This window comes from Deltaproteobacteria bacterium RBG_16_64_85, from assembly GCA_001798885.1.
Classification (GTDB): domain Bacteria; phylum Desulfobacterota; class Deferrimicrobia; order Deferrimicrobiales; family Deferrimicrobiaceae; genus FEB-35.
Genome location: MGQW01000065.1, coordinates 4660 through 61251, shown reverse-complemented (window position 1 = coordinate 61251; position 56592 = coordinate 4660). Strand labels below are relative to the sequence as shown.

58 protein-coding genes (1 of these 58 only partly in view) are annotated in these 56592 nt (G+C 65.5%); 7 read left to right on the top strand and 51 right to left on the bottom strand.

Annotation, left to right across the window (positions count from 1 at the left end; all coding sequences use genetic code 11):
* The 38 genes from A2Z13_01750 to A2Z13_01565 all read right to left on the bottom strand — a co-directional run.
* Window positions 1-119: the beginning of an RNA polymerase sigma-54 factor gene (locus A2Z13_01750; GenBank protein OGP77498.1), read on the bottom strand. Its footprint begins 1363 nt before the window's first position; the window shows 119 of its 1482 coding nt (coding positions 1-119); its start codon is at window positions 117-119; the stop codon falls past the left edge of the window.
* Window positions 120-134: 15 nt separating this feature from the next.
* Window positions 135-857: an LPS export ABC transporter ATP-binding protein gene (locus A2Z13_01745; GenBank protein ID OGP77497.1), complete on the bottom strand. Its 723-nt coding sequence runs from the start codon at window positions 855-857 to the stop codon at window positions 135-137.
* Window positions 854-1378: a lipopolysaccharide transport periplasmic protein LptA gene (locus A2Z13_01740; protein OGP77496.1), complete on the bottom strand. Its 525-nt coding sequence runs from the start codon at window positions 1376-1378 to the stop codon at window positions 854-856. Before A2Z13_01740 ends, A2Z13_01745 begins: the two co-directional genes overlap by 4 nt.
* A 4-nt stretch (window positions 1379-1382) precedes the next feature.
* Window positions 1383-1961 carry a hypothetical protein gene (locus A2Z13_01735; protein ID OGP77495.1) on the bottom strand — a complete coding sequence of 193 codons (579 nt, stop codon included), beginning with the start codon at window positions 1959-1961 and terminating at the stop codon, window positions 1383-1385.
* Window positions 1962-2161: 200 nt separating this feature from the next.
* Window positions 2162-2713, bottom strand: coding sequence for a phenylphosphate carboxylase subunit delta (locus tag A2Z13_01730; protein OGP77494.1), 552 nt, complete (start codon window positions 2711-2713; stop codon window positions 2162-2164).
* Window positions 2710-3681, bottom strand: coding sequence for a D-arabinose 5-phosphate isomerase (locus tag A2Z13_01725; protein ID OGP77493.1), 972 nt, complete (start codon window positions 3679-3681; stop codon window positions 2710-2712). Before A2Z13_01725 ends, A2Z13_01730 begins: the two co-directional genes overlap by 4 nt.
* Window positions 3678-4526, bottom strand: coding sequence for a 3-deoxy-8-phosphooctulonate synthase (locus tag A2Z13_01720; protein ID OGP77562.1), 849 nt, complete (start codon window positions 4524-4526; stop codon window positions 3678-3680). Before A2Z13_01720 ends, A2Z13_01725 begins: the two co-directional genes overlap by 4 nt.
* Window positions 4526-6157, bottom strand: coding sequence for a CTP synthase (locus A2Z13_01715; protein ID OGP77492.1), 1632 nt, complete (start codon window positions 6155-6157; stop codon window positions 4526-4528). The genes A2Z13_01720 and A2Z13_01715 overlap by 1 nt, the downstream gene beginning before the upstream one ends.
* Window positions 6136-6864 carry a hypothetical protein gene (locus tag A2Z13_01710; protein ID OGP77561.1) on the bottom strand — a complete coding sequence of 243 codons (729 nt, stop codon included), beginning with the start codon at window positions 6862-6864 and terminating at the stop codon, window positions 6136-6138. Before A2Z13_01710 ends, A2Z13_01715 begins: the two co-directional genes overlap by 22 nt.
* 17 nt (window positions 6865-6881) lie before the next feature.
* Window positions 6882-7922 (bottom strand): N-acetyl-gamma-glutamyl-phosphate reductase, encoded by a 1041-nt coding sequence (locus A2Z13_01705; protein OGP77491.1) that lies wholly within the window; start codon window positions 7920-7922, stop codon window positions 6882-6884.
* A gap of 198 nt (window positions 7923-8120) precedes the next feature.
* Entirely contained in the window at window positions 8121-8516 is a 396-nt protein-coding gene (locus A2Z13_01700) for a 30S ribosomal protein S9 (protein ID OGP77490.1), read from the bottom strand.
* A gap of 17 nt (window positions 8517-8533) precedes the next feature.
* The gene (locus A2Z13_01695) at window positions 8534-8971 is read right to left on the bottom strand and encodes a 50S ribosomal protein L13 (GenBank protein OGP77489.1); all 438 of its coding nucleotides are present in this window, start codon (window positions 8969-8971) and stop codon (window positions 8534-8536) included.
* Window positions 8972-9223: 252 nt separating this feature from the next.
* Window positions 9224-9967, bottom strand: a complete 744-nt coding sequence (locus A2Z13_01690) for a tRNA pseudouridine(38-40) synthase TruA (protein OGP77488.1) — start codon at window positions 9965-9967, stop codon at window positions 9224-9226.
* Between the two features lie 14 nt (window positions 9968-9981).
* On the bottom strand, window positions 9982-11013 hold the full coding sequence (locus A2Z13_01685; protein ID OGP77487.1) for an aspartate-semialdehyde dehydrogenase: 1032 nt from the start codon (window positions 11011-11013) through the stop codon (window positions 9982-9984).
* Between the two features lie 47 nt (window positions 11014-11060).
* Window positions 11061-12149, bottom strand: coding sequence for a 3-isopropylmalate dehydrogenase (locus A2Z13_01680; GenBank protein OGP77486.1), 1089 nt, complete (start codon window positions 12147-12149; stop codon window positions 11061-11063).
* A gap of 5 nt (window positions 12150-12154) precedes the next feature.
* On the bottom strand, window positions 12155-12652 hold the full coding sequence (leuD, locus tag A2Z13_01675; protein ID OGP77560.1) for a 3-isopropylmalate dehydratase small subunit: 498 nt from the start codon (window positions 12650-12652) through the stop codon (window positions 12155-12157).
* A 504-nt stretch (window positions 12653-13156) separates the two neighbouring features.
* Window positions 13157-14413 carry a 3-isopropylmalate dehydratase large subunit gene (locus A2Z13_01670; GenBank protein ID OGP77485.1) on the bottom strand — a complete coding sequence of 419 codons (1257 nt, stop codon included), beginning with the start codon at window positions 14411-14413 and terminating at the stop codon, window positions 13157-13159.
* Entirely contained in the window at window positions 14385-15182 is a 798-nt protein-coding gene (locus A2Z13_01665; protein OGP77484.1) for a CDP-diacylglycerol--serine O-phosphatidyltransferase, read from the bottom strand. The genes A2Z13_01670 and A2Z13_01665 overlap by 29 nt, the downstream gene beginning before the upstream one ends.
* Window positions 15179-15808 carry a phosphatidylserine decarboxylase gene (locus tag A2Z13_01660; GenBank protein ID OGP77559.1) on the bottom strand — a complete coding sequence of 210 codons (630 nt, stop codon included), beginning with the start codon at window positions 15806-15808 and terminating at the stop codon, window positions 15179-15181. Before A2Z13_01660 ends, A2Z13_01665 begins: the two co-directional genes overlap by 4 nt.
* Window positions 15809-15851: 43 nt before the next feature.
* The gene (locus A2Z13_01655) at window positions 15852-16868 is read right to left on the bottom strand and encodes a ketol-acid reductoisomerase (GenBank protein ID OGP77483.1); all 1017 of its coding nucleotides are present in this window, start codon (window positions 16866-16868) and stop codon (window positions 15852-15854) included.
* A 68-nt stretch (window positions 16869-16936) separates the two neighbouring features.
* Entirely contained in the window at window positions 16937-17413 is a 477-nt protein-coding gene (locus A2Z13_01650; GenBank protein ID OGP77482.1) for an acetolactate synthase small subunit, read from the bottom strand.
* A 32-nt stretch (window positions 17414-17445) separates the two neighbouring features.
* Window positions 17446-19140, bottom strand: coding sequence for an acetolactate synthase, large subunit, biosynthetic type (locus A2Z13_01645; GenBank protein OGP77481.1), 1695 nt, complete (start codon window positions 19138-19140; stop codon window positions 17446-17448).
* 145 nt (window positions 19141-19285) lie between these two features.
* Complete coding sequence (locus A2Z13_01640; protein OGP77480.1) at window positions 19286-20938, bottom strand: dihydroxy-acid dehydratase; 1653 nt, start codon at window positions 20936-20938, stop codon at window positions 19286-19288.
* 105 nt (window positions 20939-21043) lie between these two features.
* Entirely contained in the window at window positions 21044-21259 is a 216-nt protein-coding gene (locus A2Z13_01635; GenBank protein ID OGP77479.1) for a hypothetical protein, read from the bottom strand.
* 85 nt (window positions 21260-21344) lie between these two features.
* Window positions 21345-22046, bottom strand: a complete 702-nt coding sequence (locus A2Z13_01630) for a tRNA (adenosine(37)-N6)-threonylcarbamoyltransferase complex dimerization subunit type 1 TsaB (GenBank protein ID OGP77558.1) — start codon at window positions 22044-22046, stop codon at window positions 21345-21347.
* Window positions 22047-22269: 223 nt separating this feature from the next.
* Window positions 22270-23334: an RIP metalloprotease RseP gene (locus A2Z13_01625; GenBank protein ID OGP77557.1), complete on the bottom strand. Its 1065-nt coding sequence runs from the start codon at window positions 23332-23334 to the stop codon at window positions 22270-22272.
* 29 nt (window positions 23335-23363) lie between these two features.
* Window positions 23364-24539, bottom strand: coding sequence for a 1-deoxy-D-xylulose-5-phosphate reductoisomerase (locus A2Z13_01620; GenBank protein ID OGP77478.1), 1176 nt, complete (start codon window positions 24537-24539; stop codon window positions 23364-23366).
* A 504-nt stretch (window positions 24540-25043) separates the two neighbouring features.
* Complete coding sequence (locus A2Z13_01615) at window positions 25044-25850, bottom strand: hypothetical protein (protein ID OGP77477.1); 807 nt, start codon at window positions 25848-25850, stop codon at window positions 25044-25046.
* 3 nt (window positions 25851-25853) lie between these two features.
* Window positions 25854-26609, bottom strand: a complete 756-nt coding sequence (locus A2Z13_01610) for a di-trans,poly-cis-decaprenylcistransferase (protein ID OGP77476.1) — start codon at window positions 26607-26609, stop codon at window positions 25854-25856.
* Window positions 26610-26641: 32 nt separating this feature from the next.
* Window positions 26642-26806 (bottom strand): 4Fe-4S ferredoxin, encoded by a 165-nt coding sequence (locus A2Z13_01605; protein ID OGP77475.1) that lies wholly within the window; start codon window positions 26804-26806, stop codon window positions 26642-26644.
* Between the two features lie 21 nt (window positions 26807-26827).
* Window positions 26828-27385, bottom strand: coding sequence for a ribosome recycling factor (locus A2Z13_01600; protein ID OGP77556.1), 558 nt, complete (start codon window positions 27383-27385; stop codon window positions 26828-26830).
* Window positions 27382-28107: a UMP kinase gene (locus A2Z13_01595; GenBank protein OGP77555.1), complete on the bottom strand. Its 726-nt coding sequence runs from the start codon at window positions 28105-28107 to the stop codon at window positions 27382-27384. The genes A2Z13_01600 and A2Z13_01595 overlap by 4 nt, the downstream gene beginning before the upstream one ends.
* 38 nt (window positions 28108-28145) lie before the next feature.
* Complete coding sequence (locus A2Z13_01590; GenBank protein OGP77474.1) at window positions 28146-29072, bottom strand: translation elongation factor Ts; 927 nt, start codon at window positions 29070-29072, stop codon at window positions 28146-28148.
* Window positions 29073-29078: 6 nt separating this feature from the next.
* Entirely contained in the window at window positions 29079-29903 is an 825-nt protein-coding gene (locus A2Z13_01585; GenBank protein ID OGP77473.1) for a 30S ribosomal protein S2, read from the bottom strand.
* 278 nt (window positions 29904-30181) lie between these two features.
* The gene (locus tag A2Z13_01580) at window positions 30182-31375 is read right to left on the bottom strand and encodes a bifunctional ornithine acetyltransferase/N-acetylglutamate synthase (GenBank protein ID OGP77472.1); all 1194 of its coding nucleotides are present in this window, start codon (window positions 31373-31375) and stop codon (window positions 30182-30184) included.
* A 3-nt stretch (window positions 31376-31378) separates the two neighbouring features.
* The gene (secA, locus tag A2Z13_01575; GenBank protein OGP77471.1) at window positions 31379-33919 is read right to left on the bottom strand and encodes a preprotein translocase subunit SecA; all 2541 of its coding nucleotides are present in this window, start codon (window positions 33917-33919) and stop codon (window positions 31379-31381) included.
* 102 nt (window positions 33920-34021) lie between these two features.
* A complete protein-coding gene (locus A2Z13_01570; protein OGP77470.1) occupies window positions 34022-34930 on the bottom strand; it encodes a hypothetical protein in 909 nt (302 codons plus the stop codon).
* Between the two features lie 100 nt (window positions 34931-35030).
* A complete protein-coding gene (locus A2Z13_01565) occupies window positions 35031-35216 on the bottom strand; it encodes a hypothetical protein (protein ID OGP77469.1) in 186 nt (61 codons plus the stop codon).
* 121 nt (window positions 35217-35337) lie between these two features.
* Between A2Z13_01565 and A2Z13_01560 the strand changes: the two genes are divergently transcribed.
* Entirely contained in the window at window positions 35338-37245 is a 1908-nt protein-coding gene (locus A2Z13_01560) for a hypothetical protein (protein ID OGP77468.1), read from the top strand.
* Window positions 37246-37249: 4 nt separating this feature from the next.
* On the opposite strand, the gene A2Z13_01555 is transcribed toward A2Z13_01560, so the two are convergent.
* The 8 genes from A2Z13_01555 to A2Z13_01520 form a co-directional block, all read right to left on the bottom strand.
* Complete coding sequence (locus A2Z13_01555; protein OGP77467.1) at window positions 37250-37597, bottom strand: hypothetical protein; 348 nt, start codon at window positions 37595-37597, stop codon at window positions 37250-37252.
* A gap of 129 nt (window positions 37598-37726) precedes the next feature.
* Window positions 37727-38698, bottom strand: coding sequence for a peptide ABC transporter substrate-binding protein (locus A2Z13_01550; protein ID OGP77466.1), 972 nt, complete (start codon window positions 38696-38698; stop codon window positions 37727-37729).
* Entirely contained in the window at window positions 38695-39738 is a 1044-nt protein-coding gene (gene dppD, locus A2Z13_01545) for a dipeptide ABC transporter ATP-binding protein DppD (protein ID OGP77465.1), read from the bottom strand. Before dppD ends, A2Z13_01550 begins: the two co-directional genes overlap by 4 nt.
* A gap of 454 nt (window positions 39739-40192) precedes the next feature.
* A complete protein-coding gene (locus A2Z13_01540) occupies window positions 40193-41050 on the bottom strand; it encodes a peptide ABC transporter permease (protein OGP77464.1) in 858 nt (285 codons plus the stop codon).
* A 4-nt stretch (window positions 41051-41054) separates the two neighbouring features.
* The gene (locus A2Z13_01535) at window positions 41055-42029 is read right to left on the bottom strand and encodes a diguanylate cyclase (protein OGP77463.1); all 975 of its coding nucleotides are present in this window, start codon (window positions 42027-42029) and stop codon (window positions 41055-41057) included.
* Between the two features lie 7 nt (window positions 42030-42036).
* Window positions 42037-43695, bottom strand: a complete 1659-nt coding sequence (locus tag A2Z13_01530; protein OGP77462.1) for a peptide-binding protein — start codon at window positions 43693-43695, stop codon at window positions 42037-42039.
* Window positions 43692-44372 carry a hypothetical protein gene (locus tag A2Z13_01525; protein OGP77461.1) on the bottom strand — a complete coding sequence of 227 codons (681 nt, stop codon included), beginning with the start codon at window positions 44370-44372 and terminating at the stop codon, window positions 43692-43694. The genes A2Z13_01530 and A2Z13_01525 overlap by 4 nt, the downstream gene beginning before the upstream one ends.
* On the bottom strand, window positions 44350-46050 hold the full coding sequence (locus A2Z13_01520) for a hypothetical protein (GenBank protein OGP77460.1): 1701 nt from the start codon (window positions 46048-46050) through the stop codon (window positions 44350-44352). Before A2Z13_01520 ends, A2Z13_01525 begins: the two co-directional genes overlap by 23 nt.
* A 78-nt stretch (window positions 46051-46128) precedes the next feature.
* On the opposite strand from A2Z13_01520, the gene A2Z13_01515 reads away from it, so the two are divergent.
* From A2Z13_01515 to A2Z13_01505, 3 genes are read left to right on the top strand one after another with little or no spacing between them, the layout of a single operon-like run.
* Complete coding sequence (locus A2Z13_01515) at window positions 46129-47508, top strand: peptidase C69 (GenBank protein ID OGP77459.1); 1380 nt, start codon at window positions 46129-46131, stop codon at window positions 47506-47508.
* 16 nt (window positions 47509-47524) lie between these two features.
* Window positions 47525-48136, top strand: a complete 612-nt coding sequence (locus A2Z13_01510; GenBank protein OGP77458.1) for an alkaline phosphatase — start codon at window positions 47525-47527, stop codon at window positions 48134-48136.
* A 27-nt stretch (window positions 48137-48163) separates the two neighbouring features.
* Window positions 48164-48889 (top strand): hypothetical protein, encoded by a 726-nt coding sequence (locus A2Z13_01505; protein OGP77457.1) that lies wholly within the window; start codon window positions 48164-48166, stop codon window positions 48887-48889.
* 9 nt (window positions 48890-48898) lie between these two features.
* Here A2Z13_01505 and A2Z13_01500 read toward each other — a convergent pair whose 3' ends face one another.
* Genes A2Z13_01500 through A2Z13_01480 form a run of 5 tightly spaced genes read right to left on the bottom strand, consistent with a single transcriptional unit; the run spans window position 48899 to window position 53779 of the window.
* Window positions 48899-49609 carry a hypothetical protein gene (locus A2Z13_01500; GenBank protein ID OGP77456.1) on the bottom strand — a complete coding sequence of 237 codons (711 nt, stop codon included), beginning with the start codon at window positions 49607-49609 and terminating at the stop codon, window positions 48899-48901.
* A gap of 27 nt (window positions 49610-49636) precedes the next feature.
* Window positions 49637-50320, bottom strand: a complete 684-nt coding sequence (locus tag A2Z13_01495) for a dethiobiotin synthase (GenBank protein ID OGP77455.1) — start codon at window positions 50318-50320, stop codon at window positions 49637-49639.
* Window positions 50317-51669, bottom strand: coding sequence for an adenosylmethionine--8-amino-7-oxononanoate transaminase (locus A2Z13_01490; protein OGP77454.1), 1353 nt, complete (start codon window positions 51667-51669; stop codon window positions 50317-50319). Before A2Z13_01490 ends, A2Z13_01495 begins: the two co-directional genes overlap by 4 nt.
* Window positions 51641-52828, bottom strand: a complete 1188-nt coding sequence (locus A2Z13_01485; protein OGP77453.1) for an 8-amino-7-oxononanoate synthase — start codon at window positions 52826-52828, stop codon at window positions 51641-51643. Before A2Z13_01485 ends, A2Z13_01490 begins: the two co-directional genes overlap by 29 nt.
* Window positions 52829-52831: 3 nt before the next feature.
* On the bottom strand, window positions 52832-53779 hold the full coding sequence (locus tag A2Z13_01480; protein OGP77554.1) for a biotin synthase BioB: 948 nt from the start codon (window positions 53777-53779) through the stop codon (window positions 52832-52834).
* Window positions 53780-54114: 335 nt separating this feature from the next.
* On the opposite strand from A2Z13_01480, the gene A2Z13_01475 reads away from it, so the two are divergent.
* Genes A2Z13_01475 through A2Z13_01465 form a run of 3 tightly spaced genes read left to right on the top strand, consistent with a single transcriptional unit; the run spans window position 54115 to window position 56529 of the window.
* Window positions 54115-54801 carry a hypothetical protein gene (locus A2Z13_01475; protein OGP77452.1) on the top strand — a complete coding sequence of 229 codons (687 nt, stop codon included), beginning with the start codon at window positions 54115-54117 and terminating at the stop codon, window positions 54799-54801.
* A 22-nt stretch (window positions 54802-54823) separates the two neighbouring features.
* Window positions 54824-55435 carry a hypothetical protein gene (locus tag A2Z13_01470; protein OGP77451.1) on the top strand — a complete coding sequence of 204 codons (612 nt, stop codon included), beginning with the start codon at window positions 54824-54826 and terminating at the stop codon, window positions 55433-55435.
* Window positions 55432-56529, top strand: coding sequence for a hypothetical protein (locus A2Z13_01465; protein OGP77450.1), 1098 nt, complete (start codon window positions 55432-55434; stop codon window positions 56527-56529). Before A2Z13_01470 ends, A2Z13_01465 begins: the two co-directional genes overlap by 4 nt.
* The last annotated feature ends 63 nt before the right edge of the window (window positions 56530-56592 follow it).

Genomic DNA, 56592 nt, shown 5'->3' with positions numbered 1-56592 from the left:
CGGATCGCCTGCTGGAGTTCCAGGCGCGAAAGTTGCAGGAGTTTGATCGCCTGTTGCAGCTGGGGCGTCATCACCAGCTGCTGGCTCAATTTCAGGGACTGCCGTAACTCCAGCGCCATTCCGCCCTCGGACGGTTAAAGCGTAAACCCGTCTCCCAAATAGATTTCCCGAACGCGCGCGGACGCTGCGATCTCCTCCGGGTTCCCCGCTAAAAGGATCTCCCCTTCCGAGATGATGTACGCACGGTTGCACACCTTGAGCGTGTCGCGTACGTTATGATCCGTTATTATAACCCCGATCCCCTTCTCTTTTAAGCCAAGGATAATCTGCTGCAGGTCGGAGACCGAGATCGGATCGATGCCGGCGAAGGGCTCGTCCAGGAGCAGGAAGGAGGGCGATATCACCAGCGCCCTTGCGATTTCCACGCGCCGGCGCTCCCCCCCGGAAAGCGAGAGACCCGCCGTCTCCGCAACGTGGGAAATGCGCATTTCCCGCAACAACTGGGTCAGCCGCTCTTCCCGCTCCCCCGCGGACAACGGCGTCTCCTCGAGGAACGCGAGGATGTTCTCACGGACGGTCAGCTTCCGGAATACCGACGGCTCCTGGGGGAGGTATCCGAGCCCCATCCGGGCCCGCCGGTGCATCGGAAACCGGGTGATTTCCTGCCCGTTGAGCGTGACCTCGCCCCCGTCCGGAGCGACAAGGCCGACCATCATGTAAAAAATGGTGGTCTTCCCAGCCCCGTTGGGCCCCAGGAGTCCCACGACCTCTCCCGGCCCGATGTCGAGCGAGACCCCTTTCACCACCTCCCGGTGGCGGTATCCCTTGGACAGGTTCCGGGCGACAAGCGACTTCACTGACCCGACCTCTCCTTCCTTCCCGTGCGACCTTTCGGCTGGATGACCGCCTTGACGCGGCCCCCCTCCCCTCCCGTGACCACGGAACGGTTCTCCCGAAGGTAGATGGTCATCGCCTCCCCCTTCACGGTGTTCCCCTCCTGGATGAGGTAGGCGCCGCCCGAGAGGACGATCCGCTGCTCGAGGTTATAGAACACGGCACGCGCCGCGCGGGCTTCCTTATCTTCCTGGTTCACACGGACACTCCCTTCCGCGATGATCTTCTCGATGATCCCCGTACCGCGAGCGTATTCCGCGAACAGGTGTTCGGAGGACAGGGTCACGTCCCCCTGCTTCGCGATCACATTCCCTTCAAAGGTCACCGAATTTTTCACGCTGTCGGCGGACAGCCGGTCGGCGGTGATTTCGATGGGGCGATCCCCGAATCCCTCGTCCTTGGGAACCTTGCGCTCCTCCGCCAGGACGGTGGTGACAGCGGCCGCAAGGAACAGGAGCACGAAAATTGCTGCCCGCTTCCGCATCGGCTCACCCCCTCCTTCGAAATGCCAGGGAAGGCTCTAGCCGGGTCTTCGGCATCTCGAGCGACACCTTCCCCTCCCTCCAGTGCCAGACCAGGTTGTCTCCCACCACCGAGAGCCCCGGGCCTGAAAGACTGGCTTTCCCTGTCGCGGTCAGAATCCGCTCAGGGAGGGAAAGGTTTGCGGTGGAGATCGCGGCGGACCACCCGGTGTCGTTTTCGGCGGAACCTCCTTCGGGAAGGAAGATCTGCCCATTCTGCATGTCCCAGGAGGCCTTCGGGGCGCGAACGACGACCTCCCCGACACCGCCCGGCAGCACGAGGATCACGCCGGTGGCGGAAAACCTGCCCGCCAGGAGCAGGTAGGTGGCCTGGTCCGAGAAAAGCCGGTACGGTGCTCCCTCGTTCCGGATCTCCCGCATTTCCACGTTCCGGAGGATGACTTCCGGCTCGGACGGCGCTCCGGCGTCGGACGGTTCCCAGGGCCCCTGCGGACCGGGGCCCTTCGAGGAAATCGCGGCCAGAAGCCCGATTCCTCCCAGAACCGCGAACAGCGCCCCGAAGGAGATCATCCAGCGGCGCGTCATCTGGTGTACCGTCTCGTAAATAGCTTGACGCACCGAGAGCGTCGAGGCAAAGCGCCGGCAAGGCGCGCGACTGAGGTGGCGGGGGACACTCTTTGTTCACTCGACGAGAAAACCAAGAGTGTCCCCCGAGTGAAGGAGCGCAACGAAGCCTTCGCTGCTGCAGCGGCGCTCGAATGCCAAGATATTTGCGAGACGGTGCACTAGGGCCCGGCCGCGAAGTACTTGGAGGCGACCTTCTCCCACGCCCCGCTGGACCGCAGGACAAACTCGATAATCTCACGGACGGCGCCCTGGCCTCCGGCCCGCGTGGAAACGTAATCGGCCGCTTCCCGCACGTAGCTTTCCGCATCCGCCACTGACGCGGCGAACCCCACCCTCCGCATCAGGGGCACGTCCACGATGTCGTCGCCCACATAGGCGGTCTCCCCGGGGGAGACGCCTTTTCCCGCGAGGATCTCCCGCCAGGCGGCCACCTTGTCCCTCACCCCCTGGCGGACAAGGGAAATGTCCAGCTCCTTCGCCCGGACCGCGACCACCTCCGACGTCCGCCCGGTGATGATGCCCACTTCGATGCCGGCACGCTGGAGCATCTTGATGCCGTGCCCGTCCCGGACGTGGAAGCGCTTGATCTCCCGCCCGCCGCCGTCGTAGACGATCCCCCCATCGGTAAGGACTCCGTCCACGTCGACCAGGAAGAGACGTACCCTGGCCGCCTTCTCCGCGGCATCGGGCCGAAGCAGGGGGACGCTCATCCGACCCCTGCCTTCAGAAGATCGTGGACGTGGACGATGCCCACCAACAGTTCCGCCTCCACCGCGTCGAAGACGAAGAGGCTCGTGATCGAATGTTCCTCCATTTTCCGCAGTGCGGAAGCGGCGAGATCCGAGGAGGAGATGCGCTTGGGGCGGATCGACATCACCTCTTCCGCGCGCGCGCCGAAGAGATCGACCCCCTTCTCCATGGCCCGGCGGACATCCCCGTCCGTGATCACCCCGACCAGGGTACCGGATCCGTTGAGGACCCCCGTGACACCCAGCCGCTTGGAGCTGATCGTGAACAGTGCATCCTTGAGCGGCGTTTCGCAGGAGACCAGGGGGATCTCCTCGCCGGTGTGCATCAGCTCCTCCACCATGAGGAGCTTTCGGCCCAAGATGCCGCCAGGGTGAAGCATCGCGAAGTCCTGCTCGGAAAACCCTTTCTCCTCGAACAGCACGACCGCGAGCGCGTCCCCCATCGCCAGTGCCGCCGTGGTGGAGGCCGTCGGGGCCAGGCCCATCGGGCACGCCTCCTCGTGGACCCCGACGTCGATCACGGCGTCGGCGTGACGGGCGAGGGTGGACTGCGGGTTTCCCGTCAGGGCGATGAGCTCGAGCCCCAACCGCTTGAAGACGGGGAGGAGCCGCACGACTTCCTGGGTCTCGCCCGAGTTCGAGAGCGCGATGACGACGTCCCCTTTGAGGACCATCCCGATGTCGCCGTGGAGCCCTTCCGCCGGGTGGAGAAAGAAGGCCGGCGTTCCGGTGGACGCCAGGGTCGCTGCGACCTTTCGGCCGATGAGCCCGGACTTCCCCATTCCGGTAACGATCACCTTGCCGGGTGCGCGCAGCAGCATCTCGACGGCCCGGGTGAAATGATGGTCGAGCTTCTCCCGCAGCGCGAGAAGCCCTTCCGCCTCGATGGAGAGCACCCGTGCGGCGCGCCCGGTCAGGTTGCGGGTCATGTCCCTTCTCCTTTCCCGGCCGCCCCGGACTCCGCCGCCTCGCGGATCGCGAGGAGGGTCCGCAGGAGCGGCTCCACGTCGTCAAGCGGCAGGCTGTTGGGACCGTCGGAAAGGGCCCGGCTCGGGTCCGGATGGACCTCGAGGAACACGCCGTCCACCCCCGCCGCCACGGCTGCGCGGGCGAGGGGTGCGACGAACCGGCGATCGCCGGAGGAAACCTTTCCCGCTCCGCCCGGGAGCTGGACGCTGTGCGTTGCGTCGAAGATCACCGGGCAGATCCCCTCCCGGATGGCGGGCAGCCCGCGGTAATCGACGACCAGGTTGTTGTAGCCGAACGTGGTTCCCCGCTCCGTGACCAGGACGGCGGAATTCCCGGTCGACGTCACCTTCTCCACGGCGTTTTCCATGTCCCATGGCGCCATGAACTGCCCCTTCTTGATGTTGACCGGCAGGCCCGTCTCGCCCGCCGCCACCAGCAGATCGGTCTGGCGGCACAGGAGGGCCGGGATCTGGAGAAGGTCGACCACCGCTGCCACCGCGGCAACCTGTTTCGGCTCGTGCACGTCTGTGGTCACCGGAACGCGGAACTTCCGCTTCACCTCCCCCAGGATGCGCAGTCCCTCCTCCTGCCCGGGCCCGCGGGAAGACCGGCCCGAGGAGCGGTTCGCCTTGTCGAAGGAACCCTTGAAGATGAGGGGAACGCACAGGCGGGTGGCCAGCCCCGAAAGAAACTCCGCCACGGCCATCGCGAGGCTCTCCGACTCCAGGACGCACGGTCCGGCGATGAAGGCCGGCGGGTTCCCCGCCCCGATCCGGAACCGCCCCGCGATCTCGACTTGACGGATCACGATACCCCCTGTCTCCGGGAAACGGTGTAGGCGGCGCCGATGAAATCGCGGAAGAGGGGGTGGGGCGCCATCGGCCGCGACTGGAACTCGGGGTGGAACTGGCAGCCCAGGAACCAGGGATGGTCCTGGATCTCCACGATCTCCACGAGGCGCCCGTCCGGCGACAGGCCGGTGATCCGCAGCCCCCTGGCGGAAAGGGCCTCCCGGAACTCGTTGTTGAATTCGTAGCGGTGCCGGTGCCGCTCCGAGACCTCCGCGGCGGCGTACGCCTTGCGGGCGAGCGATTTCTCGGCGAGGGAGCAGGGGTACGCCCCGAGCCGCATCGTCGCTCCCTTCTCCACCACCCCGCGCTGGTCCGGCATGAGGTCGATGACCGCGCACTCGCTCTCCGCGTCGAGTTCCCGGCTGGTGGCCGCCGGGAGGCCGCACACGTTCCGGGCAAATTCCACCACGGCCACTTGCATCCCGAGGCAGATGCCGAAGAAGGGGATGCGGTTTTCCCGGGCGTACCGCACGGAGGCGATCTTCCCTTCCACTCCGCGCGACCCGAACCCTCCGGGGACCAGGATCCCGTCGGCCCCCTTCAGAAGCGCCTCGGCCCCCTGCCGCTCGACCTCCTCGGAGTCCACGTACCGGTGCAGGACCCGGACCGAGTGGGCAATCCCGCCGTGCGTCAGAGCCTCGTTCAGGCTCTTGTACGACTCGCGCAGGTTCACGTACTTCCCGACGATGGCGATCGTGACTTCGCCCACCGGATTCTTCCACTTCTCCATGATCTTCGACCATGCGTCGAGCCTTGGCTCGCCCGCCCAGATGTTCAGGGACTCCATGATCTTGTCGTCCAGTCCTTCCTGGTGGAAGACCAGGGGCAGCTCGTAGATCTGCTCCACGTCCCGAGCGGTGATGACCGCGTCCTCGGTCACGTTGCAGAATAACGCGATCTTCGCCTTGATGTCCTTGGGCAGCGGCCGTTCGCATCGGCACAACAGGACGTCGGGCTGGATGCCGATGGAGCGCAGCTCCTTCACGCTGTGCTGGGTGGGTTTCGTCTTCAGCTCCCCCGCCGTGCCGATGTAGGGGACGAGCGTGACGTGGACGTAAAGGACGTTCTCCTTCCCGCGGTCCGTCCGGACCTGCCGGATCGCTTCCAGGAACGGAAGGCTCTCGATGTCGCCCACGGTGCCGCCGACCTCGACGATCGCGAGGTCGTAGCCCTGGGCCGCCGCGCTGATGACCCGCTTGATCTCGTCCGTGATGTGGGGGATGACCTGGACCGTGCCGCCCAGGTAGTCGCCGCGCCGCTCCTTCGTGATCACCGAGTGGTAGATCTTGCCCGTGGTGCAGTTGTTCTTCTTCCCCATCCGCGAGGAGACGTACCGTTCGTAGTGCCCCAGGTCGAGGTCGGTTTCGGCGCCGTCGTCGGTCACGAACACCTCGCCGTGCTGGAACGGGTTCATCGTTCCGGGGTCGACGTTGATGTAGGGGTCGAGCTTGAGCATCGTGATCTTCAGGCCCCGGGCTTCGAGGAGCGCTCCGATCGAGGCGGCCGCAAGCCCCTTCCCAAGGGAGGACACGACGCCCCCGGTCACGAAGATGAACTTCGGCTTTACCGTTCGTTCCGCCCGCATAGCCTCTCCTTGACGGCGTACAGATCCTCGGGGGTGTCGACCCCCACCGAGTCGAACTCCACGTCGACGACGCGGATCTTGTGACCGCTCTGCAGCACCCGCAGCTGCTCCAGCCGTTCCGCCGATTCCAGGGAAGCCGGGGGGAGGGCGGCGACGGTGAACAGGAAATCTTTCCTGTATCCGTAGATCCCCAGGTGCTTGCGGTACCTTCCGAACCCGGTGTCCCGGTAATGGGGGATGGAGGAACGGGAAAAGTAGAGCGCATCCCCGCGGTCGTCAACGACCACCTTCACCACGGAAGGGAGGAGGAACTCCTCCGGATCCTCCCGGGGGAGGGCTGCCGTCGTCATCGAAACCGCCGGGTCGTCGAGCAGGGGGGCAACCACCGCGTCTATAACGGAGGGGTGCATCATCGGCTCGTCGCCCTGCAGGTTGACGATGATCTCCTCGGCAAGGCCCCGCGCCGTCTCGGCCACCCGGTCCGTCCCCGAGGCGCAGTCAGGCGAGGTCATCCTCGCCTCGCCCCCGAATCCGCGGACCGCCGCTGCGATGCGCTCGTCGTCGGTGGCCACGACAATCCGTGAGGCAAACCGGGATTTCCTTGCCTTTTCCCAAACATACCATATCATCGGACGACCGTCTATTTGGGCCAGGGGCTTCCCCGGCAGCCGCGTCGACGCGTACCGGGCGGGGATCACCACCGCCACGCCTTTCGGGGAAGGGCTCACGGGAAGAGGGGGGCCGCCCGGAGTCCGTCCTCCTCCGGGAATCCCATCATCAGGTTGAAGCACTGGACGGCTGCCCCCGAGGCCCCCTTCACGAGATTGTCGATGACGGAGACGACCACCACCCGCCGCGTCTTCGCATCGGTTCGGAAGGCGATGTCGCAATCGTTGCTCCCGGCCACGTCTTTGGTGGAGGGAAGAACGCCCGGCGGGCACAGCCGCACGAAGGGCTCCTTACCGTAATGCTTGCGATACGCCTTCTCCACCGCCTCGTGGGAGATCTTCGGCCGGAGCGTGGCGTAGCAGGTCGCCAGGATCCCCCGGACCATCGGGATCAGGTGGGGGACGAAGGTGATCGAGACCTTTTCCCCGCCGGCGAGGGTGAGCTCCTGGTCCATCTCGGGGTTATGGCGGTGCTTCGGCAGCCCGTAGGGCCTTACTCCCCCTTCGACTTCAGGGTAGTGGAACCCGAGCGAGGGGCTTCTCCCGCCGCCGGAGACGCCGGTCTTGCAATCGGCCACGATCCCCTTCCGCTCGATCAGGCCCTCCTTGAGCAGCGGGTAGAGAGCGAGGATGACCGCCGTGGGGAAGCAGCCTGGGACCGCCGCCAGCCGCGTATTCCGCAGGGCCTCCCGGTACACCTCGGGCAGTCCGTAGACCGCCTTGCCGCTCACGCCGGGGCTCTTGTGCGTAACGCCGTAGACCGATTCGTACAGCGGGATGCTCCGGAAGCGGAAATCCGCCGAGAGGTCGACGACCGGGATCCCCCTCCCGAAAAGCGCCTCGGCCACGGGCGCCGAGACCGTGTGGGGCAATGCCAGGAAGGCGGCGTCGAAGCCGGCGGAAAGCATCTTCTCCGTCTTCCCGAAGGCGACGCCGGCGAGCTTCCCGCGGAAGGGGGAAAACGCCTGTTCGACCGGCTGTTCGGAGTATTGCTCGGAGGTCAGCGCCGAGATCTTCGCGCGAGGATGGGACAGCAGGAGCCGGATGAGTTCGAACCCGGTGTATCCCGTCGCGCCGAATATAGCGACCCGCTTCATGTTTCTCTCCTTGGAGTCATAAGAACCGGGACGGTCCTGACATCGCCTGTCGATCCATCATCCCCTGTCGTGTGACCTCGATCCATTTGTTGTTCCGCCATGCCCTCAGGCAGGACCGTCCCTAAAAAAGAAGGGGAAGGCGGCGGTAGCGGCCTTCCCCTTCGGGAATCGTTCGACGGGGCATCTCGCCCTCGATGCTTACCGCTTGGAGAACTGGAACCGTTTCCTCGCCCCCGGACGACCGTATTTCTTGCGTTCCTTGATCCGGGCGTCGCGGGTCAGGAACCCCGCCCGCTTCAGTACGGGACGGAGCTCGGGGTTCTCCGCCTGCAGCGCCTTGGCCAGGCCGTATTTCATGGACTCCGCCTGGGCCGACGGCCCGCCGCCGTTGACGTTCACCTCCACGTCCACCGACTGCCGCTTGCCGGCGAGCACCAGCGGCTGTACGGCGACCGCCCGCAGCGCGAGGACCGGGAAGTAGTTCTCGAACTCCCGCCCGTTGACGCTGATTCTCCCGCTGCCCGACTTCATGTAGACGCGGGCGATGGCTGTCTTCCGTTTCCCCGTCGCGTAGACCTTCGCTGCTTGTGCCATTTTGCCGGAATCCTCTCCTATTCGTTGACCGCCAGCGCCTTGGGCTGCTGGGCCTTGTGGGGATGGTCGGGGCCTGCGTAGACCTTGAGCTTGGTGAAGAGCCGGTCGCCCAGCCGCGACTTGGGCAGCATCCCCCGGACCGCCCATTCGACGAGACGTTCCGGGTGCTTCTGCAGAATCTTCTCCGGCGTGGTGGACTTCAATCCCCCCATGTACCCCGTGTGGCGGTAGTAGGTCTTCTCCGTCATCTTCTTCCCGGTCAGCTTCACCTTTTCGGCATTGACCACGATGACGAAATCGCCGATGTCGGCGTTGGGAGTGAACATCGGTTTGTGCTTCCCGCGCAGGACTTCGGCCACCTTCGTGGCGACGCGTCCCAGGACCTTGTCCCTGGCGTCCACCACGTACCAGGCCTGGTCGGCATCCTCTCTCGTGAAATATTCGGTCTTCTTCATCGGCGCAAACCATCTCCCTGGAAATCAAAGGGTATATTAGATCCCAGCGGGCGCTCACCGTCAAGGAGAATTTGCCCGTCCGCCTCACCCCGTCTGCTGTTCACGTGCATGCCATACCGGCTGTGCCGCCCCGGAGGGGGACTCCGCTCGTGGCTCGACGTGCGGTGGACCCGCACGTCTGGGCTTTACCTCACTTCGCCCCCCTCCTGCGGCGGCTCCGCCGTAACCAGGGAACGCAGCCGATCGCGGCGCTCAGTCGGAGTACGTGACGCTCCACAGAAACAACCCGTGCGCGGGGGCGGTGGGACCCGCCTCCGAACGATCTCGAAGGGAAAGCAAATCCCTCACCCGTTCCGGCGGATTATCCCCCTTCCCGACGTCCACCACCGTCCCGACGATGTTGCGGACCATGTGCCGCAGGAAGCCGCCGCCGGAAATGCCGATAAAATGGAGACCGGGATACAGCTCGCTCAATTCCGCCCGGAAGATTGTACGGATTGTCGTCACCGCCGTGCACCCCTGCCCCCGGAAGGAGGCGAAATCGTGCTCCCCCACCACGTGGGCCAGCCCTTCCCACATCGCGCCGAGGTCGAGGTGCTTCTCGATGTGCCAGGCATAGCGGGAGAAAAAAGGGGAGGCCACGGGATGCAGATGGAGAAAGTACCGGTACTCCTTCTCCTTCGAGTGGCGTCGGGCGTCGAACGACAGGGGAACCTCTTCGGCGGAGACGATGCGGATATCGGGGGGAAGCAGCGCGTTCCCCCCTCGCAGGATCGTTTCCAGCGGCCGGTTGCCCGAGTCGGCGAAATCGACCACCTGCTCCCGCGCGTGGACCCCGGAGTCGGTGCGCCCCGCCGCCCGCAGTTTGACCGCCTCCTGGAGGATCCGGCCCAACGCCTCCTCCGCCAATGCCTGGACCGTGGGCCCGTTCGGCTGGAGCTGGAACCCCCGGTACGCGGTCCCGTCATAGGTCAGTGTCAGCTTGACGCGCCGCATCCTCGGGGTCAGGCTTATACGGGAACCAGGTGGTTCTTGACGAGCAGCTCCCCGATCTGGATGGCGTTCAGCGCCGCCCCCTTGCGGAGCTGGTCGCCGCACACCCAGAAGTTGAGCGCGTTCTCCGCGCTGTCGTCTTCCCGGATGCGGCCGACGTAGCAGTCGTCCTTCCCCGCGCAGAACAGCGGCATCGGATAGACATTGCCCGCCGGGTCGTCCATCACCTGGCATCCGGGGAACTTCGCGATGAGCTCCCTCGCCTTCTCGCGGGTGATCTTCTTCTCGAACTGGGCGTTCACCGAGATCGAGTGGGCGGTGAGCACCGGCACGCGCACCGTGGTGCAGGTGACGCGCAGGCCGGGGATCTCCAGGATCTTGCGCCCCTCGTTCGTCATCTTCATCTCTTCCTTGGTGTAGCCGTTGTCCAGGAAAGCGTCGATGTGCGGGATGACGTTGAAGGCGATCTGGTGCTTGAACGCCGCCACTTCCATCTTCTCCCCCTTGGCGAACGCCTTCGTCTGGGAGACCAGCTCCGCCATCGCCTTGGCCCCGGCCCCGGAGGTCGCCTGGTAGGAGGAGGCCACCACCCTTGAAAGCTTCCCGTAGTCGTGCAGGGGCTTGAGCGGCATGATCGCGATGATCGTCGTGCAGTTCGGATTCGCGATGATTCCCCGGTTCCTGAACTGCGCGACTGCGTGCGGGTTGATCTCCGGGACCACGAGCGGGATTTCTTGCTCCATCCGGAAGGCGGAGGAGTTGTCGATCACCACCGCGCCGGATTCCCACGCCGCGGCCGCAAACTCCTTGCTCCGGGATGCGCCCGCCGAGAACAGGGCGATGTCGATCCCCTTGAAGGCGCTCTTCTGGAGCAGCTCCACGGGGACCTGCTCGCCGCGGAACGCGAGCCGCTTGCCGACCGAGCGCTCGGAGGCCAGCAGGCGGATGTTCTTCACGGGGAACTTCCGCTCCTCAAGGATCTGCAGCATCACTTCCCCCACGGCGCCGGTCGCCCCGGCGACCGCGACGTTGAAATTCCTGGTGCTCATCGCTTCACCTCTCCTATTGTGTTTTTCCGGAATGCGTTTCGTCGCGCTCATGTGCGCTTTCGGATCGCTTCGCGGACCTTCTCGCCCATCTCCTTCGTTCCCACGAGCCGCACGCCCGGACCCTCCCGGAAGATATCCCCCGTACGGTATCCGCCGGCAAGCACCTGCTCCACCGCCTCATCGATCCGGTCGGCTTCCGCGGTCAGATCAAATGCATATTTTAACATCATCGCGATCGAAAGTATCATCGCCAGGGGGTTTGCCACCCCTTTCCCGGCAATGTCCGGGGCGCTGCCGTGGATCGGTTCATAGAGCCCCACTTTCCCGCCGATGGAGGCCGACGGCAGCATCCCGATCGACCCGGTGATCATCGACGCCTCGTCCGTGAGGATGTCCCCGAAGAGATTCGTCGTGACGATGACGTCGAACTGCTTCGGGTACCGGATCAGCTGCATCGCACAATTATCCACCAGCATATGGGACAGCTCCACGTCCCGATACTCGCGGTCGTTCACCTCGGTCACGATCCTGCGCCACAGCTCGCTGGACTCCAGTACATTGGACTTGTCCACGGAGGTCACCTTCCGGCTCCGCTTCCGGGCCAGGTCGAAAGCCACCCGGGCGACCCGCTCGATCTCCGGGCGGGTGTAGACCTCGGTATTGATCCCCACCTCGACGCCGTTTTCCACCCGGATCCCCCGGGGCTCCCCGAAATAGATCCCGCCGGTCAGCTCCCGCACGACGAGGAGGTCGATCCCCTCCACGAGCTCCCTGCGGAGCGGCGAGGCATCCAGAAGGGGCGCGTGGACTTTCGCGGGGCGCAGGTTCGCGAAGAGGCCCAGATTCTTCCGCAGCCCCAGGAGCGCCCGCTCCGGCCGCACCTCGAACGGCAGCGGGTCCCACCTGGGCCCCCCGACCGCGCCCAGGAGCACGGCGTCCGCCGCCTTGGCGAGCGCCAGCGCCCGTTCCGTCATCGGGACCCGGTGGGCGTCGTAGGATGCGCCCCCGAGCAGCTCTTCCTCCGTCTCGAATCGCCGCCGGCCAGAGACCTCCTCGATCGTCGCCAGGACGGAGAGGGCTTCCCGCACCACCTCGGGGCCGATTCCGTCTCCGGGAAAGACGCAGATCTTCGGCATCGGCGCTACTTTCCTTTCCGGCGGGCGGCCATGTAGTTCATCAGCCCCCCCGCGGCGACCAGCTCCCGCATGAACGGCGGGACGGGGGCGATCCGGTATTCTCTCTTCTTCGTTTCGTTGCGCAGGGTTCCGCGCTCCATGTCGAGGGCCAGGAGGTCGCCTTTCTCGATCTCGTCGACCGCCTGTGGCGCCTCGAAGATGGGCAGCCCCATGTTGAAGGAATTGCGGTAGAAGATCCGGGCGAACGACCGGGCGATCACCGCCCGCGCCCCGGAGGCCTTGATGGCGATGGGGGCATGCTCCCGCGACGAGCCGCAGCCGAAGTTCTTCCCGGCCACGATGAAGTCGCCCGGAGACACCTTCGACGCGTATTCCCTGTCGATGTCTTCCATGCAATGCCTGGCGAGCTCCGCCGGGTCGCTCGTGTTGAGGTACCGCGCCGGGATGATCACGTCGGTGTCGACGTCGTCCCCGTACTTCCAGGCCTTGCCCTTGAACTCCATGCGCTCCGCTCCGTTCAGTGGTTTCCTCGCCGCAGCCATCGCCGCGATCGGGTCCGATTCCTGGTTCCGCTTGATTCCTCGGGGGGGCTTCCTCTCCGCTGCGTCATCCCGCGAGGAAAGGGAACTTGCAGCCGCGGCGGTATGCGCCATCAATGGAAAGCGCACGAAGCAGGAGGGTCCGGCGGAGCCGCCGCAGGAGGGGGGCGCAGTGAGCCGGTCTCCAGGGTGCCGTTGCCGAAGAGCCCGCGCACCGAGAGGGTCGATGCGCCGCGTCCGGCGAGGCGCCCGACCGAGGCGTACCCGCTGCGGTACGGCGAGAGAGGGCGACGAAGCCGGAGTGGATGCAGCGGCCCTCGAATGCCGGGATCTGAGGGAATGGCCCCCTGGAGGCCGGAGCGCAGCCGTGCGGGTCCATCGCACGGCGAGCCACGAACGGAGTCCCCCTCCGAGGCGGTGCAGCTGAATGGGGTCTAGCGTGGCGCCTTCCGGCATCTGCGCGCAGCATCACGGGAGCTCGTCGGGGCCGCCGATCCGGCCCAGCACCGCGGACGCCGCGGCGATGGCGGGGTTGGCGAGGTACACCTCGCTCTCGGGGTGCCCCATCCGGCCCACGAAGTTCCGGTTGGTGGTGGCGATCGCCCGTTCCCCCTTGGCGAGAACCCCCATGTGACCTCCCAGGCAGGGCCCGCATGTCGGTGTGGAGAAGGCCGCCCCCGCCGTCACGAACACCTCCATCAGCCCTTCTCGCATCGCCTGCAGGTAGATCTCCTGGGTCGCCGGGAACACCAGCATCCGCACGCCGTCGTGGACCTTCCGCTCCCGGAGCACGGTCGCCGCGCTGCGCAGGTCCTCGATCCGCCCGTTCGTGCAGGATCCGACGACCACCTGGTCGATGGGGACATTGCCCACTTGCGACAGGGGCTTCGCGTTCTCCGGAAGGTGCGGGAACGCCACCTGAGGCTCGAGAGCGGAGAGGTCTGCGTGCAGCTCCGCGGCATACCGTGCGTCCTTGTCGACGGTGACCACTTCGTATTTTCGTTTCGCCCGCCCGTCCGCGTAAGCGCGGGTCACCCCGTCGAACGGGAAGATGCCGTTCTTGGCCCCCGCCTCGATCGCCATGTTGGACATCGTGAAGCGCCACGCCATGGGCAAGGAGGAAAGCCCCTCGCCCGCGTACTCCATCGCCTGGTAAAGCGCACCGTCCACGCCGATCTTCCCGATGATGGAGAGGATGACGTCCTTCCCCTCTACCCACTTCCCCGGCCTGCCGGAAAGCACGATGCGCAGGGAGGTGGGGACTTTGAGCCAGACTTCCCCGGAGATCATCGCAGCGGCCAGGTCGGTGCTTCCCACGCCGGTCGAGAAGGCGCACAGCGCCCCGTAGGTGCAGGTGTGGCTGTCGGCGCCGATCACGAGGTCCCCCGGGACGACCAATCCCTCATCCGGCAGGAGGACGTGCTCGATCCCCATCCGGCCGACCTCGAAGTAGTTCACGATCCCGTACTCGCGAGCGAACTCCCGCATCCTCTTCATCTGCTCGGCGGACTGGATGTCCTTGTTGGGCGCGAAGTGGTCCGGGACCAGGGCGATCTTCTCCCGGTCGAACACCTCCTTGGCCCCCAGCCGCCGGAACGCATCGATGGCGATCGGGGCCGTCACGTCGTTGCCCAGGGCAAGGTCCACCCGGGCGAGGATCAGTTCCCCGGGTTCGACCCGGTCCTTCCCCGCATGCCTAGCGAGGATTTTCTCTGTAAGCGTCATGCCCGTCCGCGCGTTTCTCGCCTTCCGTCAGTTTCCCCCGCCGATGCCGGATCACGCTCACCAGCTCCCCGATCGGCCCCGACACGACGTACGTCAAGGAGAACAGGAAGATGATGATCTGGGGCTCCGCCGCCAGCAGGAGCGCAAGGAAGATGAAGACGACCAGCGTGTTGAACGGCCGCCGCCGGAACGCCTCCAGGTCCTTGAAGCTGTTGTACCGCACCGTGCTCACCATCAGGAAGGCCAGGACGTATATGGTCAGGAGCAACGTCAGGTGCCTGAAGCTCCCCGAGCCTCCGAGGTAGTAAAAAAGCAGGAGGATCGACGCGACGAATATCGCGGCGGCAGGAATCGGAAGTCCGTTGAACTTCCCCTTCTCGACGGTGTTCACCTGCACGTTGAAACGGGCGAGACGCAGCGCCCCGCAGATCAGGTACAGGAAGGCCGCCAGCCAGCCCCATCGGCCGAACTGCGAGAGCGCCCAGCCGTAGACCAGGAAGGCCGGCGCGACGCCGAACGAGACGAGATCGGCCAGCGAATCGTACTCCACCCCGAACTGGGTGGTGGTCTTCGTCATTCGCGCCACCCGGCCGTCCAGCGCGTCGAGCACTGCCCCCACGATGATCGCTATCGCCGCCTTCTCGAACTTGCCGTTGTAGGTGGCCGCGATCGAGTAGAACCCGGCGAATAGGGAGCCCGAGGTGATCAGGTTGGGGAGCACGTAGATCCCCCGGCTGATCCCGTCTTTCCTTCGTTCCCTTTTCTTCATTGGAGCACCCCCAAGACGCTCTCTCCGGACCGGACCCGGTCTCCCATCCGCACTCGAAGGACGGCGGACGCCGGCAGGATGACGTCCACCCGGGAGCCGAACCGGATCATTCCTACCCGTTGCCCCTGCCGCACATTGTCCTCTTCGGAAAGATAGCACACGATCCTGCGAGCGATCAGTCCTGCGACCTGGACATAAGAAACCGTATGCCCCCCTGAGGTTTCAAGGGAAACACCGTTCTGCTCGTTCAGCAGCGACGCCTTGTCCGCGTCCGCCGCGAAAAACGTCCCCGGGTTATAGCGCACAGCGACCACCTTTCCCGAAACCGGCGCCCGGTTGACGTGGACGTCGAAGACGGACATGAAGATGCTCACCTTCTTCCCGGGCTCCGCGTTGTATCTCCCCGGCGGGCATTCGCCGCAAAAAACCACCCTTCCGTCCGCGGGGGAGATCACCGCGTCGGGCTCGTCCGGCGTCACCCGGTCTGGGTCCCGGAAGAACCATGCAACAAAGGCGGTCAGGAGAAGCCCTAGGACCGCAAGCGGAATGCTCTTCGGCCAGACGAAATAGAAGGCCACGCTCGCCGCCGCGGTCGCGAGAACGAAGGGGATGCCTTCAAGGGCGATCCTGCGGCGTCCCCGCCGCTGCCCGTCCGGGCCGGGTGCGGTCTCAGTTCCTGGATTTGTCAACCAGCCGCCCTTTTGCGATCCACGGCATCATGGCACGGAGCCTGCGTCCCACCTCCTCGATCGGATGCTCCTCGCCGCGCTTCGTAAGTGCGTTGAACACGGGACGGTTGGCCTGGTTCTCGACGATCCATTCCCGCGCGAACGACCCGTCCCGGACCTCCTCGAGCATCCGCTTCATCTCCTTCCTGGTTTCCTCCGTGATAATCCGCGGGCCGCGAGTCAGGTCTCCGTACTGCGCCGTGTTGCTGATCGAGTATCGCATCGTGGAGATGCCCCCCTCGTAGATGAGGTCTACGATGAGCTTCAGTTCGTGGAGGCATTCGAAGTACGCCATCTCCGGGGCGTAGCCGGCCTCGACCAGCGTCTCGTATCCCGCCAGGACCAACGCCGTCACTCCGCCGCACAGGACGGCCTGCTCCCCGAACAGGTCCGTCTCGGTCTCCTCGCGGAAGGTCGTCTCGATCACTCCCGCCCGCGCCGCGCCGATGGCCGCCGCGTAGGCAAGAGCAACCTCCTTGCTCTTGCGGGAGGGGTCCTGGTGAACGGCGATGAGGGCCGGCACCCCTTCCCCTTTCAGGTACTGCGCTCGCACCAGGTGGCCGGGCCCCTTCGGAGCCACCATGAAAACGTTGCTGTCGGCCCTGGGAACGATCTGGCCGAAGTGGATGTTGAAGCCGTGGGCGAACATCAGGAACGCGCTTTTTTTCAGGCTCGGGGCGACCGATTCCCGGTAGATCCGCCCCTGCAGTTCGTCCGGCAGGAGCATGGCAACCACGTCGGCCCTGGAAACCGCGGTCGCCGCGTCGTGGACCTCGAACCCCGCGTCCTGCGCCTTCTTCGCCGCGGGCCCGCCGGGGAGCTCGCCGACGATCACGCTCATCCCGCTCTCCTTGAGGTTGTTCGCGTGGGCATGTCCCTGGCTGCCGTAGCCCAGGATCGCGATCGTCTTCCTCTTGAGCGCCTGCGGCTTCGCGTCCTTCTCCCGGTAAATCTTCATCATCGTTCCCCTCTCTGGCTTCCTGATTGGACTCTCTCTTCTTCCGGAGATCCTTGCCCCGCGGCGTGCTACATCCCCCGGGCAATGGCCACGCGCCCCGTGCGCACGATCTCCTTGATGCCGATCGGCCGGAGCATCTGGACGAAGGCGTTGACCTTCCCCTCGTCGCCGGTCATCTCGATCGTGTAGCAGCGGGGCGCCACGTCCACGATCTTCGCCCGGAAGATGTCGACCAGCCGCAGCACCTCGGCCTTGGTCTCGGACTCCACATTGATCTTGACGAGAACCAGCTCCCGGTCCACGGTGTCGACTCCGGTAAGATCGACGACCTTGATGACCGAGACCAGCTTGTTCAATTGCTTCAGGATCTGCTCGATGATCTGGTCGTTGCCGCTGGTCACGATCGTCATCCGGGAGACGGACGGGTCCAGCGTCTCGGCCACCGAGAGCGACTCGATGTTGAACCCCCGGCCGGAAAAAAGGCCGGAGACGCGGCTTAACACCCCGAATTCGTTCTCCACCAGGATGGAAATGGTGTGACGCATCGCCCTCTCTCCTTACTCGCGCAGCGTTCCCGTCAGACGAGCAGCATCTTCGTCAAGGGCGCCCCGGCGGGCACCATCGGGTAGACCATCTCGTTCGGGTCCGTCAGGACATCGATGAACACGGGCCCCTGGACGGCGAACCCTCTTTTCAGCACCTCCCGTACCTCCTCCGGGCGGGTTGCGCGAAACCCGGCCGCGCCGTACGCCTCCGCCAGCTTGACGAAGTCCGGGATCTGGGGAAGGCAGGTCTGGGAGTACTTCCCCTGGAAAAAGAGCTCCTGCCACTGGCGGACCATCCCCAGCGCCCCGTTGTTGAGGATGACCACTTTCACGGGAAGTCGGTACTGGACGGCCGTCGCCAGCTCCTGGATGTTCATCTGGATGCTGCCGTCGCCCGCCACGTCGATGACGAGCCTGCCCGGCATGGCCACCTGGGCGCCGATGGCGGCGGGGAAGCCGTACCCCATCGTCCCCAGCCCCCCGGAGGACAGAAAGGTGCGCGGGCGGTCGAACTTGTAGAACTGGGCCGCCCACATCTGGTTCTGCCCGACCTCCGTAGTGATGATCGCCTCCCCCTTGGTGAGCGAGTAGATCTGCTCGACCACGTGCTGCGGCTTGATCTTGCCCTTGGACGGCTTGTAGGAAAGGGGGTGGGTCGCGGCCCACTTCCCGACCTGCTCCCGCCACGGGGTGATCTTCTCCCGGTACCGCGCGGCCTCCTTCGTCCCTTTGACGAGCTTGATCATCTTCTTCAGCACGTCCTTGAGGTCTCCCACGATCGGGATGTCGACGGGGACGTTCTTCTGGATGGAGGTCGGGTCGATGTCGACGTGGATGATCTTGGCGTGGGGGGCGAATTCGTCCACTTTCCCCGTTACCCGGTCGTCGAACCGCGCTCCCACGGCGATGATCAGGTCGCTGTGGGAGATCGCCATGTTGGCCGAATAGGTCCCGTGCATCCCCAGCATCCCCATGTACAGGGGGTCCGTTCCCGGAAACGCCCCCATCCCCATCAGGGTCGTCGTGACCGGGATTCCCAGGATGTGCGCGAACTCGACGAGCTGCCGGGAGGAATCGGAAAGGATGACGCCGCCGCCCGCGTAGAGGACGGGGCGCTCCTTCTCCCGGATCAGGCGGACCGCGCTCTCCACCTGCCGGGGGTGCCCCTCGTAGGTCGGGTGGTATCCGCGCACGTTGACCTCCTTCGGTAGGGCGTACTCCGACGAGGCCATAAGGATATCCTTGGGGATGTCGACGAGCACGGGCCCCGGCCGCCCGGTGGAGGCGATGTAGAAGGCCTCCTTCATGATGCGGGCCAGGTCCTTCGCTTCCTTGACCAGGTAGTTGTGCTTCGTGCACGGCCGGGTGATTCCGACGATGTCGGCCTCCTGGAACGCGTCGTTCCCGATCATCAGCGTCGGCACTTGGCCGGAGAACACGACGATGGGGATCGAATCCATGTACGCGGTGGCGATGCCGGTCACCGTGTTCGTCGCCCCGGGGCCGGAGGTCACGAGGCACACGCCGGTCTTCCCCGACGCCCGTGCGTAGCCGTCGGCCATGTGGACGGCCCCCTGCTCGTGGCGGGTCAGGTAGTGGCGGACTTTCGTGTTCTTGAACAGCTCGTCGTAGATGTGCAGGACCGCCCCGCCGGGGTAGCCGAACACCACATCCACGCCCAGGTCCGCCAGCGCCTTGACGAATATTTCCGCTCCCGTCATCTTCACTGCATCCTCCTTGTGGCCTGCCAAGTCCTTTACCAGGATCGTTACAACCCAGGGACGGTCCTGGCGGCCCCTGGTTCTTTATCAACCTCTGTCGTGTGACATCGATCCCTTTGTGGGCCTGCCAAGCCCTCATCCAGGACCGTCCCTAGGTAATCACCGCGCCCGTCCCCGCCGAGCGGACGAGCCTTGCGTACCGGGCCAGGTACCCGGCTGCGATCTTGGGCCTCGGGGCTCTCCACGACTTCCTGCGACGGGCGAGCTCCGCCGCCGGGACGTCGAGGGTGAGCTTCCGCCTCGGAATGTCGAGGACGATCGCGTCCCCGTCCCGGACGAGAGCGATCGGCCCCCCTTCCATCGCCTCGGGAGAGATGTGGCCGATGCACGGCCCGTGCGTCCCCCCCGAAAAGCGTCCGTCGGTGATGAGCGCCACCTTCGTGCCCAGCCCCATCCCCATGATTGCCGCGGTGGGCGAGAGCATCTCGCGCATCCCCGGGCCTCCCTTCGGGCCTTCGTACCGGATGACCACGACCCTGCCGGGCCGGATCCTCCCGGACATGATCGCCGCCATGGCGGCTTCCTCCGAATCGAACACCTTGGCCTTTCCCCGGAACCTGAACACGGAAGGGTCGACGCCGGACTGCTTGATGACCGCCCCGCCGGGCGCCAGGTTGCCGGTGAGGATGGCGATTCCTCCTTCGTTCCGAACGGGTGCTTCGAGACGCCGGATGATCCCGTCATTCAGGACCCGCCCTCTCCGGGCGATCGCGGTGATGTCCTCGCCCGCCACCGTCCTGCTCTTCCTGAGCATGGGGAGCAAGCGGTTGAGCACGGCCGGGATCCCTCCGGAGAACTCTATGTCCTCCATCATGTGCGGGCCCGCCGGCGTCACCGTGGTGAGCTGCGGGGTCTTCCGGGAGAGCCGGTCGAACTCGGACAGGGGGAGCGGCACTCCCGCCTCGTGCGCGATCGCAAGAAGGTGCAGGACGGAGTTGGAGGAGCCTCCCAGGGCCATGTCCACGCGGATGGCATTCTCGAACGCGGCTCGGGTCAGGATCTGCCGGGGTACGATCCCCTTGCGGACCAGCTCGACGATCCGCCGGCCGGTCGCGTAGCCCAGGTGCCGCTTTTTGGACAGCCCCGCCAGAGCGGTCGCGCAGCCCGGCAGTGACATTCCCAGCGTTTCGGTCAGGCACGCCATGGTGTTGGCCGTGTAAAGTCCCTGGCAGGAGCCCTCGCCGGGACAGGCCTCGGCCTCGAGATGCCGCAGGGTGGGGGCGTCGATCTCCCCCCGCTGGTAGCGGCCCACCGCCTCGAAGGTGTCGCTGACCAGCGAAAGCCTGCGATCGCCCATCCGCCCCGAGAGCATGGGGCCGGCCGTCAGCACGATGCACGGGATGTTCAGCCGGGCGGCGGCCATGAGCATCCCGGGGGTGATCTTGTCACAGTTGGTGAGCAGCACCAGCCCGTCGAGCGCGTGGGCCTCGGCGACGGACTCGATCATGTCGGCGATCAGCTCGCGCAGCGGCAGGGAATAATGCATCCCCTTGTGCCCCATCGCGATCCCGTCGCACACGGCCGGGACCCCGAACAGGAACGGGTACCCCCCGGCGGCGTGGACACCGTTTTCGATAACGCGCTCCAGGCTCCGCATCCCCACGTGTCCGGGCACAAGGTCGGTGAACGAGGTCGCAACCCCGATGAACGGTTTCCCCATGGCGGCCTGCGGCACCCCCGCGGCGCAATAGAGCGCGCGGTGCGGCATCCGCTCCAAACCCTTTTTCGTCCGGTCACTTCGCATCCTTTTCCCGCTGCTCCCTCCCGAGATAAAAAAAACCCCTCGTGCGGGCCTTCCGCCCAAGGGGAGTCCGGTTCCTGATCGAACGGTCTTCCGGTGGGCCGCCGCCTATTGGCTGGTGAGTATCCTGGCGATCTGGTCCTTCTTGGCCAGCTTGAGCTTCTGCAGCCGCTTCCGCTCCATTTCCTCGTCGGGCGTCAAATACACCTTCCGGTCTAGCTCCTTCAACTTATCATCCAGCTTCCGGTGCTCCTGGACCAGGTTCTTGAAGTCCGGGTTCTTTTCGATGAGAGCCGCCATCTTTGCCTCCTGGGTTTGTCCCATCGGCGCCTCCAATTTGAGATGGTTTTTCAGTTTAACAGAGGACGGCCAATTGTCAATTAAAGGGGGAGGATCCGGCCTGTTGTCCCTACCTGCGCTTGAGCTCCGCCTCCGAGGGGCGTACGTAAGCCGGGACCGCCAGGCGAGCGTCGACGACGGACCCCGCCCGTACCAGGCCCGCAGCGAGAAGCCCCACTGCCCCCGCGCTCGGCAGCCCCCCCCCCGCGGGGGGAAAGATGGCCCTGTCGCCCAGGCGCTCCCGGAAGAGCGGAGCGAAAGGTGCGGCGCCGTCGCCGCAGAAAAACACCGTTCCGTCCGGCAGCTTCCCGGGAAGCTCGGCCGGGGCGATCGCCAGGTCGGGTGAAAGCCTCCTGCACCTGCCGTCCTCCCAACGGAACAGGGCGGCATACACCTCCTTTTTCTTCGCGTCCAGGACGGGGCACACCGTCATCCCTGCGGGCCGGAACCTCGACGCCAGCGCGTGGAGCGTCGGGACGGGGACCATCGGGATCCCCCATCCGAAGCAGTACCCCTTGGCGACCGCCATTCCCACCCGCAGGCCCGTGAAGGAGCCCGGCCCCGACGACACGGCCACGTGCCCGACATTGCCGGGTCCCGATCCCGTATTTCGCAGGAGCAGGTCGACGGCGGAAAGAACCGTTTCGGATGCCTGTCGCCCGCGGGGCAGCGCGGATTCCGCCAGGACAACGTCCCCCGAGACCAATGCAACGCTGCCGTGCGGCGTCGCCGTTTCGATGGCGAGAATGAATAACCGGGACGGTCCTGTCATCCTCTTCCGATCCATCCACCTCGGTTTTGTGACTGCGCCCGCTCTCGCCCGGACATCCTGTCCGGGCTGCGCGGGTCGTCTCGGCAGCTTCCGCGGCCGTCCCTAACCGCTCATCCTCCTGCTCGTCGGCGCTGCCCCGGAGCTCGAACCCCCTTCGTCTATCGAATACGGTTGGAGTCTCGCTCCCTTCGTGTTCCTGCCAGGTCCCTCTCCAGGAATGTCCCTAGCGGGAGACCAGGCGGGCGATGTCGTTGTAGAAGACCAGCGCGGTCAGCATCAGGATGATGGCCAGGCCCACCTGCTGCGCCAGGGCCCGCGCCTGGGGGGACAGCGGCTTGCGGCGGAGCGCCTCGATCGAGAAGAAAAGGAGGTGCCCACCGTCCAGGATCGGGATGGGCAGAAGGTTCAGGATCCCGAGGTTCACGCTGAGCAGCCCGAGGAAGTAGGCGAACGGGGAGACCCCCTGCCGCGCCTGGTCGCCCGCCAGCTGGGCGATGAGGATCGGCCCCCCGAGGGTATCCGACGGGAGCACGCGCGTCAGAAGCTTCACGACGGTCATCCCGGTCAACTCGACCAGCTTCCCGGTTTCCCTCCCCGCGCGGAGAAGCGCCGACACGGGGCCCAGCTTCTGCCGGACGATCTCCTGTCCGGCGACGATGCCGATCTTGGGCTCCTGGACCTTTTCCCCGAAGATGTTTTTCCCCTCCCGGATCTCTGGGGACACCTTGACGGTGAATTCCTTCCCGTCCCGGCGCACGGTCATGGAGAGCTCGCTCCCCGCCCCTTCCTGCCTGATCCGCGCGGCCAGCTCCTCCCACGTCGAGATGGTGGTCCCCCCGATGCGGACGACGACGTCCCCTGCTTTCAGACCCGCTCGCGCCGCCGGCGAGTCGGGCAGAACGTTCCCGATCCTGGGCGTCAACGCGGGGACTCCGCCGAGGAAGACGATCCAGAAGACCAGGACCGCGAAAAGGAGGTTCCCCAGCGGCCCCGCCGCCACGACCGCCATCTTCACCCAAACCGGCTTGTGGGAAAACGACCGGCTCCGCAGCGGTTCCGGAACGTCGTCGCCGTCGCTCTCCCCGACGAGCTTCACGTACCCGCCGAGCGGTATCGCCGAGACGAGGTATTCCGTCTCCCCCCGCCGGACCCCGAACAGCTTCGGCCCGAAGCCGAAGGAAAATTTCGTGACTCCCACCCCGAGCCTGCGGGCGACGATGAAGTGCCCGAACTCGTGGACGAAGATCAGGATGCCCAGCACCACGACAAAGGCAATGGGCGTCGTCAGGAAATGCGATGCGGAAGAGAGGAAATCCATCAGCGGCGCGGGCTCCTTTTCCTGGGAATCAGCAGGTCGGCCATCTCCCTCGCCCGTGCGTCGGCGCGAAGGACATCGGCAAGGGTCACGGGTCGATCTTCCCGCCGCCATCCGGCCATCAGGGAACCCACCACTTCCACGATCTCGGTGAACCGGATCCTTCCCGAAAGAAACGCGTCGACCGCGACCTCGTTCCCGGCGGAAAGGACCGCGGGGGCCGTGCCCCCCGCCTCCGCCGCGGCGTAGGCCATCGAAAGGGCCGGGAACCGTTTCCGGTCCGGCGGCTCGAACGTCCATCCGTCCATTCGATGCGGTTTGAATCTGGGCAGTTCCAGGGGAAGGCGCTCGGGGTAGGAGAGGGCGTATCCGATCGGGATCCTCATGTCGGGGACCCCGAACTGCGCGATCATGCTCCCGTCCCGGTACTCCACGATCGAGTGGACCACCGACTGGGGATGGATGAGCACGTCGATCTTCGAGGGAGGAAGGCCGAAGAGCCAGGTCGCCTCGATCACCTCCAGCCCCTTGTTCATCAGCGTCGCGGAGTCGACCGTGATCTTCGTCCCCATCCGCCAGGTCGGATGGCCGAGCACCTCGGAGACCGTCGCCCGCCGCATCCGCCGCAAGGTGTGGTTCCGGAACGGCCCTCCGGAGGCGGTGAGGAGGATCCGGAGGATGTCTTCCCGCCGGTGGCCGGAGGCGGCCTGGAACACGGCCGAGTGCTCGCTGTCGACGGGCAGGATTTCGGCCCCACCCGCCCTGGCGGCCTTGACGAGGAACCTGCCCGCCATCACGAGCAGCTCCTTGTTGGCCAGCGCGATCCGCTTCCCGAGAGTTGCCGCCGCGATCACGGGCCGGATCGAGGACACCCCCGACGCGGCGGCCAGCACGATTCCGGCCGCGTCCGCGCAGACCGCTTCGGTCATCCCTTGCTCGCCGAACACCACGCGGGTTCCCCGCGGAAGGCGTCCCAACTGTGCCGCGGAGCGCTCCTCCGCCAGGCAGACGAGGGACGGGCGGAACCGCCGCGCCTGCTCCCCGAGTCGACTCGCATTCTTCCCGGCGCACAGGGCCGTCACCCGGAACCTTCCCGGAAACCGGGCGATCACGTCGAGTGCGCTGCGGCCCACCGATCCGGTGGAACCCAGGACGGCAACTCCTTTCCGGGCGCTCATCCTAGTGTCCCGTCTCGTAAATAGGCTGACGCACCGAGAACGCCGAGGCAAAGCGTCCGGCAAGGCGCGCGACTGAGGCGTACTCGTAGCAGTACGGCGCAAGGAGCGCAACGCAGCCGGCGCGAGGGGCCTGTCCCCGGAAGGGTCGGCAGCCGAGGCAAAGCGGATGCGCCGTCAGACCGCGAAGGACGACCGAGCACAGCGAGGCGTGCTTGAAGCACGCCGCAGCTGGGCGCAGGGAGTCCGACAAAGGGCTGGCGGTGCAGACCGAGCCGCAGGCGCCGGTCGCCCAAAAAGCTGCCTTTTCTGCTGCGACAAGCGATCCCCGGGCTGCGTCGGGAGTGCTCGTCGCGCGCTTGTGCGGCGTACTTAAAGTACGCCTCCGCGCTTGCTTCTGCGCTTGCCCGCCTCGCCTCGGGTCTCCCTTGTCTCGCGACGAAACCCTTCCGGGGACAGGCCCCCAGCAGCGGCGTTCGAATGCCAGGTTATTTGCGAGACGGGCCACTAGGTTCCTCCGGCCTGCCGGGAGAGGATCGCCAACAGGTGGAGCACCGGTCCCGCGGCGATGATGCCGTCCGCACGGTCGAGCAGCCCGCCGTGGCCGGGCAGGAGATTCCCGCTGTCCTTCACCCCGGCGGCCCGTTTGAGCATCGATTCGAACAGGTCTCCCGCTTGCCCCGCCGATCCCAGGATTGCGGCAGCCCCCAATATGAACCAGGTCCGGATGCCGGGGAGAAAGACCGCCGCGTACGCCGCGGAGCAGAGCACGCTGGCCATAAGCCCTCCGATGGCTCCTTCCACCGTCTTGTTCGGGGACATCCGGGGCGACAGCGGTCGCTTCCCGATCGCGCGCCCGACGAAATACGCGAAGGTGTCCCCGGCGGCGACCGCTACGATCCCCAGGAGCACCCAGTGCTCGCCGACGGGCAGAAGAAGGGTCCGCGGCCAGGTCGAGAGGAACCCTCCGACGTACACCACCCCCAGGACGGAGAGGGCGGCGGACCGGACCCGTTCCTCCGGTGTCCCTTCGGCGGAAAGAAAGCGGAACGCCGCCAACGCGACGCAAAGCAGGATGGCGGAGACGGCCGCCGGAAACGGGAGCAGCGCGCCCGAGACGCAGGCCAGGCCGGTCGCGGCGATTCCCGGCCACCGATCCGCGGGAGAAGGGAGAAACATCCGGAAATATTCCACCGCGCACAGCAGGGCAACGGCGAGGGCCAGCAGGGAGAAGGGCCATCCCCTTCCGTACAGGACGGTCCCGATGAGGAGCGGCAGGAGGACGGCCGCGGTGGCGACTCTTTTCCAGAGCACGGTTTATCCGCCGCCGGACGGAGGCTCGACCTGATCCTCCGTCAGCCCGAACCTGCGGTGTCGCCGGGAGAACTCGTCGAGCGCCTGGAGGAATTCCGCCTTCCCGAAATCGGGCCAGAGCACGTCGGTGAACACGAACTCGGCGTAGGCAGCCTGCCAGAGCAGGAAGTTGCTGATCCGGAGCTCGCCGCTGGTGCGGATGACCAGGTCGGGGTCGGGCATCTGCGCCGTGTCCAGGCGCAGGGCGAACTCCTTTTCGGAGATCTTCCCCGGCGCGAGGTTTCCCGCCGCCGCGTCTGCCGCCAGCTTCCGCGCTGCCCGGACGATCTCGTCTCTCCCCGCGTACGACAGCGCAAGGGTCAGCGTCATTTCCTCGTTGGCTGCCGTTTCCGACAGGACCCGCTCCAGGACCTCCTGGACGATCTCCGGCAGCTGGGAAACCTCTCCGATGACGTTCAGCCGGATACGGTGGCGCGCAAGCTCCGGAAGTTCCTGGAGCAGGAACTCCCGGAGCAGGATCATGAGGGTGGAAACCTCGCCCTCGGGCCTTCCCCAGTTTTCCACGGAGAAAGCATACAGGGTCAGGTAGGGGATTCCCAGCTCCCGCGCGCACTCCACGACCGCGCGGACGGAGCGGATCCCCATCCGGTGGCCCTCGACGCGGGGAAGCTCGCGCAGCTTCGCCCATCGCCCATTCCCGTCCATGATGACGGCGACGTGGCGAGGAAGCGCGGCTGCGTTGGTTCCGCCGCTTTGCATGTGGCCGAAGGCTTTCGGTACCAGGGAGCGTCCTAGATCTGGACGATCGATCCGGTCGGGCAGGAATCGACGCAGGCGAGGCAGTCCGTGCAGGTGTCGTTCACCTTGTACTTCTCGCCCTCCTCGATGGACCCGGCGGGACAGGTGTCCAGGCAGGTCCCGCAGGCGGTGCACTCGTCGGTGATGCGTACGGCCATTTTACTTTCCTCCTTTCATTTTCATACTTCCATGATCTCCTGTTCCTTGGTTTTCAGGATGCCGTCGATCTTCTTGATGAAGGCGTCGGTCTCCTTTTGGATCCGCTCCTGGCCGCGCTTCATCCCGTCTTCGGAAATCTCCTTCTTCTTCTCCTTCTCCTTGATGCGCTCGATCGCTTCCCGGCGGATATTGCGGACCGCGATCCGGGCGTCCTCCGCCATTTTCTTCACCAGCTTCACCAGCTCCTTTCGCCGCTCCTCGGTGAGGGGCGGGATGGGGATCCGGACGACCTTGCCGTCGTTCGTGGGGTTCAGGCCCAGCCCTCCGGCCTGGATCGCCTTCTCGATCGGGCCGATCATCTTGGCGTCCCACGGGGTAACGGTTATCAGGCGGCTCTCGGGCACCGAGAGCGTCCCCACCTGCTGGAGAGGCGTCAGCGTCCCGTAGTAGTCCGCCTTGATGCCGTCCAGCAGGGAGAAGGAGGCGCGCCCGGTCCGGACCTTCCCCAGTTCCTTCCTGAATGACTCGATGCTCCGGGTCATCTTCCCGGTGACGTCTTTCAGCAGGGCCTCCATCAGCGGCCTCCGTGGACGACGGTGCCGATCTTTTCCCCGCGCACCACCCGGACGATGTTCCCCCGCCTCGTCAGGTTGAAAACGACGATCGGGAGTCCGTTGTCCATGCACAGGGAGATCGCCGTTGCATCCATCACCTTGAGGTGTTTCTGCAGGACATCGATGTAGGTCAGTTCCGTGAACTTCTTCGCTTTCTTGTCGGTCATCGGGTCCCGGTCGTAGACGCCGTCGACCTTCGTCGCCTTGAGGATCGCTTCGGCGTTGATCTCCATCGCGCGAAGCGCGGCGGCGGTGTCCGTCGTGAAGTACGGGTTGCCGGTCCCTCCCGCGAAGATCACCACCCGCCCCTTCTCGAGGTGGCGCAGGGCCCGCCGCCGGATGTACGGCTCGGCGATGGCCCGCATCTCGATGGCCGAGAGGACCCGCGTCACCACGCCGTCGCGCTCGAGCTTCTCCTGGAGGGCGAGGCTGTTGATGACGGTCGCCAGCATCCCCATGTAGTCGGCCGAAGCGCGGTCGATGCCGTACTCCCGACTGGTCCGGATACCGCGGAAGATGTTCCCTCCCCCGACCACCAGCGCCACCTGGACGCCGAGCTCCGTAACCTGCCGAACCTCATCGGACAGTGCGCCCAGGACCTCCTGGTCGATTCCGAAATCCTGCTTCCCCATCAGGGCCTCCCCCGACAGCTTCAGCAGGATCCTGCGGTAGACCGGTTTCGCCACGGTGGCGGGGTACACTCCTTTTTTTTTCGGCGACAGAATCAGGAGTGTCCTCCCCCGAGCTGCCTGGCCACCTCGGCGGCAAGATCATCGGAGCGCTTTTCCATCCCCTCCCCGACCTGGAAGCGGGCGAAACCTGCCACCCGCACCTCCACGCCGGCCTTCGCGGCCAACGCCGAAAGCAAACTCTTCACCTTCCGGTCGGGGTCCTTGATGAACGCCTGCTCGACCAGGCAGAAATCCCCGTAGAACTTCTCGAGTTTCCCCTCCGCGATCTTGTTCAGGATCTTCTCCGGCTTGCCCGCCGCCAGCGCCTGGTCGCGGTAGATGGCTTTCTCCCGGGCGATCACGTCGGCGGGGACGTTCTCCCGTGCAATGTAGGAGGGGTTGGCCGCCGCGACCTGCATCGCCAGGTCCTTCCCGAGCGCGACGAACTCCGGATGGTCCGCCCCGGCTCCGTGCAGCTCGACGAGCACGCCGATCTTGCCGCCGGCATGGATGTAGGGGACGATCACTCCCCGGGTCCCCCCCGGAAGCGCGAACCGGACGAACCGCCGGAACGAGATCTTCTCCCCGATCTTGGCCACGCGCCCGGTCTGCTGGTCGGCAAGCGTTCCGGCTCCCGCGGGCAGGGCCAGTGCGGCCTCCACGTCCCGCGGAGCCCGGGCGCGCACCAGCGCTGCAACCTCGCGGACGAACGCCTGGAAATCGTCGGTCCTGGCGACGAAATCCGTCTCGCAGTTGACCTCCACGAGAGCGCCCGCGCCGCCGTCCACGTTCGCGGCCACCGCCCCTTCCGACGCGATGCGGGAGGCCTTCTTCGACGCCGCGGCAAGCCCTTTCTTCCGGAGGTTGTCGATCGCCTGTTCCATGCTGCCGTCCGTCTCCGCGAGCGCCTTTTTGCAGTCCATCATCCCCGCGCCGGTCTTCTCGCGCAGCTCGCGTACCATCTCCGAGGTGATCTGCATCGATGCCTACTCCTTGGCCGCGGCGGGGACTCCGGCGGGCTCCTCTGCCGGCTCGTCCTCCGTGGAGATCAGCGCCATGGTAACCTCCGGCGTCATCGCCCCCTTGTCGCCCTCGGAGGCCGCCTTCTCGGCATATGCCGCCTTTCCCTCGATGATCGCGTCGGCCACCTTCGCGAGGAAGAGCTTGATCGCCCGGATGGCGTCGTCGTTCCCGGGAATCACGTAATCGATGAGGTCGGGGTCGCAGTTGGTGTCCACGATGGCGATGATGGGAATTCCCAGGCGGCGCGCTTCCAGGACCGCAATCTGCTCGCGGGACGGGTCGACGACGAAGACGGCCTCCGGCACGCGCCGGAGCTCCTGGATCCCGCCGAGAACCCTCTCCATCTTGACGCGCTCTTTCTCCAGCTTCAGCACTTCCTTCTTCGGGAGCTTTTCGGCGGTGCCGTCGGTGCCCATTTCCTTCAGGCGCTGAAGCCGGTCGAGGCTCTTTCGGATCGTCTGAAAGTTGGTGAGCATCCCGCCCAGCCAGCGCTGGTTCACGTAGGGAGCGCCGGCGCGCCGGGCCTCCTCCTCGACGGCCTCTTGCGCCTGTTTCTTGGTGCCCACGAAGAGGATCGTCCGCCCTTCCGCGGCCATGTCCCTCACCACGTCGTACGCCGAGCGGAACATCTTCACCGTCTGCTGCAGGTCGATGATGTAGATCCCGTTGCGGGCAGTGAAGATGTACTTCTTCATCTTCGGGTTCCACCGCTTGGTCTGGTGCCCGAAGTGGACGCCCGCCTCCAGCAGCTGTTTCATCGTGATGACCGAACCTTGTCCGTTTGCCATGCCTTCCCTTCCTCCTTGCGTTCGGGGTTGGTCCTCCGGGCGCTCCGCCCCTCCCCATCCACCTCGGCGTCAGACGCCGGGGCACCCCGGGGAGAGTCCCGCCCGTGGGGAATGATTATGATTGCCTAACCGGGTATACATATCACGGGGGGGACGCCCCATCAACTAGAAATGGCGGAGGGGGACCACACAGATGGGGACATTCCTGGTTTTATCGAGGTCCAGGTAAAGGAGTGTCCCCCGCCGGCAACCAGGAATGTCCCCCCTGGCTGCTGGCGTTAGGTGCGGTACCCCGCGTTGATCCGGATGTACTCGTGGTTGAGATCCGAAAAGTAGAGGTGGGAACTGCCCTTCCCCAGCCCCAGTTCCACCTCGATCCCGTACGCTTCCTTGCGGATCTTCGGCGCGGCGCGGCGCTCGGCGGCATGGTCGATCTCCATCCCCCGCCGGAGGACCTTCTCCCCCGCGAACGTCAGCTCGATCCTCGCCGGGTCGATGCGGATCCCCGCTCTCCCGACCGCAGCGATGACCCGCCCCCAGTTGGGGTCGGCGCCGAACACCGCCGTCTTCACCAGCGGCGACGTGGCCACCGCACGCGCCGCCCGAAGGGCGTCGCGATCGCTTGCGGCCCCCGTCACCGCCACCCGGACAACCCGCGTGGCTCCCTCGCCGTCGCGCACGATCATGAGGGCGAGGTCGAGCAGCAGGGATTGGAGCGCCTCCGAAAACGCCGCCAGTTCCCTCCCCGCCAGGGGAGGAAGACCGCAGGCGCCGTTGGCGAAGATCGCGGCGGTGTCGTTGGTGCTCGTGTCGCCGTCCACCACGATGCGGTTGAACGTCCGGTCCACCGCCTCGCGGAACGCCCTTCGCAGGTCGGCCGGCCGCACGGATGCGTCCGTGAACACATAGGCCAGCATCGTCCCCATGTTCGGAGCGATCATTCCGGCCCCCTTGGCGATCCCCCCGAGGGTGACCCTTCTTCCACGGACGCTGATCCTTCGGACCCCGCGCTTGGGATAGGCGTCCGTGGTGAGCATCGCGTCACCCGCCCCGGCGATCCCGAGGGCAGAGAGGGAGGCGCATAGCCGGGGAAGCGCTGCCGCTATCATCGAAGCCGGAAGCGGCACGCCGATCACTCCCGTGGAGGAGACCAGCAGGGAATTCCTCGGGAGCCCCAGTGCCGCGCAGACCGCGTCGGAAGTCCTCCGCACCGCGGAGAGCCCTTCCTCCCCCGTGCACGCGTTGGCGTTCCCGCTGTTGACGATCACGCCGCGCAGGGCGGAGCGGCTCCGCAGCCCCTTCCCCCAGGCTACTGGGGCGGCAAACACCCGGTTCCGCGTGAAAACGACGTCGGAGACGCAGGGGTGCTCGCTCACGACCAGGGCCAGGTCGGTCTTCCCCGTCTTCTTGATTCCGCACGCTGTCCCTGCCCCCCGGAATCCCGGAACCAGGACCGTTCTCGCAGGCCTCACCCGTCACGCCTCCATGCCGCAGCATTTCTTGTATTTCTTGCCCGACCCGCACGGGCAGGGGTCGTTGCGCCCGACCTTCTTCTTCGCGTGCCGCTGCGTCGTCTGGCCGGCGCGGGAGAGGTCGCCGTGGGAGAGGTTGACTCTCCTGGGAGCGATGGGCGGCAGGGCGGCGGCCTTCCCCTCTTCCTCCCGCTGCACCTTCACGTGGAAGAGCCTCTTGAGCGACTCCTCCTTGATCCGGAACACCAGGTCGGAGAACATGTCGAATCCCTCCCGCTGGTACTCCTTCAGCGGGTCCTTCTGGGCGTACCCCCGCAGGCCGATCCCCTCCTTGAGGTGGTCCATCGACAGCAGGTGGTCCTTCCACTGCGCGTCGATCGTGGAGAGCAGGAACATCCGCTCGAGGTAGCGCATCGCATCCGCGCCGTATTCCTTTTCCTTCCTCTCGTATGCGGAGATCGCTCCCTCCCGGATCCTCCCGGCAAGCCCCTCCTGTTGGAGCCCGGGCACCTCTTCCTTCGGGATGTCGGGCCGGTACCCGAACTGGGCGTACGTCGCGTCGCCCAGGGCGGAGAGCTCCCACTGCTCCGGGTACTCCTTCGCGTCGGAAAACCGTCCTACCAGCTCCTCCGCGACCTCCCCGGCCATCTCCATCACCATGTCCCGCAGGTCCTCGCCGGAGAGCACGTCCTCGCGCATGTCGTAGATGACGGTCCGCTGCTTGTTCATCACGTCGTCGTATTCGAGCAGGTGCTTCCGGATGTCGAAGTTGTGGGCCTCCACCTTCTTCTGGGCGTTCTCGACCGCCTTGTTGATGAGGTTGTGCTCGATCGGCTCCCCCTCTTCCATCCCCAGCTTCGACATGATCGGCGCGATCCGGTCCGACCCGAAGATCCGGAGCAGGTCGTCCTCGAGGGAGAGGTAGAAACGGGACGATCCGGGATCGCCCTGGCGCCCCGCGCGGCCGCGCAGCTGGTTGTCCACGCGGCGGGACTCGTGCCGCTCGGTCCCGATGATGTGGAGGCCGCCCTTCCCCACGACGCCTTCGCCCAGCTTGATGTCGACGCCGCGCCCCGCCATGTTGGTGGCGATCGTCACCTTCCCGGGCTGGCCGGCCTCCGCGATGATCTGGGCCTCCTTCTCGTGGTGCTTGGCGTTCAAAACGTTTTGGGGAATCCCGTGCCGCGAAAGGAGCGCGGAGAGACGCTCGGACTTCTCGATGGAGACGGTCCCCACCAGGACCGGCCGCTTCTCCTCGTACAGGTGCTTGACCTCCTCCAGCACGGCCTGGAACTTTTCCCCCTCGGACCGGTAGATCTGGTCCCCGTAGTCCTCCCGGATCATCGGCTGGTTGGTGGGGATCACCACCACGTCGAGATTGTAGATCTGCTTGAACTCCACGGCCTCCGTGTCGGCGGTGCCGGTCATCCCCGCCAGCTTCTCGAACATCCGGAAGTAGTTCTGGAAGGTGATGGTCGCCAGCGTCTGGTTCTCGTTCTCGATCTTGACCCCTTCCTTTGCTTCCACGGCCTGGTGCAGGCCGTCGGACCAGCGCCGACCCGGCATCAGCCGCCCGGTGAACTCGTCGACGATGACGACCTCGCCGTCCTTCACCATGTAGTCGACGTCCCGCTTGAACAGCACGTGGGCCTTGAGCGCCTGGTTGACGTGGTGGAGGATCTCGATGTTGCGGGGATCGTAGAGGTTGTCGACGCCGGCCAGGCGCTCGACCTTGGGAATCCCGAGGTCCTCGGTAAGCAGGACGCTCCGCGCCTTCTCGTCGACCTTGTAGTCCGCGTCCTTCTTCATGTACCCGATGATCGAGTTCACCCGGACGTACTTGTCGGTGGCCTCTTCCGCCGGACCGGAGATGATGAGCGGCGTGCGCGCCTCGTCGATGAGGATCGAGTCCACCTCGTCCACGATCGCGTAGTGGAGCTCCCGCTGGACCATGTCCTCCAGGCGGAACTTCATGTTGTCCCGGAGGTAGTCGAAGCCGTACTCGTTGTTCGTCCCGTAGGTGATGTCGCGGCGGTAGGAGGCCTGCCGCTCCGCGTCGTCCATCCCGTGGACGATCACCCCCACCGACAGCCCGAGGAACTTGTAGATGGCCCCCATCCACTCGGCGTCGCGCCGGGCCAGGTAGTCGTTGACGGTGACCAGGTGAACCCCGCGGCCGGTCAGGGCGTTGAGGACGATGGGGAGGGTGGCGACGAGCGTCTTCCCCTCGCCCGTCCGCATCTCGGCGATCTTCCCCTCGTGGAGGATGACACCTCCCACCAGCTGAACGTCGAAGTGGCGCATCGACAGGACGCGCCGGGAGACCTCCCGGACCGTGGCGAACACCTCGGGAAGGAGCGACTCGAGGGGCTCCCCGTTCCCAACCCGCTGCCGGAACTCCGCTGTCCGCGCCGCCAGCCGGTCGTCAGGCAGGGCCGAGATCTGCGGCTCCAGCGCGTTGACCCTGGCGACGATGGGTCCGATCCGCTCCAGCACGCGCTCGTTCTGCGTGCCGAACATTTTCTTCAGGAGGTTTGTGAACATAAGGTAGTTATCCCGCTTCCGTCATTCTACGATAAAAAAAAGCCCCTGCGGGGCGACTCCCCCGGGGGGCACGCCGAATTTGCCGCTGGGACCCGTTCCGCTCTACTTCAGAAAGCGGAACGGATTCACCGCGAGGCCGTTCACGTGGACTTCGTAATGGAGATGGGCGCCGGTGGTCCGGCCCGTCTCTCCCACCGTGCCGACGGGATCCCCTTTCTGCACGATGTCGCCCGCCGCCGCCAGCTGCTTTCCCAGGTGCGCGTAGAGCGTCCGGTAACCGTAGCCGTGCTCGACGACGACGACGTTGCCGAAAAGCGATTCGTATCCGCTCCGCACCACTTTTCCCGCAGCCGCCGCCCTCACCGGAACGCCTGGCCGGGCGATGATATCCAGCCCATGATGGAACACCGGAGTGTCCGTAAAGGGTGAGGTCCGGACCCCGAAGCCCGAGGACAGGATCCCCCGTACCGGCCAGAGGGCAGGGATGCTCTCCAGGACGATCCGCCGGCTGTCCAGCTCCTCGCGGAGGGCCTCCAGGTCCTTGACGTCCACCAGGACGTCCTTCCTCAGCTGTTCGAACCGCAGGTCGAGAAGGCGGTCGAGTCGGGCCGTCGCCGCGGTTTCCTGGGTCTCCATCCCCCCGATGCCGGTCGGCCGGCCCGTCTTCCCGGCGCCGCCGGGACGCAGCGACTGGTTGATGCGAACCAGCGACCTCACGCGCGCGTCAAGTGCCCGGAGCCGCTCCACCTCGGTTTCCAGGCTCTCGAACTTCGAGTGCAGGTTGTACAAGGTGAGATTCTGCTCGCTGACGCGCTGGCGGAGGACCCGCAAATCCCTGATTTTCGAAAGGTTTTCCCGGTAATCGTAGAGAAAATGGGTGGCGGCGAAAAACACGAGTGCCAGCGTCGCTACGGCCGTCAATAGGCCGGTTCGCCCGACGCGGAACTCGCGGGCGCGCTCCCCGTACCCGATCCGCAACGAGAACATGTGCCGTTCGCGCACCAACCCCATCGCCTCCCAAGCCGAAAAAACCACGGGGTTACCGTAGCACGAAAAACCGGATGGTGTCAACGTGCGGAAAATGTATCAAAATCAGATAGTTGCTGGCATTTCAGCCCGCCGCCCTCTTCTTGGTCTTCTTGTCCATCCCCCGGTTCCTGGCCACCACGGGATCCACGATCTCGCCGCAATTCAGGCACCTCCAGGCGTAGAAGAGGTCCAGCAAGTCCTGGAACCGTTCGTACACCATCACTCCGTTGCACCTGGGGCACCTCACCGGCCGGCTCGCTCTGGGCATTCTTTCCCCCTCCTTTCGTTTTTACGATGCTTGACGGGAAGAGGGGTTTCGCCCCAAATTATCGGCCGGAATCGATCTTTATCTGTTAAAATGCCATGGTCGGAGGAGAAGGGGTTCCTGAATGGGGAAAAAAAGGCTGGGGGAACTGCTCGTGGAAACGGGCCTTCTGTCGGAGGGGAGCCTGACGCGGGCCCTCATCGAGCAGCGGTCCAAGCGGGGCAAGCTTGGGGAGGTGATCGTCAACCTGGGGATGGCCACCGAGGAGGAGATCGCCCAGGCCCTCTCGATCCAGCTCGGGATTCCCTACGTCGAGCTGAAGCAGACCCCCGTGGAGCCCCAGGCCATCGATTTGATCGGCGAGAAGGTGGCCCGGAAGCATCTGATCCTCCCGATCTCGATCGAGCAGAAGGACCTCCACCTCGCCATGTCGGACCCCCTGAGCTTCGAGGCGTTCGAGGACGTCCGGTTCGCCTCGGGGTACACCATCCAGCCCGCCATCGCGACCCGCAGCGATCTCCTCTGGGGGATCGACCAGCACTATCACCTCGGCTCGTCGCTGAACACCATCGCAAAGGATATTAAGGACATTGCGGAGGAGTGCTCCGTCGAGGTCGTACAGGAGAGGAAGGAGGGCGAGGGGGGGGACGCCGAGGACCTCCGGAAGAAGAGCGAGGCGGCTCCCATCATCCGGATGGTGAACCTGATCGTCGCCGAGGCGGTCGAGAAGGGCGCCTCCGACATCCACGTCGAGCCGACCAAGAACAACCTCCAGATCCGGAACCGCATCGACGGGCTCCTTCGGAAATCGCTGGAGCTTCCGAAATGGGTGCAGGGCGCGGTCATCTCGCGGATCAAGATCATGGCAAAGATGGACATCGCGGAAAAGCGTCTCCCGCAGGATGGGCGGATCAGTGTCCGCGTGGGGTTGAAGAACCTTGACCTCAGGGTATCGACGATGCCGGCCGCTTTCGGGGAGAAGGTGGTCGTCCGGATCCTCGACTCCGCCAACTCCCAGATCCCCCTGGAGGGGATGGGGATGGCTCTCCAAGAACTGGCCCAGATGGATGTGCTGATCCGCCGGCCGCAGGGGATCCTGCTCGTCACCGGGCCAACCGGCTCGGGAAAGACGACCACCCTCTACAGCGTCCTCAACCGGATCAAGAGCGTGGATCGGAACATCACGACGATCGAGGACCCGATCGAGTACGAGATCGGGGGGATCAACCAGGTGGCGATCCAGGACAAGATCGGGATGACCTTCGCATCGACCCTGCGGGCGATGCTCCGGCAGGACCCGGACGTCATCATGCTCGGCGAGATGCGCGACCTGGAAACCGTCACGATCGCGATGCAGGCCGCCCTGACAGGCCACCTGGTCTTATCGACGATCCACACCAACAGCGCCGTGGCCACGATCACGCGGCTGCGGAACCTGGGGTCCCCCTCCTTCCTCGTCGCCTCGACGATCAATTGCATCCTGGCCCAACGGCTGGTGCGGGTCATCTGCACGAAGTGCCGCGTCCGGTACGACCCGCCGGAGCACGAACTGGACCGGATCGGATTCAAGCGGAAAAAGAGGGAGGTCGCCTTCTATCGCGGGGAGGGGTGCACCGCATGCGGCGGGACGGGATACCGCGGGCGGACCGGCGTCTTCGAGATCCTCCCGTTCACCCAGCAGATCCGGGACCTCGTGGTCACCAACGCCTCCGAAACGGACATCCGGCAGCAGGCCATCGCATCGGGGATGATCACCCTGGCGCGCGCCGCACTGGAGAAGGTGAAGGCGGGGATCACCACGCTAGAGGAAATGTACCGGGTGGTGGAAACCGAAGAGGATATCGGTACGACCTGCCCCTCGTGCAACCATGCACTGGGTGCGGGGTTCCTCATGTGTCCCGGGTGCGGCCACTCCCTGCAAGCCACCTGTCCCGCCTGCCAGAGGATGGTCTCCCCGGAGTGGAAGTTCTGCCCGTACTGCCGGCACGACTTCCTGAAATCGAAGTCGGTCTCCGGGCGCTCGTTCGCCTGAGGCACTAAACGATCAGCTTTTCCAGCCTCGCCTTCTGCATTTCGAGCCTCTTCTGCCCTTCCTCGATGGCTGCGATCAGTTCCTTCTTCGCGTCGTGGGCAAGGTCCTTCCCCATGCCGAGGATGTCCTCGGCCTTGTCTCCCACGGCATCGACCATCTTGGAAACGGCATCGGCGAATTCCTCGACGACCCCTTCCGCCTTGCGCCCCGCTTTTTTCGCATAACGAACGATGGCTTTACGCGTATCCATTCCGGACTGCGGCGCCAGCAGGAGCGCGACGCCGGCCCCGAGAAGCGCCCCCGCCGCCAACAGGAGAGTGCCCGCGATCACGCTGTTTTCCCTCGATTCCATAAAGCACCTCCCGATGATTTGATTCCTATCCATTTTACCGCGATTTCAATCGCGGTGGAATGGCCGGTCCTTTGAGGTTCATCGCACGGGGAATGCGTGAGTCGGGCAAGTCACCGGGTGGGAGGCGGCTTAGACGAAGTGGCAGGCGGTGAAGCGGCCGGGGGCGGATTCGATGAGGAGGGGGCAGACCTCCTCGCAGACCTTCTGCGCCATGAAGCATCGGGTGTGGAACCGGCAGCCGGAGGGAGGGGCAAGCGGACTCGGGATCTCCCCGCGCAGCACGATCTTCTCCTGCGGCGCCCCGCCGAGCATAGGGACGGCCGCCAGGAGGCTGCGCGTGTAGGGGTGGAGCGGCTTGAGGAAAAGCTCCTCCGCCGGGGAGACTTCCATCAGCTTCCCCAGGTACATCACGGCCACGGTGTCGCTCATGTGGCGGATCACCCGAAGGTCGTGGGAGACGAACAGGTAGGCCATCCCGTACTCTTCCTGGATGTCCTTCAGCAGGTTCAATATCTGCGCCTGGACGGAGACGTCGAGCGCGGACACCGGCTCGTCCGCCACGACGAGCCTCGGCGAAAGGGCGATCGCCCGCGCGATCCCGATGCGCTGCCGCTGGCCGCCGGAGAACTCGTGGGGGTACTTGCCGGCCGCGTCCGCCGAAAGCCCGACGCGCAAGAGCAGCTGCGCCGCCTTTTCCCGGATTTCCCCCCGGTTCCCCATCCCGTGGACAATCCACCCCTCCCCCACGATGTCGCTCACCCGCATCCGCGGGTTGAGCGATGAGTACGGGTCCTGGAAGATGATCTGCATCCTTCTTCGGACGCGTCGCAGCTCTTCGCCGGACAGGTGGGTGATGTCCCTGCCCTCGAACCGGATTCTCCCCGCGTCGGGGGGAATCAGCCGTAAGACCACGCGCCCCAGGGTCGTCTTTCCGCAACCCGACTCTCCTACCAGCCCGACGGTCTTCCCCTGCGGGACATCGAGCGACACCCCGTCGATCGCATGCACGCTGAGCATCTCACGGGAGAAAAACGAACGCCTCACCGGGAAGAGCTTGTAGAGGTTCTCCAGGGAGAGGAGCATCCCGTCTCCGCCGTTCATCCGCGCCCCTCCAGCCGCCGGGTCCTCTGGTAGTGGCACGCCGCGAATTGCCCGGGAGCGTATTCCTCGAGCGGCGGGTCCGACCGGTCGCAGATGGACAGATCGTCTTCGGCCGTCTCCCCGGCGCGGAACTGCTCCTGAGCCTTTTTTCGGAACGGGCACCGGTCGGCGAACGGACATCCGGGCGGGATCGCGTGCAGGTCGGGCACCGTACCGGGGATCGACGGGAGCCGCTTCTCCCCGACGCTCCTTCCCGGGAGCGACCGGAGCAGCCCCTGGGTGTACGGGTGGATCGGATCGGCAAAGAGATCCGACGTCTTCGCGACCTCGACGATCCTTCCCAGGTACATGATGGCGACCCGGTCGGCGAACTCATGGACGACCCCAAGATCGTGCGTGATGAGCAGGATCGCCATCTTCCGTTCCTGCTCCCGCATCTCCTTGAGGAGCGCGAGGATCTGGGCCTGGATGGTGACGTCGAGCGCGGTGGACGGCTCGTCGGCGATCAGCAGCGCGGGTTCGAGGGCGAGCGCCATCGCGATCATCGCCCGCTGCCGCATCCCGCCGCTCATCTGGTGAGGGTATTCCCGCATGCGCCGCTCCGGGTCCGGCATCTTCACGCGCCGGAGCCATTCCCGGGCCCGGGCGGCGGCCTCCTCCTTCCCGCAGGTTCCATGCGCGGTGTAGGCCTCGGACACCTGCTTCCCGATGGTCAGCACGGGGTTCAGGGAAGTCATCGGCTCCTGGAAGATCATCGAGATCTCCTTCCCCCGCACCGCGCACATCTCCTCCTCGGAGAGGGCAAGGAGGTCCTTCCCGCCGAACCCGACGCGGCCCCCTTCGACGACCGCGGGCGGCGAGGAAAGGAGCCGCAGGACGGAGAGCGCAGTGACCGTCTTCCCGCATCCCGACTCCCCCACCAATCCCAGCGTCTCGCCCGGATCGACGGAAAAGGAGACGCCGAACAGCGCCCGGACCACGCCTCGCTCGGTCCGGAACGCAACCCGGAGATCCTTGACGGAGAGCAGCGGCTCCATCATGGGGAAACCCTCGCGGTGCGTGAAAGAAATGGAGTGTCAAAAACAGAATGGAACCGTCCGCGGCTTCGTTCCCGCAGCAGGGGGGGCCGGCGGAGCCGCCGCAGGAGGGGGGCGCAGTGAGCCGGTCTCCAGGGGGCCGTTGCCGAAGAGCCCGCGCACCGAGAGGGTCGATGCGCCGCTTCCGGCGAGGCGCCCGACCGAGGCGTACCCGCTGCGGTAGGCGAGAGAGGGCGACGAAGCCGGAGTGGATGCAGCGGCCCTCGAATGCCGGGATCTGAGGGAATGGCCCCCTGGAGGCCGGAGCGCAGCCGTGCGGGTGCACCGCACGGCGAGCCACGAACGGAGTCCCCCTCCGAGGCGGCGCAGCCGGTACCACGCGCACATTGCACGTGGGAACGGAGCCGATGAGTGTGGCTGCAGGTCGCGTCATCTTGTTTGCTTCGCAACTCATCCGTTACCTCCCCCGCAGCCGGGGATCCACGGCGTCGCGGATCCCCTCGCCCAGCAGGTTGTACCCGAGGACCGTGAACAGGATCGCGAGCCCCGGGTAGACGGAGAGCCACCAGGCGAACTCGATGTTGTCCTTGCCGGCGGTCAGGATGTTCCCCCAGGACGGCGTTGGGGGTTGCACTCCGATGCCCAGGAAGGAGAGCGCCGACTCCGTGAGAATCGCGCCCGCCACCCCGAGTGTGGCCGCGACGAGGACCGGCGCCAGCGTGTTGGGCAGGATGTGCCGGAAGATGATCCGCGCATCCCCCGCCCCCTGCGCACGGGCCGCTGCCACGAAGTCGCGCTCCTTGACGGACAGGGTCTCCGCCCGGACCAGCCGCGACACGCCCATCCATCCGGTGACCCCGATGACCAGCATGATGTTGTAGATGGAGGGCTCCAGGAACGCGATCACCGACAGGATGAGGAAGAACGTGGGGAAACAGAGCATGATGTCGACGAAGCGCATGAGTACGGCATCGGTCAGGCCTCCGTAAAATCCCGCGAAGAGCCCCACCAGCAGGCCGATGGACGTAGCGATCCCCACCGCCACGAATCCCACCTTGAGCGAGATCCGGGCGCCATACACCATCCGGGCGAGGACGTCGCGTCCCAGCTCGTCGGTCCCGAGGGGATGTTCCGCGGAGGGCGGCCGGAGAACCTTGAAGACGTCGATGCGGTTCGGGTCATGGGAGGAGAACGCATGGGGGAAGGCCGAGACGATGAAGAAGAAGAGGACCGCCGTTCCCCCGGCGACCGCCAGCCGGTTCCGCGCCAGCCTCCGCAGAAAATCGCCGAACATCGATCGCGCGACCGAAGCCATCGCGTCACCCGGCCCGGATGCGGGGGTCGGCCAGCGCGTAGCCGACGTCCGCCAGCAGGTTTCCGATCAGCGTCAGAAACGACCCGATCACGAGAATCCCCATGATCAGCGGGTAGTCCCGCGACATGACGCTCTGGTAGAAGAGCTGGCCCATCCCGGGGATGGCGAAGATCGTCTCGAAAATGACCGATCCGCCGAGCAGGTCCGGCACGGAAAGCCCGAGGATCGTGATGACCGGCAGGAGGGCGTTCCGCACCGCGTGCCGGAACACGACCTGCCGTTCGGGAAGCCCCTTGGCCTTCGCGGTGGCGATGTAGTCCTGCCGGATCACCTCCAGCATGTTGGATCGCATGTACCGCGAGAACCCTGCCAGCCCGCCGAACCCGGCCAGCAGGACCGGCAGGACCAGGTGCCTCGCGCGATCCCAGATCCTCCCCGCGAGGGGGAACGAGTCGTGCTCCAGCGAGACCAGTCCCGAAATCGGAAGCCAGCCGAGCTTCACTCCGAACAGGATCATGAGGAGGAGAGCCAGCCAGAAGGTGGGAACGGCGAACCCTGTAAAGACGGTCACGGTGGAGATCCGGTCGAACCAGGAGTCCTTCCGCACCGCGGAGTAGATCCCGATCGGGATCGCGACGAGGAAGATGATCCCCATGGACAGCACGTTGATGGCGAGCGTCACCGGGATCCGCTCCCGGATCTTGTCGGAGACCTGTCGCCCGTCGGGGGAGAAGCTCTGACCGAAGTCGAGCGTCGCCATCCGGCCGAGCCATCGTCCGTACTGCACGGGGAGCGGCTGGTCCAGTCCGTAATAGGCCTTGAGCCGTTCCCGGACTTCCGCCGTGGCCCTCGGGTTCATGTCCGTGGCGACGCCGATCGGCCCCCCGGGGGCCATGTGCATCACCAGGAAGGAGATCAGGCTGATCCCGACCAGGAGCGGGATCGTCAGCAGGAGCCTTCGGACGACGTACCGGAGCATCGCACTCCTATTTCCGGAAGGAGGTGTACTTCTGCTGCTCCTTCGGCACGAACCACTTGATGAAGTTGTACGAGATCCCGATGGGGGCGGGCTCGATGCCGTGGAACCGCCCGTGGACCGTCGGCAGCGAATCGGGAACGTACAGGAAGACGTACGGCAGCTCCTCCGCGAGGATCTCCTGGATCCGGAAGTACGCCATCCTCCGCTTCTCGATGTCGAAGGTGCGGCGCCCATCCTCCAGCAGCCGATCGACCTCGGGATTCGAGAAGCCCACGAAGTTCAGCTCCTTGGGACCCGTCTTTTTCGAACTCCAGATGTCGTACTGGTCGGGGTCCGGCGTGACGCTCCACCCGAGGATCACCGCGTCGAATTTCCGCTTGTCGACGAACTCGTTGATGAAGGCGGCCCATTCCACCGTGCGGATCTCCATTTGGATCCCCACGGCGGCCAGGTTCTGCTGGAGAATGGCCGCCGCCTTGGCGCGGCTCTCGTTGCCGGCGTTGGTCAGGACGGTGAACAGGAACTTTTTCCCGCCCTTTTCCAGCGTCCCGTCCCCACCCGGCCTCCATCCCGCCTCCGCGAGCAGTCCTTTTGCCTTCGCCGGGTCGTAGGGGAACTTCGGGACGTCGGGGTTGTACACCCAGGTGCCCGGTTTGTACGGACCGATCGCCTCCTGCCCCAGCCCGAAGAGGACGCCTTCCACCAACTCCTTCTTGTTGACCGCGTGGGCGATGGCCTGGCGGACCTTCCTGTCCGCGAAGAAGGGGTGAGAGAGGCGGAACCCCAAGTAGGTGTAGTTGAAGGCCGTATATCGGTACTTTTTGTACGATTTCCGGAACTCCCCGGTCTCGGTCTGTCGGGTGTACTGCAGCGGCGTGAGGTTCATGGAATCGATGCCGCCGGACTTGAGCTCCAGAAACATCGTCGCCTGGTCCGGGATCACGCGGGTGATGACCCGCTGGAGGTACGGCTTCCCCTCGAAATAATCCGGGTTCGCCTCGAAGACCACCCGCTCCCCGGGCTTCCACTCCACGAACTTGTAGGGACCCGTGCCGATCGGGTGGGACTTGTTCAGCGGGCTTTTCGAGATGTCCTCGTACTTCTCCAGGAGATGCTTCGGGAGGATCGACATCCCCCAGGAGGCCAGCGCCGGCGCGAAGGGCTTGTCGTACTCCACGACGAACGTGTAAGGGTCGGGGTTGCTCGCCCGGCGCACCTGCCGGAAGTCCTCCGCGTAGGCGGTCGGGGTCTTCGGGTCGATCATCTTCCGATAGGTGAACATCACGTCCTCGGAGGTGAACGCGACGTTGTCGTGCCACTGGACCCCTTTTCGAAGGCGGAAGGTGATCTTCTTCCCGTCGGGGGCCACCTCCCAGGACTCGGCCAGCTCTCCTTCGAGCTTGACGTTCTTGTCGTACCGCACCAAGCCGTTGAAGACGTAGCCGGCGGCGTCGTGGGAAGCGGAGTCGGAGGTCACCGCGGTAAGGAAGCCGCTTACGTCCCCGTTGCTCCCGAAGACGATGGCGTCCCCGTGGGCAGGCGCCTCCTGCTTCCCGGCGGCTTCTTTCCCGGCGCTCTCCTTTTTTTCCCCGGCGCACCCGGCCAGCAGGCCGATGGTTCCGACGGCCAGGTTCGCAACGAATACGGCAGTCAGCAGGCGTCTCATTCCGTGTCCCTCCGCAGCACGATCTTTGCCCCGGAAACCTCGATCTTCACCAGGGGGGGCGGCCCCGACGTTTCCCGTCCAGGGTACGTAACCGTGACGCGCTTACCCGAGAAATCGTATTCCGCGCGCGAGAGAAGCCGCCGCGACGGGTCGGAAAAGAGCCTCTGCCGCCCGTCTTCGAGAACCCATTCGCCCTCCGCCGTCCTGCCGAGATCCCCCTCATCCACAGGGTAGCCGGGCGCTCCGGAGAGGATCCGCCCGAGAGAAACCGGGCCCGTGGGAACCGGTTGGAGATTCGGCGGCGGGAAGTCGCCCGCGGCCGGGCCCCTGGAAAACCGGATCCTGGTTCCGTCATTCTCGAGGAACAGGGCAGGCCGCCCCAGCGGGTCATAGACGCCGACGGTTTCCTCGGCGGGGGCGCGCGAATTCACCCCCGCGACGAACGGCAGTGCACGACCGGAAATCTCGGCAACTCCGGAGAAGGAAGCTTCGATGGGGAAGGAAAGCGCGGCGGCGGAGACGAAAAGTTCCCGCGCTCCCCCGGCCTCGTCCCCCGCAAGTCGATAGCGGGCGGGAGCGCACCCGGACGCAAGGAGAAGCGCCGACGCGAGCCAGCAAGCCGTTGCTACACCGCGAGCCAGTCCGGTCTTCTCCTCATTTCGAGGGTGGGCCCTCACTCCTGGCCCGGCTGAGCTTGTTCCGGATCTCCTCGGGCTTTTCGTGCCCCTTCGCGATCGACTTCTCGAAGTAGGAAGCGGCTTCGCCCGCCTTCCCCTCGCTCACGAGAACGTCCCCCAGGTGCTCGAGCACAACGGGGTCGTCGGGGACGAGCGTCAGCGCCTGCCGCAGCTCCGACTCGGCGCGCTTGAAATCGCCCTGCCGGTAGTGCACCCAGGCCAGGCTGTCGAGAAAGTAGCCGTCGTTGGGCCGGATCTCCACCGCGCGGAGGATCAGCGATTCGGCCTCCTTGAGCTTCATGTTCCGGTCGGCGTACGTGTAGCCCAGGTAATTGAGCGCCACGGCGTTCTTCGGGTCGATCTCGATCGCCTTCTCCATCGACGCGACCATCTTGTCGAAATTTCCCATCTTGTCGTAGACGACGCCCAGGGAGAACTGCGCCGAGGCGTTCTTCGGATCCTTCGCGGCCGCCTCCGTGAGAACGCCGACCGCCTCCTCGTACTTTTTCGCGTCCTCGAGCTGACCTCCCAGGAACACCATCAGGTCGACGTCGTCGGGGAACTTCACCCGAAGCTTCCGGGTCACCCCGATCGACTCGTCGTTTTTCTTCTGGCGCCCGAGCGCCATCGCCAGGTGGAGCATCGCGTCGCGGTAGACCGGGGAAGATTCCGGGATCGCGCGGAACTGCTCCTGCGCCTCCGCCAGCAGTCCCTTCTCTTCGTACGTGGTGCCCAGGAAGAAGCGGACCTGGGAATTCTGCGGCTGTGCCGAAAGGACGAAGCGGAACTCGTTGATCGCGTCGTCGTACCGGTCCCGCTCCAGATAGAGCAGGCCCAGCCTCACCCGGAAATCCAGGTTGTCGCCGGAGAACTTCTTGAGCTCCTCGTACTGGCCGACGGCCTGGTCGATCTTGTTCTCCAGGATCAGGACCCGGCCCAGCCGCTCCCGGATGAACGGGTTATTCGGTGACAGCTCCAACGCCCGCCGGTACCGCTCCTCGGCCTCCGCGTGCTTCCCCAGGATCTCCAGGACGCCGCCCGAATCGATCAGGGCGCTGTCGAACGAAGGCTGCAGGGAGAGAACCTTGTCGAAATCCTCGACGGCGCCCTCGAACTTCTTTTGCGCGGCGAGGAGCCGTCCCCGGTAGTAGTAGGCAAGAAACGAATCGGGGTTCCTGGCGATGAGGGAGGAAAGGTATTCCTCCGCCTTCCCGAAATCCCCCTTCTCGAGGAACAGCGTCGCCAGGTGGACGTAGGCTTCCTCGGTCTCCGGATCGTCGGCGATGACCCGCTCGTAGAACGTGATGGCCTTCTCCTTGTCCCCCATGGCAGCCAGGGTGCCGGCAAGCAGGTACCGGGCCCGCAAATGGCCGTCGTCGAGCGAAAGCGCCTTTTCCAGCACCTCCTTCGCACCGCCAAGGTTCCCTTTCTTGACGAGGACGTTCCCGATTTCGTACAGGATTTCCGGCTCGTTTTCGGAGTACTTCAGCGCCTTGCGATACGCCTCGAGGGCGGCGTCGAGATTCCCTTCCCGGTACGCGAGGTAACCGGAGAGGAACAGGGAGTAGGCTCTTCCCTGAATGCGCGCGTTGATCGACGCGTTGTTTCCGTGGAAGGCAAACGCCTCTCCGGACAAAAGAAAAAGGGCCAGTGCCCCCAGAACGAATTTTGTTTTCATCCGTACCCTCGGCGAAATTTCACGTACCGTGTATTATACACAAAACCGCAGGAACCCACTGGGTCGCGGGAGTCCGCCATGCTCTCGGAGTTGCGCATCACGCCGGTCCTTTCCGCCCTGCTGTCCCGGGGCGGAGAATACGGGGAGCTTTTCTACGAGGAGGTGCGTTCGCTCCTGGTCCTGCTGGAGGACGGCAGGATCGAGCGGGTGCTCTCCGGGACCGACATCGGCGTCGGGGTCCGCCTGATCCACCGGGAAAAGACGTTCTACGCCTACACGAACGAAGTGAGCGAGCGCGTCCTTCTCTCCCTCGCGAGCGATCTCTCACGGTACGCGGAAGGAGGCGGCCTTCCCGCCGTCCTCCCCGCCTCTCCCATCGCCGTCCGTGGGCCTTCCGCCGTCCGCGTGCCGCCGTCGACGCGCGGCGTCCGGGAAAAGGCGGCGCTCGTTTCCCTCGTGGACCGCGTCGCGAGGGGGGAGTCGCCGGAGATCCGGCAGGTCCGTGCGACCTACGGGGAGGCGGAGCGCAGGATCGAGGTGGCGGCGCATCCGGGAGTGTTCGTCTCCGAAGCGCAGACGTTTACGCTGTTGACCGCCCAGTGCGTCGCCGGCAACGAGAGCGGGCTCGCGATGGGATACGAATCCGGCGGTGGGACGGTCGGCTGGGAGTTCCTCGAGGAATTCGTCCCCGAAGCCCTCGCTCGCAAGGCGGCTTCGCGGGCCGTACGGACGCTCTCGGCCCGGAAGATCGAGGGGGGGAGGATGCCGGTCGTCATCTCGGCGGAAGCGGGCGGCACGATGGTCCACGAAGCCATCGGGCATGGCCTGGAGGCGGACCTTGCTCGCCAGGGGATGTCCGTCTACAAGGATGCGCCCGGGAAGGAAGTGGCAAGCCCCCTTGTTTCGATCGTCGACGACGCGACGGCTCCCGGAAAGCGGGGATCCTTCGGCATCGACGACGAGGGGACACCGGGGGAGCGGACCGTCCTGGTGGACCACGGCATCCTGAAGGGGTTCCTGCACGACCGGCTCTCCGCCATGAAGGACGGCGCCCGCTCCACGGGGAACGGGCGTCGCGAGTCCTACCGGCACAAGCCGGTCCCCCGCATGAGCAATACCATCATCCTGCCGGGTTCCACTCCCCCCGGCGAGATCCTCAAGAGCGTGGAACGAGGGCTCCTCGTCCTCAAGATGGGGGGCGGGCAGGTCAACACCGTCACCGGCGACTTCATGTTCGAGGTCGCCGAGGGGTACCGGATCGAGAATGGCACGCGGGGGGAGCCGGTCCGCGGAGCCACCATCACAGGGAACGGCCCCGAAGTGCTCCGGATGATCGACCGGGTCGGAAGCGACCTGGGCTTCGGCCTTGGAACCTGCGGCAAGGAGGGACAAGGAGTCCCCGTGGGCGATGCCCAGCCCACCCTCCGCATCGGCCCACCCTACATCACCGTGGGATAGGAAAGGAGTCTGTCCGATGGTCACCCGGATCCTGGAAGCGCTGGCCTCGCTGATCATCTACGTGATCTCCCGCATGGGGCTGCCCGGCATCGTCCTCCTCATGGCGATCGAGTCCGCCTGCATCCCGCTTCCCTCCGAGGTCATCATGCCGTTCTCGGGGTATCTCGTCTTCCTGGGGAAATACTCGCTCTGGTCCGTGGGGCTTGCGGGGGCGATCGGGTGCGTGGTCGGATCGGTCCCGGCCTATTACCTCGGGATGTACGGAGGGCGGCCGCTCATCGAGAAATACGGGAAGTTCATCCTCATGTCCCACCACGACCTGGACGTGGCGGACCGCTGGTTCGCGCGGCACGGGCAGGCGACCGTCTTTTTCGCGAGGCTTCTGCCCGTCATCCGGACCTTTATCGCCTTCCCCGCCGGCGTGGCACGGATGGAGATGAAGCGGTTCATCGCCTACACGTTCGCGGGGTCCTTGCCGTGGTGCCTCGGGCTTGCCTACGTCGGGATGGTCATGGGGGAAAAGTGGCCCACGCTGCGGGAGTACTTCCACAAGTTCGACCTGCTGATCGGCGCGGTCCTGATCGCCGGGATCGTCTGGTACGTCCGGCGGCATTTCACTGTAAGATAAGGGATCAAATCTCTCGCGCAGGGTTCCGTGCAAATCCAGGTTGCCACCATCCTCGACGAATTGGAAAAGTCCCGCAAGGGGCTGGCCGCGTACGCGGTCCTCGTGCTCTTCCTCACCGTCGCCTGCTTCTTCTACGCCGAGCCGATCCTGCGCTTCGTCGTCCGCCTTCTGGGCCGGAAGCTCGTCGCCTACTCGCCGGCCGAAGGCTTCCTTGCGCTGATCAACCTCTCCCTGTACTGCGGGATCACGCTCTCGCTCCCGGTGGGCGCGTGGCTGCTCTGGCGGGGGGCGGTGGTGCGCTGGGTGCCCGGCTGGCGGGGGTGGGGGGGCGTCGTCATCCTCGCGGCGACGGTCCTGTTCCTTGCGGGGGCGCTCCTCGGCTATTACGTCCTGCTCCCTGCCGGGATCGGGTTCCTCGTGAGCTTTGAAACGGAGAAAGTGTCGGCCCTCATCTCCGCCCGGAAGTTCATCTCCTTCTGCGGGACGATGCTCCTCGCCCTCGGCCTCTCCTTCGAGACTCCCCTCGTTTCCTATTTCCTTGCACGGGCGGGATGGCTCACCCCGGAGTTTTTCCGGAAGCGGTGGAGGCACGCCCTCCTGATCTGCGTCATCCTCGCCGCCGTCCTCACCCCGACGCCGGACGTCTATAACCTAACGCTGATGGCCATGCCGCTCCTGGGCCTCTATTTCATCAGCTTCGGGATTGTGTACATGGTCGATAAAACGAGAAAGGCCGCACCGGACGTCCGGTGAATTTCCGCGTTACTTCTTGTGATGCTTCTCCTTGTGCTTCTCGTGCCACTTCCGGAACAGGAGCTCCAGCTTGTCCTTGTAGGCGATGGCGAAAAAGACGGCCATCACCGCGACGCCGCAGAGGGAGAAGAACCGGAAATACTGTTGTTTCCTCAAGTACGTGCCGCCCAGCGTGAGAAGCACCGTCCCCAATAGCCTTCCCGAGGACGCGATCGAAAGGAACTCCAACGTCGTCAGGTGCCCCAGCCCCAGGATATAGCAGAGGAGGTCCTTCGGAAATCCCGGGAGGAGGAAGAGAAGGAACACGAGGAAGGCGCCCTTGTGGTGGAGGAGGTAATCGAACCGGTCCATGGTCGCCTTGTCCACGAACCTGTCCGTCAACGGCCGGCCGAAGTACCGGGACAGCGCGAAGGCGACGTAGGAGCCGATCGTAAGACCGACCGTCGACAGCAGGACGCCGATGAACGGCCCGTACAGGTAACCGCCGAGCAGCCCCGACGCCTCCCCGGGGATGGGGGCGGCCACGACCTGGACCACCTGCAGGAAGATGAACCCCGCAAACCCCCACATCCCGAGGGAATCGATGAACCCGCGCAGTCTTTCCTTGTCCATGAAGAAGCGGAAAAGCCCCGTTTTGTATAAGAGAAACGTGAGGAGAGCGAGGGCGGTGACAAAGATCAGCGGCTTGAGCCAGATGCGGTTCTTCTCCGGGGGCTGCATGGGAGCCTTATTATATGAAAATGACGATTACGCCGTGAGATAAATATCTCGGAACCGCAGGAACGTCTCTTCCGGCAGGGAAGTCGCCCCGAAGGGAACGCGGCCCAGGTAGCGGTCTCCGGCGATTCGCCGGACCTCTGCCTCGTTGGTCTCCCGGGCGGGGAAGGGATCGCCCGTCCGGTCATTGAGGACGACCCCGGCAAGGGTCAACCCCTCCGAGCGGAGATACCGGACGGTGAGCCGAAGATGGTTTTGCACCCCGAGGCGGTTCTCCGCCACGACCAGGACGGGAAAGGAAAGGTCGCGCGCGAGGTCGGCGAAGGCGTACCCCTCGCGAATCTCCACGGCGATCCCGCCGGCCCCCTCGACGAGAAGGATCTCCGAAATCATTGCGGCATCGAGAACCGTCTTCCGGATACGCTCCGGGTCGATCGACACTCCCTCCAGGCGGGCCGCAAGGTGGGGGGACAGAGGTGCCGAGAGAGGATAGAGGCAGACGGCGGAGAGGGGCAGGCGCGGGGCGATGGCTTCCTGGAGCGCAACCGCGTCGGCGGGAAAGGGTTTCCCGTCGGGGCCGGGAAGACATCCCGATTCGACCGGTTTCAACGGAAAAACGTCGATCCCCTCCGCGACCAGCCGTCTTCCGAGCAGGCATGCGACGTGGGTCTTCCCCACCCCCGTGTCCGTCCCAGTTATGAGAAACGCTTTCACCCCAACACTTCGCCGATCGCCCACGCCGTGACGTCGACCAGCCCCTCGACCTCGCTCTCCGTCGAGGATAGAGGAGGCATCAGGACGATCACGTCGCCGAGGGGCCGGAGAAGGATCCCCTTCTCCCTCGCTTTCCGGACCATCTTCTGGCCGAGCCGAAGCTCCGGCGGGAACCGCTCCTTCGTCTTCCGGTCGGCCACGATCTCGATCCCGGCCATCAGCCCTTTTTGCCGGATGTCGCCGACGTTGGGTTGCCCTGCGAGGCGCGAAAGGGACATCGCCATGATCGCGGAAAGAGCGGACACGCGTGCCGGTATGTCCTCCCCCTCGAAAATGGAAAGAGTCCCCAGCGCCGCCGCGCACCCGAGCGGGTTTGCGGTGTAGGAATGGCCGTGGAAGAAGGTCTTGTATTCCTCGTACCGCCCCAGGAACATCCGGTAGATTTCCTCCGTCGTGAGGGTCGCCGCCAGCGGAAGGTAGCCGCCGGTCAGCCCCTTGGCCAATGCCAGGATGTCCGGGGAAACCCCTTCCTGCTCGCAGGCGAACATCGTGCCCGTGCGGCAAAAGCCGGTCGCCACCTCGTCGCACACCAGGAGTACGCCGCACTGCCGCGTCACGGCGCGCAGCCTCCCCAGGTACCCCTCGGGCATCATCAGCATTCCCGCCGCCCCCTGCACGAGGGGCTCTACGATGGCAGCCGCAAGGGAATCCGCCGCCGTGTGAATCTCTTCCTCCATCCGGTCGGCACAGTGGAGGCCGCAGGACGGCCGGGAGAGGCCGAACGGGCACCGGTAGCAGTGGGGGGTCGGTATCCGGCGGGTGGAAAACAACAGCGGCCGGAAGATCTTGTGGAACAGGTCGATCCCGCCGGCGGAGATGGAGCCGATCGTGTCGCCGTGGTACGCCTCGGAGAGCGTGAGGAACGTTTTCTTCTTCTCCCCGTTTCCCTTCTGCCGCCAGTATTGGAAGGCCATCTTGATGGCGATCTCCATGGCCGTCGAACCGTTGTCCGAGTAGAAGACCCGAGACAGCCCGGGGGGCGCCAAGGCGAGGAGCTTTTCCGCCAGCTCGATCGCCGGGGGGTGGGACAGCCCGAGGAACGTGGAGTGGGCCAGGAGATCCAGCTGGGCGCGGACGGCGTCGTCGATTTCCTTCCGACGGTGGCCGAACAGGTTCACCCAGAGGGAGGAGACCCCGTCGAAATACCGGTTCCCGTCGGTGTCGAAAAGGTAGTTCCCCTCGCCGCGCTCGATGACGATGGGATCGTCCTTCTCCCAGTCCGCCATCTGGGTGAACGGGTGCCAGATCACGGCTTTATCCCTACGCCTGAGCGATTCCGTCCGGTCCAATTCCCTGCTCCGAGAGCGCCCGGTCGATCTGCTCCGCGGCCGTCCGGATCATCTCCCGCGTGTGCGTGGCCATCAGCGTCAGCCGGAGGCGGCCCGTCCCCTCGGGCACCGTGGGCGGCCGGATTCCGTGGACGAACACGCCGCGATCGAACAGCGTCTTCGACACCTCCATCGTCTCCACGTCCCCGCCGACGGGGATCGGGACGATCGCGGTGGGGGACGTCACCGCCCTCCCCCGTGCCGCCATCTCCGCGCGGAACGCCACCTGGTTCCGCCACAGCGATGAGAGAAGTTCCGGATCCCCCGAAAGGATGTGGAGAGCGGCAAGCGTCGCCCCTGCGATGGCGGGCGGCAGGCCCGTGTTGAAAATGAACGGGCGGCATTTGTTGATGAAATAGTCGACCATTGCGCGCGTCGTCCCGATGTAGGCCCCATAGGTCCCCAGCGCCTTGGAAAAGGTCCCCATCTGGATCTCCACTCGGTCGCGGATCCCGAAGTGGCCGGCGGTCCCTCGCCCGTGCGGCGGGAGCACACCGGTGGCGTGGGCGTCGTCGACGACGAGGATCGCCCCGTGCCGCTCCTTCGCCTCCACGAGATCGGGGAGGGGCGCGATGTCGCCGTCCATGCTGAAGACGCCGTCGGTCACCACGATCTTGCGCTTCGCCCGCGACTGCCCGAGCAGGTCCGAGAGGTGCGTCGCATCGGAGTGCCGGTAGACCTCCACGCGGGCGCGGGCGAGCCGGCACCCGTCGACGATCGAAGCGTGGTTCAGCTCGTCGGAGAAGATCGTCGCGTCGGGACCGGCAAGCGTCGACAGGATCCCCAGGTTGGCCATGTACCCCGCACTGAAGGTCAGAGCCGCCTCCGTCCCTTTCAGGCGCGCCACCGCGTCCTCGAGTTCCGCATGGACCTCCATGTGGCCGCAGATCAGCCGCGAGGCTCCCGAACCCACCCCGTACCGGCCGGCGTGCTCCACGAACGCCGCCACGACCGCCGGGTGGTTGGCCAGGCCCAGGTAGTTGTTGGAGGAGAAGTTGAGCCGGTCGGCCCCTTCGATGCGGATCACGGCGTCCTGGGGGCCGGAAACGCGCCGCAAGGAACGGTACCGACCCTTCTCTTTCAGGGCCGCGATTTCCCCGGATAGAAAAGAGAGGTCCATCCTCTACGGCCCCCGTAAGGAGAGACCCAGGTCCCGGATCATCCGAACGTCCTCTTCCGCGGGCCGCCCGCTGGTGGTGAGGTAGTTCCCCGCCATCGTACCCGTCGCCCCCGCGGCGAACATGAGCGACTGAAGGTCGCGCAGGTTCACTTCCCTGCCGCCGCACACGATGATCTCCCGCGCGGGATGGCAAAGGCGCATCATCGCGATGATCTTGAGGCAGGCGAACGGGGTCAGGTCCCGTTTCCCCTCGAGCGGAGTGCCGGGGACCGGGTTCAGGAAATTCACCGGGATCGAGTCCACGTCGAGCTCCCGGAGCGTCATCGACAGCTCCACGCGGTCCTCGTCGGTCTCCCCGAGGCCGAAGATCCCCCCGCAGCACACCCACGCCCCGGCGGCCTTCGCATCGCGGACGGCGCGGATGTCCTCCTCGTAGTCGTGCGTCGTACACACCGACGGGAAGAACCGCCGGGAGGTCTCCAGGTTGTGGTGGACCGACCGCAGGCCCCGCGAGAGGAGATAGACGATACTGTCGGCGGGCAGCGTGCCGAGGCTCACGCACGTCTCGAGCCCCACCTCGTTCCGGATCCGCTCCACGGCGTTTCCCACACGGACGAGCTCCCGCAGGCTGCGCACCGCGAGCCCGGACGCCACGATGGAAAACTCCCTCGCACCCCGTTCCTTGGCCTTCCGTGCGGCCGCGACGATCTCCCCTTCGTCGATCATCGGGTATTTCGGGATTTCCGCCTTCGACCGGCTCGACTGGGAGCAGAAGGAGCAGTCCTCCGAGCAGAGCCCCGATTTCGCGTTGACGATGGAGCAGAGCCGGATCCCGTCCCCCTTGAATCGCCGCCGGACGGCTTCCGTAACGTCCAGAAGGCGCCACAGCGCCTCCCGGGGAAGCCGCAGGACCGACAGGGCATCGGGAGCACCGATCCCGTTGCCCGACATGGCATCTTCCCTTATTTTTTTCCAGAAAATTTCCGTTTCCAACCTTATCCCCCCCCGACCGGAACCAGGAGCCATTCTCCAGGAACATGCGTTTGCTGTCAACCTCTCCATTTACGGGAAGGTTTACAGCAACAGCCCCCGACAACCCGGTTTTCATTTAAAATAAGGGCAGCACCGGGACCGGAACGCGCAGCTCCGCCGATTGCGGGGGAGTGGACGCAGGGGATTCGGCGGAGCCGCCGCAGGAGGGGGGCGCAGTGAGGTAAAGCGCAGACGCGCGGGTGCATCGCGCGTCGAGCCACGAACGGAGTCCCCCTCCGAGGCGGCGAAGCTGAATGAAATGCGAGTGCCAGGAGGCGATCATCGTGAAGGAAGCGATCCGGCTGATCGTGTTCGACCTGGACGGAACGCTTGTCGATTCCAAGGTCGACCTTGCGAACTCGGTCAACCACGCGCTGGGGGCGTTCGGACATCCCGCGCTCCCGCACCCGGTGATCTATTCCTACGTGGGGGACGGGGCGACGATGCTCATCCGGAGGGCCGTGGGAGAAGAGAACAACGGCATCCTGCCCGCCGTCCTCGAGTCGTTCCTCGCGCACTACCGGCAGCACCTGCTGGACACCACGGTCCCCTTCCCCGGCGTGGCTGAAAGCCTGCGGGAATGGGAGGGGACCTACCGGATGGCGATCCTCACGAACAAGCCGTTCGACATGACCCGCGCGATCCTGTCGGGTCTTTCGCTCGACCGGTATTTCGTAGACGTTGTGGGGGGGGACAGTCTCGACTGCAAAAAACCCCATCCCGACGGGCTTCTGCACATCATGAGGACGCACGGGTCCTCCCCCGGTGAAACCCTCATGGTCGGGGACTCCGGGAACGACGTTCTCGCCGGGAAGAAAGCCGGCGTCGCGACCTGCGGAGTAACCTACGGACTGGGCATCGACGGCTTCGCTTCGCTCCCCCCCGACTTCACGATCGGACGGTTTCCCGACCTCTTCGACCGGATACGGCCGAAGACCTGAGACCCGCACAAGGAGAGTCGCCTTGAAAAAACCCGGGGCCGTTCCCATTCAGGCGGTCCTTCTGTTTCTCGGGATCGTCCTCGTCGTGCGCCTGGCATCGATGCATCCCTCATCTTTCTTCCTGTTCCAGCCGGACCTGTTGGCCGCCGCCCTGTTTCTCTACGCTCCTTTCCTTTACTATCGCCGCGGGAAATCGCCTTCCTGGCTCCGGGTCGGAGATGTCAGGAGGAGCGCTTTGGCGGCGCTCGCCCTGGCCGCGGGCGGAGCTCTGGCTTACTCCCTCTATGCACTGCTGCCGCTGCCGCATTCTCTTTCGCCCTATTCCGGGCCCAGGCCTCCGCTGGAGGATATGCTCTTCCGGCAGGGACTCCTGGTGGCGCTCCCCGAGGAGGTCTTCTTCCGGGGGTACCTGTACGACGCTTTCGAGGAAAAGGGATGGGAGCCGGTTCTCTGTTCCTCGGTGCTGTTCGCCGCGGGCCATCTCTTCATTTACCCTTCGTGGTACCGGGCGCTCACCCTGTTTCCCGGCCTACTCCTCGGGGGGGGACGGAAGATCACGGGGAATCTCTACGTTCCGGTCCTGCTCCACCTGCTGTTCAACCTGTTTCCCTATCTCGCGGGGAGTCCGCGATGAACGACATCCGGGTGGCGTCGGGCCACCTTTTCTTCTTCTACGCCTATGACATCGGATTCGACATCTCCCTGGCGGACGCCGGAAGGCTGTCCGAAGCGGCGGAGTCCCCGGGGCTGGCGGGTCTGCGCCCCGGCCCGCCGCATCTCCAATACCAGCCCAAGCCGCTGGCGGTCCCCTCAGGCACCGTGGAAGTCCGGAACGAAGGCGCGGCCTTCCGCATGGAGGCTGCCGTGAAGATCTTCGATTTCGGGGCGCTGTCGGTGACCCTCTGCCTGCCCGTCCGGGACCTGCCGTGGGAGGAGTACGCCGCCACCGCCCTCCTGCTGGCCGGGGCAAGCGGTGTGGAGGAGGCGGCGCGCGGGCTGGCATCACGGCTCAACGAGAAGATCCGGCCCGCGGTGAAGCGGCCGGGGTTCGCGGACCTCGTCGAGGAGTACAGCCTGTGGCACGTGGGAAGCTTCGCACCCGAACTCTCCGCGGACCAGGCGCTCGCCCGGTTCCCGCAGGACATCGCCCGGCTGCTGACCCTGGAGCGGGGGACGTTCAGCGAGTCGGCACTGGCCGAGATCCTCCGGAACCCGATCCGTTACTTCGAGAACGACTTCTGCATCCCGGACTGGGACGCCGCCTTCGTTTACGACCCGAAGTACCAGGACACCGCCGAGGTGCTCGAGTTCCTGAACGTCCAGATGCTGGAGCTCCGGTTCTTCGACCGCATCCTTCACGCCGCCCTCGACGACATGGCGGACGAGCTTCGCAAGAAGCGGGGGCTCCTGTCCGTGCTGCACGACCCCTACGAAACTCCCCTGCGCAAGCTCTCCGAGATCAAGATGGACGTCTCCCTCCTACGGGAGAGGATCAACAACGCCCTGAAGCTCGTGGGCGACGTTTACCTCGCAAGGGTCTACGAGGAAGCGCGTAGGAAGGCGGGGACCGAGAAGTGGGAGGGGACGATACGGGACCAGCTGAAGGCGCTCGAGGACATCTACACCATCCTGAACAACCGGGCCGCGGCCTCGCGTGCGGAGACCCTCGAGGTGATCATCATCCTGCTCATCGCCCTGGAGATCGTCATGGGGGTCCTCCGCCGCTGACCCTTGCACCTGGATATTGAACACCGGCAGCCGACGATCAGGATCCCCTGCCCGAACGGCGCA

Bases quoted from the DNA above. Each gene is read 5' to 3' on its own strand.
- A2Z13_01740 (OGP77496.1), bottom strand. From the start codon at position 1,378: ATGCGGAAGCGGGCAGCAATTTTCGTGCTCCTGTTCCTTGCGGCCGCT.
- A2Z13_01735 (OGP77495.1), bottom strand. From the start codon at position 1,961: ATGACGCGCCGCTGGATGATCTCCTTCGGGGCGCTGTTCGCGGTTCTG.
- A2Z13_01730 (OGP77494.1), bottom strand. From the start codon at position 2,713: ATGAGCGTCCCCCTGCTTCGGCCCGATGCCGCGGAGAAGGCGGCCAGG.
- A2Z13_01725 (OGP77493.1), bottom strand. From the start codon at position 3,681: ATGACCCGCAACCTGACCGGGCGCGCCGCACGGGTGCTCTCCATCGAG.
- A2Z13_01715 (OGP77492.1), bottom strand. From the start codon at position 6,157: ATGCGGGCGGAACGAACGGTAAAGCCGAAGTTCATCTTCGTGACCGGG.
- A2Z13_01705 (OGP77491.1), bottom strand. From the start codon at position 7,922: ATGAAGCGGGTCGCTATATTCGGCGCGACGGGATACACCGGGTTCGAA.
- A2Z13_01700 (OGP77490.1), bottom strand. From the start codon at position 8,516: ATGGCACAAGCAGCGAAGGTCTACGCGACGGGGAAACGGAAGACAGCC.
- A2Z13_01695 (OGP77489.1), bottom strand. From the start codon at position 8,971: ATGAAGAAGACCGAATATTTCACGAGAGAGGATGCCGACCAGGCCTGG.
- A2Z13_01690 (OGP77488.1), bottom strand. From the start codon at position 9,967: ATGCGGCGCGTCAAGCTGACACTGACCTATGACGGGACCGCGTACCGG.
- A2Z13_01685 (OGP77487.1), bottom strand. From the start codon at position 11,013: ATGAGCACCAGGAATTTCAACGTCGCGGTCGCCGGGGCGACCGGCGCC.
- A2Z13_01680 (OGP77486.1), bottom strand. From the start codon at position 12,149: ATGCCGAAGATCTGCGTCTTTCCCGGAGACGGAATCGGCCCCGAGGTG.
- leuD (OGP77560.1), bottom strand. From the start codon at position 12,652: ATGGAGTTCAAGGGCAAGGCCTGGAAGTACGGGGACGACGTCGACACC.
- A2Z13_01670 (OGP77485.1), bottom strand. From the start codon at position 14,413: ATGACGCTTACAGAGAAAATCCTCGCTAGGCATGCGGGGAAGGACCGG.
- A2Z13_01665 (OGP77484.1), bottom strand. From the start codon at position 15,182: ATGAAGAAAAGGGAACGAAGGAAAGACGGGATCAGCCGGGGGATCTAC.
- A2Z13_01655 (OGP77483.1), bottom strand. From the start codon at position 16,868: ATGAAGATTTACCGGGAGAAGGACGCGAAGCCGCAGGCGCTCAAGAGG.
- A2Z13_01650 (OGP77482.1), bottom strand. From the start codon at position 17,413: ATGCGTCACACCATTTCCATCCTGGTGGAGAACGAATTCGGGGTGTTA.
- A2Z13_01640 (OGP77480.1), bottom strand. From the start codon at position 20,938: ATGCGAAGTGACCGGACGAAAAAGGGTTTGGAGCGGATGCCGCACCGC.
- A2Z13_01635 (OGP77479.1), bottom strand. From the start codon at position 21,259: ATGGGACAAACCCAGGAGGCAAAGATGGCGGCTCTCATCGAAAAGAAC.
- A2Z13_01630 (OGP77558.1), bottom strand. From the start codon at position 22,046: ATGACAGGACCGTCCCGGTTATTCATTCTCGCCATCGAAACGGCGACG.
- A2Z13_01620 (OGP77478.1), bottom strand. From the start codon at position 24,539: ATGAGCGCCCGGAAAGGAGTTGCCGTCCTGGGTTCCACCGGATCGGTG.
- A2Z13_01610 (OGP77476.1), bottom strand. From the start codon at position 26,609: ATGCAAAGCGGCGGAACCAACGCAGCCGCGCTTCCTCGCCACGTCGCC.
- A2Z13_01605 (OGP77475.1), bottom strand. From the start codon at position 26,806: ATGGCCGTACGCATCACCGACGAGTGCACCGCCTGCGGGACCTGCCTG.
- A2Z13_01590 (OGP77474.1), bottom strand. From the start codon at position 29,072: ATGCAGATCACCTCGGAGATGGTACGCGAGCTGCGCGAGAAGACCGGC.
- A2Z13_01585 (OGP77473.1), bottom strand. From the start codon at position 29,903: ATGGCAAACGGACAAGGTTCGGTCATCACGATGAAACAGCTGCTGGAG.
- secA (OGP77471.1), bottom strand. From the start codon at position 33,919: ATGTTCACAAACCTCCTGAAGAAAATGTTCGGCACGCAGAACGAGCGC.
- A2Z13_01570 (OGP77470.1), bottom strand. From the start codon at position 34,930: ATGGGGTTGGTGCGCGAACGGCACATGTTCTCGTTGCGGATCGGGTAC.
- A2Z13_01565 (OGP77469.1), bottom strand. From the start codon at position 35,216: ATGCCCAGAGCGAGCCGGCCGGTGAGGTGCCCCAGGTGCAACGGAGTG.
- A2Z13_01560 (OGP77468.1), top strand. From the start codon at position 35,338: ATGGGGAAAAAAAGGCTGGGGGAACTGCTCGTGGAAACGGGCCTTCTG.
- A2Z13_01555 (OGP77467.1), bottom strand. From the start codon at position 37,597: ATGGAATCGAGGGAAAACAGCGTGATCGCGGGCACTCTCCTGTTGGCG.
- A2Z13_01550 (OGP77466.1), bottom strand. From the start codon at position 38,698: ATGAACGGCGGAGACGGGATGCTCCTCTCCCTGGAGAACCTCTACAAG.
- dppD (OGP77465.1), bottom strand. From the start codon at position 39,738: ATGATGGAGCCGCTGCTCTCCGTCAAGGATCTCCGGGTTGCGTTCCGG.
- A2Z13_01540 (OGP77464.1), bottom strand. From the start codon at position 41,050: ATGGCTTCGGTCGCGCGATCGATGTTCGGCGATTTTCTGCGGAGGCTG.
- A2Z13_01535 (OGP77463.1), bottom strand. From the start codon at position 42,029: ATGCTCCGGTACGTCGTCCGAAGGCTCCTGCTGACGATCCCGCTCCTG.
- A2Z13_01530 (OGP77462.1), bottom strand. From the start codon at position 43,695: ATGAGACGCCTGCTGACTGCCGTATTCGTTGCGAACCTGGCCGTCGGA.
- A2Z13_01520 (OGP77460.1), bottom strand. From the start codon at position 46,050: ATGAAAACAAAATTCGTTCTGGGGGCACTGGCCCTTTTTCTTTTGTCC.
- A2Z13_01515 (OGP77459.1), top strand. From the start codon at position 46,129: ATGCTCTCGGAGTTGCGCATCACGCCGGTCCTTTCCGCCCTGCTGTCC.
- A2Z13_01510 (OGP77458.1), top strand. From the start codon at position 47,525: ATGGTCACCCGGATCCTGGAAGCGCTGGCCTCGCTGATCATCTACGTG.
- A2Z13_01500 (OGP77456.1), bottom strand. From the start codon at position 49,609: ATGCAGCCCCCGGAGAAGAACCGCATCTGGCTCAAGCCGCTGATCTTT.
- A2Z13_01485 (OGP77453.1), bottom strand. From the start codon at position 52,828: ATGGACCTCTCTTTTCTATCCGGGGAAATCGCGGCCCTGAAAGAGAAG.
- A2Z13_01480 (OGP77554.1), bottom strand. From the start codon at position 53,779: ATGTCGGGCAACGGGATCGGTGCTCCCGATGCCCTGTCGGTCCTGCGG.
- A2Z13_01475 (OGP77452.1), top strand. From the start codon at position 54,115: ATGAAATGCGAGTGCCAGGAGGCGATCATCGTGAAGGAAGCGATCCGG.
- A2Z13_01465 (OGP77450.1), top strand. From the start codon at position 55,432: ATGAACGACATCCGGGTGGCGTCGGGCCACCTTTTCTTCTTCTACGCC.